The sequence below is a fragment of the Nocardioides sp. P86 genome (genome assembly GCF_023712465.1).
Taxonomy (GTDB): domain Bacteria; phylum Actinomycetota; class Actinomycetes; order Propionibacteriales; family Nocardioidaceae; genus Nocardioides; species Nocardioides kribbensis.
In genome coordinates, this window is sequence record NZ_JAMAYE010000004.1 from 168750 (window position 1) to 214207 (window position 45458).

39 protein-coding genes (1 of these 39 only partly in view) are annotated in these 45458 nt (G+C 74.0%); 21 read left to right on the forward strand and 18 right to left on the reverse strand.

Features of this window, described 5'->3' with window-relative positions; all coding sequences use genetic code 11:
* The 4 genes from mftM to mdo form a co-directional block, all read right to left on the reverse strand.
* Positions 1-738: the 5' portion of a mycofactocin oligosaccharide methyltransferase MftM gene (gene mftM / locus M3673_RS18480; RefSeq protein WP_251535496.1), read on the reverse strand. It extends 225 nt beyond the left edge of the window; the window shows 738 of its 963 coding nt (coding positions 1-738); it begins with the start codon at positions 736-738; its stop codon lies off the left edge, out of view.
* On the reverse strand, positions 735-2273 hold the full coding sequence (locus tag M3673_RS18485; protein WP_056865850.1) for a VWA domain-containing protein: 1539 nt from the start codon (positions 2271-2273) through the stop codon (positions 735-737). Before M3673_RS18485 ends, mftM begins: the two co-directional genes overlap by 4 nt.
* 4 nt (positions 2274-2277) lie before the next feature.
* The gene (locus M3673_RS18490) at positions 2278-3498 is read right to left on the reverse strand and encodes a MoxR family ATPase (protein WP_082503007.1); all 1221 of its coding nucleotides are present in this window, start codon (positions 3496-3498) and stop codon (positions 2278-2280) included.
* Positions 3499-3577: 79 nt separating this feature from the next.
* The gene (mdo, locus tag M3673_RS18495; protein ID WP_251535498.1) at positions 3578-4870 is read right to left on the reverse strand and encodes an NDMA-dependent methanol dehydrogenase; all 1293 of its coding nucleotides are present in this window, start codon (positions 4868-4870) and stop codon (positions 3578-3580) included.
* Positions 4871-5052: 182 nt separating this feature from the next.
* Here mdo and mftF point away from each other — a divergent pair, with 182 nt between their 5' ends.
* Positions 5053-6507, forward strand: coding sequence for a mycofactocin biosynthesis glycosyltransferase MftF (gene mftF / locus M3673_RS18500; RefSeq protein ID WP_251535500.1), 1455 nt, complete (start codon positions 5053-5055; stop codon positions 6505-6507).
* Here mftF and M3673_RS18505 read toward each other — a convergent pair.
* The 6 genes from M3673_RS18505 to M3673_RS18530 all read right to left on the reverse strand — a co-directional run bounded on the left by M3673_RS18505 (position 6455) and on the right by M3673_RS18530 (position 11709).
* Complete coding sequence (locus tag M3673_RS18505; protein ID WP_251535502.1) at positions 6455-7774, reverse strand: MFS transporter; 1320 nt, start codon at positions 7772-7774, stop codon at positions 6455-6457. The two genes, mftF and M3673_RS18505, sit on opposite strands and share 53 nt — an antisense overlap.
* 49 nt (positions 7775-7823) lie before the next feature.
* Positions 7824-8192 (reverse strand): lipopolysaccharide assembly protein LapA domain-containing protein, encoded by a 369-nt coding sequence (locus tag M3673_RS18510; protein WP_251535504.1) that lies wholly within the window; start codon positions 8190-8192, stop codon positions 7824-7826.
* A 29-nt stretch (positions 8193-8221) separates the two neighbouring features.
* Positions 8222-9073, reverse strand: a complete 852-nt coding sequence (locus tag M3673_RS18515) for an aldo/keto reductase (protein ID WP_251535506.1) — start codon at positions 9071-9073, stop codon at positions 8222-8224.
* 1 nt (position 9074) lies between these two features.
* Entirely contained in the window at positions 9075-10529 is a 1455-nt protein-coding gene (gene gndA, locus M3673_RS18520; RefSeq protein ID WP_056903474.1) for an NADP-dependent phosphogluconate dehydrogenase, read from the reverse strand.
* A 60-nt stretch (positions 10530-10589) separates the two neighbouring features.
* Positions 10590-11204 carry an alpha-ketoglutarate-dependent dioxygenase AlkB gene (locus tag M3673_RS18525; protein ID WP_251535508.1) on the reverse strand — a complete coding sequence of 205 codons (615 nt, stop codon included), beginning with the start codon at positions 11202-11204 and terminating at the stop codon, positions 10590-10592.
* Between the two features lie 61 nt (positions 11205-11265).
* Positions 11266-11709: an SRPBCC family protein gene (locus M3673_RS18530; protein ID WP_251535510.1), complete on the reverse strand. Its 444-nt coding sequence runs from the start codon at positions 11707-11709 to the stop codon at positions 11266-11268.
* Between the two features lie 104 nt (positions 11710-11813).
* Here M3673_RS18530 and M3673_RS18535 point away from each other — a divergent pair, with 104 nt between their 5' ends.
* Complete coding sequence (locus M3673_RS18535) at positions 11814-12533, forward strand: GntR family transcriptional regulator (RefSeq protein WP_251535512.1); 720 nt, start codon at positions 11814-11816, stop codon at positions 12531-12533.
* Positions 12534-12560: 27 nt separating this feature from the next.
* Here the strand turns inward: M3673_RS18535 and M3673_RS18540 are convergent, their stop codons facing one another.
* Positions 12561-12920 (reverse strand): hypothetical protein, encoded by a 360-nt coding sequence (locus M3673_RS18540; RefSeq protein ID WP_228942242.1) that lies wholly within the window; start codon positions 12918-12920, stop codon positions 12561-12563.
* Positions 12921-13013: 93 nt separating this feature from the next.
* Here M3673_RS18540 and M3673_RS18545 point away from each other — a divergent pair, with 93 nt between their 5' ends.
* From M3673_RS18545 to M3673_RS18570, 6 genes are read left to right on the forward strand one after another with little or no spacing between them, the layout of a single operon-like run.
* On the forward strand, positions 13014-13358 hold the full coding sequence (locus M3673_RS18545; protein WP_251535514.1) for a hypothetical protein: 345 nt from the start codon (positions 13014-13016) through the stop codon (positions 13356-13358).
* The gene (locus M3673_RS18550; RefSeq protein ID WP_251535516.1) at positions 13355-14095 is read left to right on the forward strand and encodes a hypothetical protein; all 741 of its coding nucleotides are present in this window, start codon (positions 13355-13357) and stop codon (positions 14093-14095) included. Before M3673_RS18545 ends, M3673_RS18550 begins: the two co-directional genes overlap by 4 nt.
* Positions 14092-14400, forward strand: a complete 309-nt coding sequence (locus tag M3673_RS18555; RefSeq protein ID WP_056903478.1) for a hypothetical protein — start codon at positions 14092-14094, stop codon at positions 14398-14400. Before M3673_RS18550 ends, M3673_RS18555 begins: the two co-directional genes overlap by 4 nt.
* A 10-nt stretch (positions 14401-14410) precedes the next feature.
* Positions 14411-19333 carry an NAD-glutamate dehydrogenase gene (locus M3673_RS18560; RefSeq protein ID WP_251535518.1) on the forward strand — a complete coding sequence of 1641 codons (4923 nt, stop codon included), beginning with the start codon at positions 14411-14413 and terminating at the stop codon, positions 19331-19333.
* A 43-nt stretch (positions 19334-19376) separates the two neighbouring features.
* Positions 19377-21185: an ABC transporter ATP-binding protein gene (locus tag M3673_RS18565; protein WP_193666170.1), complete on the forward strand. Its 1809-nt coding sequence runs from the start codon at positions 19377-19379 to the stop codon at positions 21183-21185.
* Complete coding sequence (locus M3673_RS18570; RefSeq protein WP_251535520.1) at positions 21182-23008, forward strand: ABC transporter ATP-binding protein; 1827 nt, start codon at positions 21182-21184, stop codon at positions 23006-23008. Before M3673_RS18565 ends, M3673_RS18570 begins: the two co-directional genes overlap by 4 nt.
* Before the next feature lie 11 nt (positions 23009-23019).
* Here the strand turns inward: M3673_RS18570 and M3673_RS18575 are convergent, their stop codons facing one another.
* Entirely contained in the window at positions 23020-23409 is a 390-nt protein-coding gene (locus tag M3673_RS18575) for a tautomerase family protein (protein ID WP_251535522.1), read from the reverse strand.
* A gap of 98 nt (positions 23410-23507) precedes the next feature.
* On the opposite strand from M3673_RS18575, the gene M3673_RS18580 reads away from it, so the two are divergent.
* Both M3673_RS18580 and M3673_RS18585 read left to right on the forward strand, forming a co-directional pair.
* Positions 23508-24920 (forward strand): amidase, encoded by a 1413-nt coding sequence (locus M3673_RS18580; protein WP_251535524.1) that lies wholly within the window; start codon positions 23508-23510, stop codon positions 24918-24920.
* A gap of 9 nt (positions 24921-24929) precedes the next feature.
* A complete protein-coding gene (locus M3673_RS18585; protein WP_251535526.1) occupies positions 24930-25784 on the forward strand; it encodes an SDR family NAD(P)-dependent oxidoreductase in 855 nt (284 codons plus the stop codon).
* Here the strand turns inward: M3673_RS18585 and M3673_RS18590 are convergent.
* Positions 25781-26545 (reverse strand): sulfite exporter TauE/SafE family protein, encoded by a 765-nt coding sequence (locus M3673_RS18590; protein ID WP_251535528.1) that lies wholly within the window; start codon positions 26543-26545, stop codon positions 25781-25783. The two genes, M3673_RS18585 and M3673_RS18590, sit on opposite strands and share 4 nt — an antisense overlap.
* On the reverse strand, positions 26542-27264 hold the full coding sequence (locus tag M3673_RS18595; RefSeq protein ID WP_193666162.1) for a FadR/GntR family transcriptional regulator: 723 nt from the start codon (positions 27262-27264) through the stop codon (positions 26542-26544). The genes M3673_RS18590 and M3673_RS18595 overlap by 4 nt, the downstream gene beginning before the upstream one ends.
* 103 nt (positions 27265-27367) lie before the next feature.
* On the opposite strand from M3673_RS18595, the gene M3673_RS18600 reads away from it, so the two are divergent.
* The 3 genes from M3673_RS18600 to M3673_RS18610 are packed head-to-tail and all read left to right on the forward strand — an operon-like array spanning position 27368 to position 31406.
* A complete protein-coding gene (locus M3673_RS18600; protein WP_251535529.1) occupies positions 27368-28696 on the forward strand; it encodes an SLC13 family permease in 1329 nt (442 codons plus the stop codon).
* A 17-nt stretch (positions 28697-28713) separates the two neighbouring features.
* Positions 28714-29973, forward strand: coding sequence for a CaiB/BaiF CoA-transferase family protein (locus M3673_RS18605; protein ID WP_285839760.1), 1260 nt, complete (start codon positions 28714-28716; stop codon positions 29971-29973).
* On the forward strand, positions 29970-31406 hold the full coding sequence (locus M3673_RS18610) for an acetyl-CoA carboxylase carboxyltransferase subunit alpha/beta (RefSeq protein WP_251535531.1): 1437 nt from the start codon (positions 29970-29972) through the stop codon (positions 31404-31406). Before M3673_RS18605 ends, M3673_RS18610 begins: the two co-directional genes overlap by 4 nt.
* Positions 31407-31410: 4 nt before the next feature.
* Here the strand turns inward: M3673_RS18610 and M3673_RS18615 are convergent, their stop codons facing one another.
* Positions 31411-32385: a Ku protein gene (locus M3673_RS18615; protein ID WP_251535533.1), complete on the reverse strand. Its 975-nt coding sequence runs from the start codon at positions 32383-32385 to the stop codon at positions 31411-31413.
* Positions 32386-32471: 86 nt separating this feature from the next.
* Here M3673_RS18615 and ligD (M3673_RS18620) point away from each other — a divergent pair, with 86 nt between their 5' ends.
* The 4 genes from ligD (M3673_RS18620) to M3673_RS18635 are packed head-to-tail and all read left to right on the forward strand — an operon-like array spanning position 32472 to position 35857.
* The gene (gene ligD, locus M3673_RS18620; protein WP_251535535.1) at positions 32472-33428 is read left to right on the forward strand and encodes a non-homologous end-joining DNA ligase; all 957 of its coding nucleotides are present in this window, start codon (positions 32472-32474) and stop codon (positions 33426-33428) included.
* Entirely contained in the window at positions 33425-34339 is a 915-nt protein-coding gene (gene ligD / locus M3673_RS18625; protein WP_251535537.1) for a non-homologous end-joining DNA ligase, read from the forward strand. Before ligD (M3673_RS18620) ends, ligD (M3673_RS18625) begins: the two co-directional genes overlap by 4 nt.
* Positions 34340-34367: 28 nt before the next feature.
* Positions 34368-35060, forward strand: a complete 693-nt coding sequence (locus tag M3673_RS18630; protein ID WP_193666150.1) for a response regulator transcription factor — start codon at positions 34368-34370, stop codon at positions 35058-35060.
* A gap of 41 nt (positions 35061-35101) precedes the next feature.
* Positions 35102-35857, forward strand: coding sequence for an HAD-IIA family hydrolase (locus M3673_RS18635; RefSeq protein WP_193666298.1), 756 nt, complete (start codon positions 35102-35104; stop codon positions 35855-35857).
* Between the two features lie 16 nt (positions 35858-35873).
* On the opposite strand, the gene M3673_RS18640 is transcribed toward M3673_RS18635, so the two are convergent.
* Entirely contained in the window at positions 35874-36482 is a 609-nt protein-coding gene (locus tag M3673_RS18640) for a TetR/AcrR family transcriptional regulator (RefSeq protein WP_251535539.1), read from the reverse strand.
* Positions 36483-36528: 46 nt separating this feature from the next.
* On the opposite strand from M3673_RS18640, the gene M3673_RS18645 reads away from it, so the two are divergent.
* Together M3673_RS18645 and M3673_RS18650 are read left to right on the forward strand one after the other, a co-directional pair.
* Positions 36529-37446 carry an oxygenase MpaB family protein gene (locus M3673_RS18645; RefSeq protein ID WP_193666147.1) on the forward strand — a complete coding sequence of 306 codons (918 nt, stop codon included), beginning with the start codon at positions 36529-36531 and terminating at the stop codon, positions 37444-37446.
* A 10-nt stretch (positions 37447-37456) separates the two neighbouring features.
* Complete coding sequence (locus tag M3673_RS18650; protein ID WP_056865880.1) at positions 37457-37699, forward strand: DUF3099 domain-containing protein; 243 nt, start codon at positions 37457-37459, stop codon at positions 37697-37699.
* 11 nt (positions 37700-37710) lie between these two features.
* Here the strand turns inward: M3673_RS18650 and M3673_RS18655 are convergent, their stop codons facing one another.
* Complete coding sequence (locus M3673_RS18655; protein ID WP_251535540.1) at positions 37711-40926, reverse strand: response regulator; 3216 nt, start codon at positions 40924-40926, stop codon at positions 37711-37713.
* A gap of 53 nt (positions 40927-40979) precedes the next feature.
* Complete coding sequence (locus M3673_RS18660; protein WP_251535542.1) at positions 40980-42437, reverse strand: serine/threonine-protein kinase; 1458 nt, start codon at positions 42435-42437, stop codon at positions 40980-40982.
* 144 nt (positions 42438-42581) lie between these two features.
* On the opposite strand from M3673_RS18660, the gene tyrS reads away from it, so the two are divergent.
* Both tyrS and M3673_RS18670 read left to right on the forward strand, forming a co-directional pair.
* The gene (tyrS, locus tag M3673_RS18665; protein ID WP_251535544.1) at positions 42582-43853 is read left to right on the forward strand and encodes a tyrosine--tRNA ligase; all 1272 of its coding nucleotides are present in this window, start codon (positions 42582-42584) and stop codon (positions 43851-43853) included.
* Positions 43854-43863: 10 nt separating this feature from the next.
* Positions 43864-44907 (forward strand): alpha-hydroxy acid oxidase, encoded by a 1044-nt coding sequence (locus tag M3673_RS18670; protein WP_251535546.1) that lies wholly within the window; start codon positions 43864-43866, stop codon positions 44905-44907.
* Positions 44908-45458: the final 551 nt, after the last annotated feature.

Sequence of the window (45458 nt, forward strand, 5' to 3'; positions counted from 1 at the left end):
GAGCAGGTGCACCGCCAGCACGGTGTCGGCGGTGGCGTCGGGGGCGGGGAATCGCGCGGCGTCGGCGGCGCAGGTGCCGAGCGTGGCGCCCAGGCGCGGCGCCACCGCGGCGAGCAGGCCCACGGTGCCCTCGCACAGGTCGGAGGCCAGGACGTCGTGGCCGGCCGCCGCGAGCCGCAGCGAGAGGAAGCCGAAGCAGCAGCCCAGCTCGAGCACCGACCCGGGGGCCACCTGCTGCTCGGCGAAGGCGTAGACCGGGGCGTAGCCGTCGATGGTGCCGTGGCCGCTGCTGCTGCCGCTCCCGCTCCCGGCCGGTGCGTCGCTGCCGGTCCCGCCCGCGGCCAGCGACTCCTCGATGCGGGCCAGCGTGGTGCGGTAGAAGCGGGTCCAGCAGTCCAGGGCGCTGCCGCCGGAGGTCAGCACGACGCCGGTCAGGAGCCGCTCGAAGAGCTCGGGGCCGCGCAGCCAGCCGGGGCTGAACAGCTCCGCGGCCAGCAGCCCGGCGAGGTCGTCGTCGACCAGCTCGGGGGGCACGACGTGGTCGACCTGCACCCGCTCGGGGCCCTGGACCACGTCGAAGTGGGGGGTGCGGACCATGTGCAGCGAGCGACGCGGGCGCGCCCCCGTCACGCGGCGGACCTCGACGAGGGTGTCGCGGTAGGCCCCGTCGCGCAGCGGGGCCAGGGGGTCGATGCGCTCGAGCTCGCCCCGCGTGGTGTGGTCCGCCGGGGTGCTCATGGCGCCGCGGCGGTGGACACCAGGTCGAGGCCGTGCAGGCTGCGCACGACCTGCACCCGGCTGCAGTGCTCGGCGTACAGGGGGAGGTCGCAGGAGCCGAGGCCCCAGGAGTAGCGCGGCTCGGGGGTCAGCCACACGGTCTCGCGGGCCCGGCGGCTGAGCTCCTCGAAGGCGCCGAGACCGGGGTCCTTGCCGTTGCCGCGGCCGTCGCCCAGCACGACGAGCGTCGTGCGGCGGGTGACGGCCGACCCGAACTGCTCGAGGAACTGCTCGAAGGTCGACCCGTAGTCGGAGTCGGCGTCGACGTCGAGGACCCCGCCGGCAGGCAGGCCCGACATCACCAGGCTGAGCGCGTCCTCGGTGCGGTGCTCGGCAAAGAGGTCGGTGATCTCGACGAGGTCCTTGACGAAGGCGAAGGTGCGCACCGACGAGGCCACCGACTGCAGGCCGTGCACCAGGTGGAGGGTGAAGCGGGCGGTGGAGCGCACCGACAGCGACACGTCGCACAGCACGAGCAGCCGGGGCCGGTCCTCGACCTTGCTGACCGTCACCGGCCGGAAGGGCACGCCGTCGTAGCGCATGTTGGCGCGCATCGTGCGGGCGCCGTCGACGACGCCGCGGGCGGCGGCCTTGCGGCGGGGCCGGGGTGCGCCGCGCAGGCTGCGCAGCAGCCGCCGCAGCGACTCCTCGAGGTCGGCGCGCTCGTGCTCCTCGACGCTCTCGGCCCGGGCCGCCGCGATCTCGCGCTCCTCGATGTCGTGCTCGAGCTCCATGAGCCGCTCGAGGTGCTGCTTGAGCCGTTCGGGGAGGCTGGCCAGGAAGGGCGCGAGCGCCTCGCGCAGCGCGGCGAGGCCCTCGCCGGCCGGGCCCTCGTCGTCGGGGTCGTCGGGCCCGTCGGGCATCGCCTCCTCCAGCCAGCCGAGCAGCATCATCTCCTCGGCCACCGTCAGCTCGGTGTCGAGCGTCATCCCGGGCCGGCGCACGAGGTCGCCGGGCGCCCCGGGGTTGTGCATGCGCTGGGTGGAGATCTGCACGCGGGCGGCCTCGCCGGCGCTGTCCTGGGTGTCGTTGGACAGCACGATCTCGTCGGTCAGGGCGGCGATGTCGATCTTGTTGGCCTCCTGGTGGAGGTTGTACTGCTGGGCCATGTCCTCGGGCTTGAAGAACTCCTTGATGTCGTCGGGCTTGCCGTGGGAGTGCCCGTCCTCCGGGGTGTCGCCGGGCTCCTCGGAGAGCGTGAACTGCTCGAGCTCGCCGTCGTCGGTGAGGTCGTCGTGGGCGTGGGAGTGCCCGTGGCCGGTCTCCTCCTCGACCACGGCCCGCAGCCCGAAGAAGCGGTCGAAGACCCGCTCGAAGGTCGGCAGGTCGCGCCGGTCCTTGACCAGGCTCACCGCCAGCGCGGAGCGCAGGACCTCGCGGTCCGACAGCACGCCGGGCTGGGCCACGGCGTGCATGGCGTCGATGGCCTCGGCGGTGCTGACGCGCACCCCGAGCAGCCGCAGCAGCCGGATGAACCGGTGGACCGCGCCCTCCACGGGATCAGACCGGACGCTTGCGGGCGCCGCGCGCCGCGAAGGAGCGCGCGCCCTGTCCGGCGGGCACCGCCTTGGCGGGCTTGCCCTCGCTGGAGGTCCGGCCGCCGCCGGCGTACGCCGCGTCGTGGCGCCCGGGACGGTCCTTGGCCGCACGCACGTCGCGACCGTCGGGCCCGTCGCCGGGGTCGCCGGGGCCGCCGGGGCCGCCGGCGCGGTCGTCCGCGTCGTGCCCGTGACCGTGACCGTGGCCGTGGCCGTGGTCGAGGTGGTCGGGCACGGTGGCGTTGGGGTCGACCAGGCCGGGCAGGGCCTTGCGGGCCTTGTCGAGGTCGCGCTCGTACTTCACGACCACGCTGAGGGTCGACGACAGCACGTCGGCGGTCAGCTCCTCCACGCCGAGCACCGCGAGGGTGCGGGCCCAGTCGATGGTCTCGGAGATGCTCGGCGACTTGCGGAGGTCGAGCTCGCGCAGCCCGCGCACGACGTCGACCAGGCGGACCGCGAGGGCCTCGGCCAGGCCGGTGTCCTTGGACCGGATGATCTCCAGCTCGCGGGTCGCCTCGGGGTAGTCGAGGAAGAGGTGCAGGCAGCGTCGCTTGAGGGCGGCCGACAGGTCGCGGGTGTTGTTGGAGGTCAGCACGACGTAGGGCAGGTGGGTGGCGCGCACGGTGCCGATCTCGGGGATGGAGATCTGGAACTCGCTGAGCAGCTCCAGCAGCACGGCCTCCAGCGCCTCGTCGGCGCGGTCGACCTCGTCGATGAGCAGCACCACGGGCTCCGCCGAGGTGATGGCCTCCAGCAGCGGCCGGGCGGCGAGGAAGCGCTCGGAGAAGAAGATGCTGTCCTGGTCGGCGATGCGCTCCACGGCCTCGGAGAGGGTGGCGGCGTCCTCGACGACCTGCCCGATCTTCTCGCGCAGGATCTGGGTGTAGAGCATCTGCTTGCCGTAGTCCCACTCGTAGAGGGCCTTGGTCTCGTCCTGTCCCTCGTAGCACTGCAGCCGGATCAGGCGCCGGCCGGTGACCTGGGCCAGGCTGGTGGCCAGCTGCGTCTTCCCGACGCCGGCCGGTCCCTCGAGCAGCACCGGCTTCTCCAGCCGCGAGAGCAGGAAGACGGTGGTGGCCAGCCGGTCGTCGGCGAGGTAGCCGGCGTCGCGGAAGCGCTCGCGGGTCTCGTCGACGTCGCGGAACTCGCTGTCGGACGGGGTGGTGGGTGCGTCGCTCACGCGCTGCTCCTGGGCTCTGGGGGTGGGCGGGGCCTGACCGGCGCGCGGCGGGCGTGGGAGCGCCCGCCGCGCGGCGGCGTCAGCTGAGCAGGTCGTCCAGGTCGCCGTTCATGCAGTGGTCGACCACGGGGCGCACCGTCTCGAAGGTGCACTCCTTGGCGTTGCCCGGGGTGCAGGCGTCGCCGAGGACGTGGTGGGTGATGCGGTCGACGTCGGCGGCGTCGCCGGTGATGACCCCGGCGTTCTCGTAGAACGCGGTCGGTCCCTCGCCGAGCCGGTTCTTGGAGTAGCTGTCCTTGGTGACGTCGGTGAACTTCTCGGTGATGCCCACGTCGCGCAGCAGCCGGATGGCGGCGGCGAGCGCGGCGTCGGCGGCCTGCGGCTTGGTCATGCCGTGGGTGTCGATGCCCATCGCCTCGGCGATGTCGGCGAAGCGGGCGTACTGCGCGGGCATGTTGAAGGCCCACACGCGCGGCAGCGCGATGGCGTTGTTGAGGCCGTGGTGGGTGTCGTAGAAGGCCGACACGGCGTGCGAGATGGAGTGGATGATCCCGAGGCCGCCGGAGTTGAAGGCCTGGGCGGCGATGTACTGGGCGTACATCATGCCCTCGCGGCCCTTGAGGTCCTGGCCGTTCCAGACCGCCTCGCGCAGGTTCTCCGAGGTCAGCTTGATCGCGCGGATCGCGTTGCCGAGCGACGGCTCGAAGTTCAGCCGCGAGACGTAGGGCTCGCTGGCGTGGGCGAGCACGTCGAAGCCGCACTGGGCGGTGTAGTCGACCGGGCAGTCGAAGTAGAGCACCGGGTCGTCGATGGCCAGGCTCGCCACCGAGGCGTCGTCGAAGGCGACGTACTTGTGCGGGTTGTCGGGGTCGGTCGTGGTGTCGGTGATGACGTAGGCCCACGAGGTCTCCGAGCCGGTGCCGGCCGTGGTCGAGACCGCGATGTGAGGCGGGTTCTTCGGGTTCTCGGACATGTTGAAGCCCTCGAACTCGTTGACGTTGCGCCCGTCGTGGGCCACCGAGACGCGCGCGCCCTTGCAGGCGTCGTGGGAGGAGCCGCCGCCGATGGAGACGAAGGAGTCGCACTCGTTCTGCTGGTAGAGCGCCACGGAGTCCATGACGTTGTAGTCCTTGGGGTTGGACTCGACCTTGTCGTACACGACGACCTCGAGGCCGTGGTACTTCATCGACTCCACGATCTTGTGCACGATGTCGGTGCCGCGCAGGCCCGACGTCATCACGAGGGTCTTGCGGAAGCCCATCTTGAGGGCCTCGGGGCCGATCATCTCGTGGGCGCCCGGACCCATGAGGGCACGGGGGAAGGGGTGGAACTCCTTGATGGGGAAGGGCTTGAGCAGCTCGTCGACTTGCATGTGGGACCTCCTGGTCGCGCTGGCTGGTGCTCGCCCTGCGGACGCTAGGAGCGCGGGGACCGCACCGACAGACGAGGACGCGGAAACACCCTGGCGGGGCAGTGGGGACCTGCCCGTCGGGACAGGTCGGCCACGGCCCGGGGAGGGGTGCGCCGGGACGCGACGGTGCCTAGCGTGAGCGGGTGCGGCCACCGACCGAGCCCCTCGCGACGCTCTCGCCGCGCACCCACGTCTGCGACGGCGGCCGCTCCCTGCTCGGGGTCGCTGGCGGGGTCGGCGGCGAGTCCGGCCTGGTGCGCCTCGACGACGCGGAGGCCGCCGCTGTCGCGGCCGGACCGGTCGGGGGCGAGCTCGCCCGCCGGCTCCTCGACGCCGACCTGGCCGACCCGCTGGTCACGCCGCGGCCGGTGGACGCCCGCGAGGTCAGCATGGTGGTGCCGGTGCGCGACGACGCGGTGCGACTGGGCCGGCTGCTCGCCGCGCTGCGCGAGGACCTCCCACCCGGGGTGGAGGTCGTGGTCGTCGACGACGCCTCGCGCGCCCGGGGCGAGGTCGCGGCGGTGGTGCTCGCCCACGGCGCGCGACTGGTGGCGCACCGGCGCAACCGCGGCCCCGCCGCAGCCCGTGACAGCGGCCTGCGGGAGGTGACCACGCCCTTCGTCGCGTTCGTCGACGTCGACGTCGTGCCGGAGCCGGGCTGGCTCGAGCGACTGCTGCCGCACCTGGACGACCCGTCGCTGGCCGTGGTCGCGCCGCGGGTGCTGGGGCCCGCCGCGCGCCCCGGCGACGGCGCGGTCGCCCGCTACGAGCAGGCGCGCTCCTCCCTCGACCTGGGCCCGGCGCCGGCGGCGGTGCGCGCGGGCGGCCGAGTCTCCTACCTCCCCGGCGCCTGCCTCCTGGCCCGCACCGCGGCGCTGGGCGACGGCTTCGACCCCCGGCTGCGCTGCGGCGAGGACGTCGACCTGGTGCGCCGCCTGCTCGCCGCGGGCTGGCGGGTGCGCTACGAGCCCGGCGCCCACGTGCGTCACGAGCACCGGACCGGCGTGGCGGCCTGGGCCGGGCGCAAGGCCTTCTACGGCACCTCCGCGGCTCCGCTGGCCGCCCGCCACCCGCAGGCGGCGGCCTCGCTGGTGTTGCGGCCGTGGACCGTCGCGCTGCTGGGCGGGCTCGTGGGCGCGCCCCTGCTCGGGCGGCGGGCGCTGGCGGTGACCGGCGCCGCGGCGGGCCTCGCGCTCGTCGGGCGCACCCGCGGCCTGCGGCGCGACGGGTCGCCCCGCCCGGTGCGGGCGGCCGCGGTCGTGGTGCTCGAGGAGGCGTTGGCGGCGCTGCGGGGGAGCGGGTCGGTGCTGCTGCGCGAGCAGTGGCCCACGGCCCTGCTCGCCGCGGTCGTCTCGCGACGGGCCCGGCGTACGGTCGTGGTGGTGGGGGTGCTCGACGCCGTCGCCGACCACCGCCGCACCGGTCCACGCCTCGGCCGGCTCCCGTACGCCGCCCTGCGCCGACTCGACGACGTGGCCTACGGGGCCGGTGTGTGGGCCGGTGCCCTGCGGGAGGGCTCGGTGCGCGCGTTGGTGCCCGTGCGGGTCAGTCGACCGCGGCGCCCGACCGGTCGGGGCGGGGCCGCACCCCGTTGGTGACGGGGTCGAGCTGGGGCTCCAGGCGCAGCACGGCCAGGGCGCCGCACAGCAGGCACCCGACCACGAGCAGCCCGATGTAGACCTCGCCCAGCGCGTGGCCGATGAGGAAGCCGGAGACCGGCGGGGCGATGACGGCGGCGGCCTGGAAGGAGGCCGAGCTGAGGGCGTTGTAGCGACCCCGCAGGTGGTCGGGGGCCAGGTCGTTGACGAGTGCGGGGATCGTCGGCTGCAGCAGGGTCTCGCCGAGGGCGAAGACGGAGGCGCAGGCGGCGACGAGCACGGTGGCCGCGACGGTGCCGGCGACCAGCCCGGTGGCGCCGAGGCAGAGCCAGGCCAGCGACCAGATCACCGCCATCACCGCCATGACCCGGGTGCGCCGCAGGCCCTCGATGCGCTGGAGCACGAACAGCTGGAGCACCACGATGACCAGGGTGTTGGCGCCGAAGGCCAGGCCCAGCCCCTGGGTCGAGACCTCGCCGACGGCGCGGGCGTAGGCCGGCATCCCGGCGTTGAGCTGGGAGTAGCCGACGAAGGACGACACGAAGCCCAGCACCATGAGCGAGGCCACGGCGGGCCGGCGCAGGACCACGAGGTAGCCGACCGACGGCCCGGTGGTCGCGGTGTCGTGGTCAGGCCGCCCGGCCACGTGGCGCAGCGGGCCGAGGAGCAGGACGATCGCGGGCAGGTAGCTCGCGGCGTCGCCGAGGTAGATGGCCTGGAAGGTCGAGACCTGCTCGACGTCGACCAGCACCCCGCCGAGGATCCCGCCGATCCCGATGCCGAGGTTGAGCAGGGTGAAGTTGACGCCGAAGTAGCGCTGGCGCAGCGCGGCCGGCACGACGGCGGCGATGAAGCTCTGGGAGGCCGGCCAAGAGACGCCGAAGGCGACGCCGTTCAGCGTCAGCGCCACCCCCGCCAGCAGCATGGTCGAGGCGAAGGCGAGCAGGGCGTTGCCGGCGACCAGCAGGAGCAGCGAGGCGAGCAGCACCCGCCGGGCCCCGATGCGGTCGATGAGGGCTCCGCCGGGGCCGACGATGAGGAAGCCGATCAGCGGGGGCACCGCGAGCAGCAGGCCGACGTCGGCGAGGGCGAAGCCGCGGACCTCGTTGAGGTAGACGACCTGGAAGGGCAGCACCAGACCGGTGCCGAAGAACTCCAGGACCACCACCGACAGCAGCAGCCGCCCTTCCCGGGGCAGGTCGTGCCAGAAGGACGCGAGGGTCGGGCGGTCGGTCGTGCCGGTGCTGCCGGGGGTGCTGGTGCTCATCTCCGGCGCAGTCTCGCACCTGCGCCGGAGACGGCGGAATCGACCGCGGTCAGCCCTTGCGGTTGACCTTCACCTCGCGCTTGACACGGCGTCGCAGCTGCAGGATGCGCATGCTGCCGACGATGCCGGCCAGCAGCATGCCCGCGGCGGCGGCGATGAGCAGGGCGGCGGCCTGGGGCAGCTCGGCCTCCCAGGGCAGGAAGGCCACGGTGACCCGCTCGGTGTTCTGCATGATGAAGACCACCAGCAGCACCAGCACCACGATCGAGGCGATGACGGCGACCCAGAGGCCGCTGGTGCGTGAGCCGCGCAGCGGGTCCTCGTGGCGACTCGAGCCGGTGTCGGTCGGGGTGGGTGTGGGGTCGGTGCCGGGGCCGCCGTGGTCGCCCGCGGTGGGCTCGTGGGACTGGGTGCTCATCGGTCGTCTCCTGGTGGTGGGGAAGGGGGTCAGGCCGTGGCCCGGGCCAGCGCCTCGAACTCGGTGTCGCTCAGCTCGATCCCGGCCGCCGCGGTGTTGGACTCGAGGTGGTCCAGGCTCTTCGTGCCCGGGATCGGCAGCATGACAGGGGAGCGGCGCAGCAGCCAGGCCAGCGCGAGCTGCGAGGGCGTGGCGTCGTGCTCGCGGCTCGCCGCCGCCAGCGGTCCGTCGTCCTTCGACAGCGCGCCGGTGGCGAGGGGGAACCACGGGATGAAGCCGATCCCCTCCGCCTCGCAGTAGTCCACGAGCTCCTCGGCGCTGCGGTCGGCGAGGTTGTAGAGGTTCTGCACGGTGGCGATGGTCGCGACCTCGCGGGCGGCCCGGGTCTGCTCGACGCTGACCTCGGAGAGCCCGATGTGGCGGATCTTGCCCTCCTGCTGCAGCGCGGCCAGCTCCCCGACCTGGTCCTCCAGCGCGACCTCGGGGTCGATGCGGTGCAGCTGGAAGAGGTCGATGCGCTCGAGGCCGAGGCGGCGCAGGCTCAGCTCGCACTGCTGGCGCAGGTAGGACGGGCGTCCGACCGGGATCCACTGGCCGGGACCGGTGCGGGTCAGGCCGGCCTTGGTGGCGACGACGACGTCGTCGGCGTAGGGGTGCAGCGCCTCGCGGAGCAGGTCCTCGGCGACCTCGGGGCCGTAGGAGTCGGCGGTGTCGAAGAGGGTGACGCCGAGCTCGACGGCGCGACGGAGCACGGCGATCGCGCCGTCGTGGTCCTCGGGCGGCCCCCAGACGCCCTCGCCCGTGAGCTGCATCGTGCCGTAGCCCAGACGGGTCACGGGCAGGTCGCCGCCGATGCGGAAGGTGTCGCTCGTGCCGGTCACGTCAGGCCTCCTGCTCGGTGCGGTCGCCCGCCCACGTGGTGTGGAAGGAGCCGTCGCGGTCGACCCGCTGGTAGGTGTGGGCGCCGAAGTTGTCGCGCAGGCCCTGGATGAGCGCGGCGGGCAGGCGGCCGCGCCGCAGCCCGTCGAAGTAGGACAGCGAGGAGGCGAAGGCCGGGATCGGCACGCCGGCCTGCGCCGCGGTGGCCACCACGTCGCGCCAGGCGTCGACGCCGTCCTTGACCGCGTCGGCGAAGTAGGGCGTGGTCAGCAGCGTGGTGAGGTCGGGCTCCTCGGCGTAGGCCTCCTTGATGCGGTCCAGGAACTGTGCCCGGATGATGCAGCCGCCGCGCCAGATGGTGGCGATGCTGCCGAGGTCGATGTCCCAGCCGTGCTCCTCCGCGCCGGCCGCGATCTGGTCGAAGCCCTGCGCGTAGGCCACGACCTTGGAGGCGTAGAGCGCCGCGCGCACTTGGTCGACGAAGACGTCGCGGTCGACCTCGACGGTGTGCTCCTCGGAGGTGGTGGAGAACATCTCGCGGGCCGCGGCGCGCTGCTCGGCGTGGCCCGAGAGGCTGCGGGCGAAGGTCGCCTCCGCGATGCCGGTGATCGGCACGCCGAGGTCGAGGGCGCTCTGCACGGTCCAGCGGCCGGTGCCCTTCTGCTCGGCCTGGTCGAGCACGACGTCGACGAAGGGCTTGCCCGTCTCGGCGTCGGTGTGGCGCAGGACGTCGGCGGTCATCTCGATGAGGAAGGACTCGAGGTCGCCGCGGTTCCACTCGTCGAAGACGTCGGCGATCTCGGCGGGCTCGAGGCCGCCGACGGTGCGCAGCAGGTCGAAGGACTCCGCGATCAGCTGCATGTCGGCGTACTCGATGCCGTTGTGCACCATCTTGACGAAGTGCCCGGCGCCGTCGGGACCGACGTGGGTGCTGCACGGGGTGCCGTCGACGACCGCGGCGATCGACTCCATCACGGGGCCGAGGTTCTCGTAGGCGTGCTCGGAGCCGCCCACCATGATCGAGGGCCCGTTGAGGGCGCCCTCCTCGCCGCCCGAGACGCCCATGCCCACGAAGTGCAGGCCCTTTTCCTCGAGGGCCTGCTGGCGGCGCAGGGTGTCGGTGAAGTGCGCGTTGCCGGCGTCGACGACGATGTCGCCCTCGTCGAGCAGCGGCACCAGCTCGTCGATGACGGCGTCGGTCGGCTCGCCGGCCTTCACCATCACCAGGATGGTGCGGGGCTGCTGGATCGAGGCGACGAAGTCCTCGAGGCTCTCCGAGCCCACCAGCTCGCCGCCGCCCTCGCGGGCCTCGTCGGAGAACTCCTCGACGAGCGCGGTCATCTTGGCGGCGGTGCGGTTGTGCACGGCGATGGTGTGCCCGTTGCGGGCGATGTTGCGGGCCAGGTTGCGGCCCATGACAGCGAGGCCGGTCAGGCCGATGGTGGCGGTGGCGTCCATGGTTCGACACAACCACGGGTGGGGGGCCGCTGTTCCGCCCAAGGGGGTGAGTGGGCGCGGTCAGAACACGTTGAGCGGGCGGAACTGCACCGAGACCCGCGGCCCGGCCGAGGCGACCTTCGGCACGGCGTGCTCCCAGGTGCGCTGGCAGGAGCCGCCCATGACGAGCAGGTCCCCGTGGCCCATCTCGAAGGACAGCGAGGCCCCGCCGCCGCGGGGGCGCAGCGCCAGGCCTCGCGGGTCGCCGAGGGAGACGATCGCGACCATCGTGTCCTGCGTCGAGCCACGACCGATGGTGTCGCCGTGCCAGGCCACGCTGTCGCGCCCGTCGCGGTAGTAGCAGCAGCCGGCGGTGCGGAAGGGCTCACCGAGCTCGTCGGCGTAGTGCGCGCTCAGTGCGTCGCGGGCCTGGGCGAGCCGCGGGTGGGGCAGGGCGTCGCCGACGAGGTAGGTGTGCACGAGCCGCGGCACGTCGACGAGGCGGTCGTACATCTGGCGTCGCTCGGCGCGCCACGGCACGTCGGCGACCAGGGTGGCGAGCACGTCGTCGGGCTCGGGGAGCCACGTGCGGTGCACGTCGACCCACGCGCCGTGCGACAGCGGGTGGCGCTCGAGGGCGCTCAGGTCACCGACCTGCGCACCCGGCGCCTCGAAGAGCGACGACTGGAAGTCCACGGGGTCATCCTAGACCGATCGGTCGAACGCGTGTTCGACCAGCCGGCCGGCGTGCCGCCGGTCAGACGGCCTTGTTCAGCAGCGTGCGGGTGATCTGCTCGACGGTCTCGTCGGCGAGGGCGTCGAGCTTGCCGCGCAGCACGACGGGTGCCACCAGGTTGAGCAGGAAGCCGAAGTCGAAGTCGGCCCGGTAGTGGATGCGGGTCGCGCTGCCGTCGGCGTCGGGGGAGAAGCTCAGCGTGTCGGTGGCGGTCGCGGACTTGTTGGTGCCGCGGAACTGCACGCGGGAGGGCCGCTCGAAGGCCGTCGTCTCGTAGGTCAGGTCGACCGTGCGGCCCATGAACTGCGAGGTGTTGGCGTACGTCGTGCCGACGCCGCCGTCGCCGGAGGTGCGGGTGGTGGTGACGGTGCCGGGGTCCCACTCGGTGGTGTGCGCGAAGTCGCTGAGGTAGTCGAAGACGGCCTCGGCGGGCCGCGGGACGGTGAAGGTGCGCTCGACGTGCATGGGTCGAGGGTAGGGAGGGGGGCGCGGCGCAGGCTCACCCCTGGGGCGCCCGAGGTTGCGCATTCGCCGGACAGGGTGCCGCGCGCCTCCCTAATCTGGGGGGCGTGGAAGACGTTCTGGCGCCGGACGGGCGTGGCCTCAAGCACGTCGCGGTGCGCGAGTACGTCCGCTCGCTGGTCACCGGCAGCGCGCCCGGGTCGCCCGCTCCCTCCGAGCGCGAGCTCGTGCACCAGTTCGGCGTCGCCCGCATGACGGTGCGCCAGGCCATGGACGCGCTCGTGGTCGAGGGGCTGCTCGAGCGCATCCCCGGGCGGGGCACCTTCGTCGCCCGCCCGCGGCGTGCGGCCAGCCGGATCACCGGCTACACCGAGGAGATGTCGCGGCGCGGGCTGCTGGCCGAGTCGCAGACCCTCCTCGCGCGTCGTGAGCAGGCCGGCCCCGGCGTGGCCCGTGCGCTGAGCCTGACCGAGGGCGACGCCGTCATCCACTGGCGGCGACTGCGCCGCGCCGACGGCACGCCGATGTGCCTCGAGGACGCCTACCTCAACGAGGTCCTCCTGCCCGGCTTCCTCCAGAGCGGCATGCCGACCAGCCTCTACGACGCCCTCGACGGCCGCGGCCTGCGCCCGACCTGGGCCGAGGACTCCATCACCGCCGACCGGGCGACGCCCGAGGAGGCGACCCTCCTGGAGGTCGACGAGGGCGCGTCCGTGCTGCGCCACTCACGACGCGCGCTGGCCGGCGACAAGGTCGTCGAGGTCTCGCGCACCGTCTACCGCGCCGACCGCTTCACGCTCTGGGTCCAGCTCGGCCACGACGTCTGAGGGCCACGACTCCGGGGAGGGGTCGGCTCAGAAGGGGCGCCACTCACCGAGGCGGCCCAGGTCGGCGACCGTCTGGCCGGTCTCCTCGCACACCCAGTGCGGGTCGGGGCCCCCGAGGTCGGGCTGGATGTAGAGCGAGTGCTCCGGCGCGTCGGGACAGCCGACGCACAGGGGCCAGCGACCGGTGCTCTCGAAGAGCGCGTCCTGCACGTCCTGGGCGACCAGGCCGGCGACGTACTGCGCCCCCTCGGGCCACTGCCCCGCCCACCAGGAGCGCGCCGAGACGGCGTCCTCCAGCGCCGAGACAGCGGGTGGCGTGGCGTGGTCGCGGGCCCGGAGGTCGGCCAGCACCCGCGCCCGGGCGTCGAAGAGCAGCGCGTTGTCCACAGCCCCATCATGCTCCCGTTTCAAAGCCCGCCCCGGCCGGGCACCTGGAGGGAGCCGGTGCACGGTGCGTCGGCGGGGAGCGGGAGGTGGGTCATGACGGGTGGACCGGAGATCACGAGCTGGGCCGAGACGTGGCGGGTGCCACGCCACCTCGCGGTGCTGGCCGAGCAGGAGCGCGAGGTGAGCGACTACGCCCGGGAGTGGGTGGCGCGACGCGACGGCTTCGAGCCGAGCCCGGTGTGCGTGCTGCGGCCCCTGGCCGGGGCCATGGACCTCGTGTCGGCCGCCTTCGACGCGCTCGACCGGCGCTTCGCGGCGGTCTGGGCCGACGTGGTCGACGACGTGGAGTCGGCCCTCGCCGGGCTCGAGGGCGCCGACCTCGACGCGTCGGCGTCGGCCGCGCTCCTGCACCGCGACGTGGCGGGAGCGGGGGCGTGAGCGGCCCGGTGCTGCTCGACCCGGTGCTCCTCGCGCCCGAGGAGGGCGACCCGCAGCGCCGCCACGACGCCACCTTCGAGTCGTGGGACACCGCCTTCTCGGCCCTGCGCGACACGATCAACCTGGGGGTGCGCGCCCTCAACGGCGTGGGCGCGGGGCTGCCCGAGCTGCCCGGCGGCAGCCTCGAGGAGCTGGTCGTGCTGCCGTTGAGCGGCGACTACACCGCGATCCGGCAGAACGCGACGGCCTGCGTGACGACCGGGGCGGCGTGGGCCGCCTGGGCCGGCAACCTCGACCGTCTCGCCGTGCACGTCGCGCTCGGGTGGGGCGGGCTGGCCGGGGCCGCGTGCGCGGCACGGATCGAGGGGCTCGCCCTCGCCGGACGCGCGGTGGGCGCCGTGGTCGAGCGCGGCGCGATCGTGCTGGAGGAGGTGGCCGACGTCTCCGAGCGGCTCGGGGTCGAGGTCGAGCACCTCGTCGTCGAGCTCGGCAAGGCCATGGCGCGGCTGGTGCGCAGGCTGCTGAGCCGCGCCTGCGGACCGGCCGGGTGGGCCGCCCTGGCCGCCGAGGTGACGATGAAGGGGCTCGACGCGATCGCCGACCTCGTCGACGACGTCCGGCTCGTGGTCGACCTGCTCCAGCGGCTGCTGGAGCTCAAGGAGACGGTGCCGGTGTGGGCCCGCCACGTGGGCGACCGGCTCGCGCTGCTCGCCTCCCTGCCCGACCTGGTGCCGTGAGCGGCTCGGAGGCCGACCGGCTCCTCGCCGCCGCGCTGGAGCGGTCGGGCCGCACCCTGCGGCGCGCCGCCGAGCTCGACCGCGGTGTGCCGCGGCCGGTGCTCGGCGCGCTGGAGCGCGCTGCGCGCGGCGGGACGCTCGCCCAGCGGCGCCACGCCGCCTCGGTCGACCGCGGTGAGACCACGTGGGAGGCGCTGTGGCGCGACCCCTGGAGCCTCGGCGCGGGCGAGGGCGTCGACCTCGTGCGCGCCGCGGTGGTCGAGACCGGGCGGGGCGCGTTGGCCCCACCCGTCCGGGGGTCCTAGGGTCGGTCCCGTGTCAACGACGACGCATGATCTGGACAAGTCCGACCTCCTCGCGAAGGCGACCGACCTGGCCCGGGCCGGGAAGGGCACGGGCGGTCCGCCCCACGACGACGTGGGCGCGCTGCTGGCCGCCTACTACCGCCACGTCGCCCCGGAGGACCTCGCCGGTCGGAGCGAGGCCGACGTCTACGGCGCCCTCGCCTCCCACCACCGGCTGGCCACCGAGCGGCCGCAGGGCACGGCGGCGGTGCGCGTGCTGACCCCGACGCTCGCCGAGCACGGCTGGTCGGCCTCCGGTCACACGGTCGTGGAGGTCGTCACCGACGACATGCCCTTCCTGGTCGACTCCCTCACCATGGAGCTGGCCCGGCAGCTCCACGACGTGCACGTGGTCGTCCACCCCCACTTCGACGTGCGGCGCGACATCACCGGCGCCCTGCAGCACGTCGGCGTCGTCGACGACGGCGCGCTGCAGCCCGCCGGCGAGGCCGTGCGCGAGTCGTGGATGCACGTCGAGATCGACCGGCTGCCCCAGGGCGGGACCGGGGAGCAGCTCGCGCGCGACCTGGTCGCCGACGTCCAGCGGGTGCTGCGCGACGTCCGCGAGGCGGTCGAGGACTGGAGCCGCACCCGCGGCCGGATGCTCGAGATCGTCGAGGAGCTGCGCCAGGACCCGCCGCCGCTGGACCCCGAGGAGGTCCGGCAGGGCGCCGAGCTGCTGGAGTGGCTCGCCGACGACCACTTCACCTACCTCGGCTACCGCGAGTACCACCTCGAGACCGTGCCGTCCGAGGGCTCCGCCGCCGGCTCGACCGGCGGCCCGGAGGGCCCGGCCGAGGACGAGGTGCTGCGCGCGGTGCCGGGCACGGGCCTGGGCATCCTGCGCGCCGACCAGGACCAGTCGGAGTCCTTCGCCCGCCTGCCCGAGGCCGTCAAGGCCCGTGCGCGCGAGCGCAGCCTGCTGGTGCTGGCCAAGGCCAACTCCCGGGCGACCGTGCACCGCCCGGCGTACCTCGACTACGTCGGGGTGAAGACGTTCGACGCCTCGGGGGCCGTGGTCGGGGAGCGTCGCTTCCTCGGGCTGTTCTCCTCGACGGCCTACGCCGAGAGCCTCACCCGCATCCCCCTGCTGCGCGAGCGCGCGGCCGCCGTGCTGCGCCGCAGCGGCTACGACCCGCGCAGCTACGCCGGACGTGCCCTCATGGACACCCTCGAGACCTACCCCCGCGACGAGCTGTTCCACACCAGCGTCGACGAGCTGGCGCCGCGCGCCGAGGCGGCCATGCACGCCCGCGAGCGGCGCGCCGTGCGCACGATCACCCGGCGCGACACCTACGGGCGCTACGTCTCGGTGCTCGTCTACCTGCCGCGCGACCGCTACAACACCGCGGTGCGCGAGCGCTTCTCCCAGATCCTCCTCGACCGTCTCCACGGCGAGTCGGTCGAGTTCACCGTGCGGATCAACGAGTCGACCACCGCGCGGGTGCACTTCGTCGTCCACCTGTCCGCCGACGCGACCGGGGGGAGCGGCGACATCGACGCCGCCGACCTCGAGCGTCGGCTCTCGGAGGCCAGCCGCAGCTGGCGCGACGACTTCACCTCCGCGGTCATCGCGGAGTACGGCGAGGAGGCCGGCGCCCGCCTCGGGCGGCGCTACGTCGACTCCTTCCCCGAGGCCTACAAGGAGGACTTCTCCCCGCGCACCGCGGCGGTCGACCTGCGTCGCCTCGAGGACGTCGAGGGCGAGGAGGGCATCGACCTGTCGCTCTACGAGCAGCTCGACGCCGGCCGCGGCGAGGCCCGGCTCAAGGTCTACCGCGTCGGCGAGCCGCTGAGCCTCTCGCAGGTGCTGCCCATGCTGTCCTCCCTCGGGGTCGAGGTCGTCGACGAGCGCCCCTACGAGCTCGACGGCCTCGACCGGCCGTCCTACGTCTACGAGTTCGGCCTGCGCTACGGCCGCGCCCTGCCCGAGCGGGCGCGCGGCCTCTTCCAGGACGCGCTGCGCGCGGTCTGGGAGGGACGCAGCGAGATCGACGGCTTCAACGGGCTCGTGCTCGGCGCCGGGCTGACCTGGCGCCAGACCTCGGTGCTGCGCGCCTACGCCAAGTACATGCGCCAGGCCGGCTCGCCCTTCGCCCAGGACTCCATCGAGGGCGCGCTACGCGACAACGTCGACCTCACCCGGCTCCTGGTCGCGGTCTTCGAGGCCCGCTTCGACCCCCACCCCGGCGCCGGGGCACGCGGGGAGGACGACCTCGTCGCGGCCTTCGGCCGGGCGCTGGAGGACGTCGCCAGCCTCGACCACGACCGCATCCTGCGGTCCTACCTCACGCTGGTCCGCGCCACCCTGCGCACCAACTACTTCCAGACCGTCGACGGTGAGCCCCACGCCTACCTGTCCTTCAAGCTCGACCCGCAGGCCGTGCCCGACCTGCCCCAGCCGCGGCCCCGCTTCGAGATCTTCGTGCACTCCCCGCGGGTCGAGGGCGTGCACCTGCGCTTCGGCGCGGTCGCACGCGGCGGACTGCGCTGGTCCGACCGCCGCGACGACTTCCGCACCGAGGTGCTCGGCCTGGTCAAGGCCCAGATGGTCAAGAACACGGTGATCGTGCCGGTCGGCGCCAAGGGCGGGTTCTACGCCAAGCAGCTGCCCGACCCGGGCGACCGCGAGGCCTGGATGGCGGAGGGGGTGGCGGCCTACACCACCTTCGTCCGGGGTCTGCTCGACCTCACCGACAACCTCGTCGACGGCGTGACCGTGCCCCCGCGCGACGTGGTGCGCCACGACGGCGACGACTCCTACCTCGTGGTCGCCGCCGACAAGGGCACGGCGACCTTCTCCGACCTCGCCAACGCGGTGGCGGCCGACTACGGCTTCTGGCTCGGCGACGCCTTCGCCTCGGGCGGCTCGGTGGGCTACGACCACAAGGCCATGGGCATCACCGCCCGCGGGGCGTGGGTCTCGGTGCAGCGCCACTTCCGCGAGCGCGGCATCGACTGCCAGACCCAGGAGTTCACCTGCGTCGGCATCGGCGACATGAGCGGCGACGTCTTCGGCAACGGCCTGCTCTGCTCGCCCACGACCCGGCTGGTGGCCGCCTTCGACCACCGCCACGTCTTCCTCGACCCCGACCCCGACCCTGCGACGTCCTACGCCGAGCGCCGTCGGCTCTTCGACCTGCCGCGCTCCAGCTGGCAGGACTACGACGCCTCCCTGATCTCCGAGGGCGGGGGCGTGTGGTCCCGGGCCCTGAAGTCCGTGCCGGTCAGCCCCCAGGTGCGGCGCGCGCTCGGACTGCCCGACGACGTGGACCGGCTGACCCCGGCCGAGCTGATGCGGGCGATCCTGCAGGCCCCCGTCGACCTGCTGTGGAACGGCGGCATCGGCACCTACGTCAAGGGCTCGCAGGAGACCCACGCCGACGCCGGCGACAAGTCCAACGACGCCATCCGCGTCGACGGTCGCGAGGTCCGCGCCCGCTGCGTCGGCGAGGGCGGCAACCTGGGCCTGACCCAGGCCGGCCGCATCGAGTACGCCCAGCGCGGCGGCGACGGCTCGGGCGGGGCGATCAACACCGACTTCATCGACAACTCCGCCGGCGTCGACACCTCCGACCACGAGGTGAACATCAAGATCCTGCTCGACCGGGTGGTGGCCGCAGGCGACCTCACGGGCAAGCAGCGCAACGCCCTGCTGGCGGAGATGACCGACGAGGTCGCCTCGTTGGTGCTGGCCGACAACTACGAGCAGAACCTCGCCCTGGCCAACGCCGCCGACCACGCCGCCGCGCTCCTGCACGTGCACGAGGACTGGATGCGCCGCCTGGAGCGCGACGGCGTGCTCGTGCGCGAGATCGAGGGCCTGCCCTCGAGCGCCGAGGTGCGCCGGCGCCTCGACGCCCGGGAGGGCCTCACGGCGCCCGAGCTCTCGGTGCTGCTGGCCTGGACCAAGATCGTCCTGGCCGAGGAGCTGCTCGAGTCCGACCTGCCCGACGACCCCTACCTCGCCCACGACCTGGAGGTCTACTTCCCGACGCCGATGCGCGAGCGCTTCGCCGCGCAGGTCGCCGACCACCCGCTGCGACGCCAGATCATCGTCACGCAGGTGGTCAACGACCTGGTGAACGGCGCCGGCATGACCTTCTGGCCCCGCCTGGGCGGGGAGACCGGCGCCAGCGCCGCCGAGCTGACCCGGGCCAACTTCGTGGCCCGCGAGATCTTCGGCTCCCTCGACCTGCGCGAGCGGCTCGCGGCCCTCGACACCCGCATCGACGCCGGGGTGCAGACCCGGGCCCGGCTGGAGATGCGCACGCTGGTCGAGCGGGCCTCGCGCTGGCTCGTGGTCAACCGTCGCCCCCCGCTCGACTCCTCGGCCACGGTGGAGCACTTCCGCGATCCGGTGCAGACGACGATGGCGGCCCTGCCCGACCTGCTCACCGGGCGCGAGCTGCAGGCCTTCGAGGACCGGCGTGACCGGTTGGTGCGTGGCGGGCTCGACGAGGAGCTCGCCTCGCGCGTGGCCGGTCTGCAGCCGGCCTACACGCTGCTGGGCGTGGTCGACCTCGCCCTGCGCGACGGGCTCGACCCGGTCGAGGTGACCCGGGTGCACGTGGCCCTGGGCGAGCGGCTCGGTCTGCCGGTGCTCGTCGACCGGATCCTGGACCTGCCGAGGCACGACCGGTGGCAGACCATGGCCCGGGCCGCCCTGCGCGACGACCTCAACGCGGTGCACGTGCAGCTCACCGGTCAGGTGCTGGCCGCGACGTCGGGGGAGGAGTCGGCCACCGCCCGCATCGGCTCGTGGGAGGACGGCGACGAGGTCGTGGTCTCGCGGGCCGCGGCCACGCTGCAGGAGATCTGCTCCGACGAGAGCGCCGACCTGGCGCGGATGTCGGTCGCGCTGCGTGTCGTGCGGGGGCTGCTGGCCGGCTGACCGATTGGCCTGTCGTCGGCGCGCGCGCCTAGGCTGCTTGACGATGTCAACTGTTCTCGGGCCGTCCCCCGCCGAGGCCCCGGCGGGGGCCGCCGCGCCGCCGCCGGCCGACGTGCGCTCGCTGCTGCGCCTGGCGCCGTACCTGCGGCCGCACGTGGTGGCCCTGACCATCATGCTGCTCACCAGCCTCGGGGTGGTGGCCCTGTCGATCGCGGTGCCGCTGGTCACCAAGGCCCTCATCGACGGGCCGATCACCGAGCGCGACGCGGGGGCGATCCTCCCGCTCGGCCTGCTCGCGCTGGGGCTCGGCGTGCTCGAGGCCGTGCTGGTCTTCTGGCGCCGCTGGGTGCAGTCCAACGCCGTGCTCGGCATCGAGACCGCGATGCGCCACGACCTCTACGAGCGCCTCCAGCGCCTGCCGATGGCCTTCCACAGCCGCTGGGGATCGGGTCAGCTGCTCTCGCGCGCCACCACCGACCTCTCCGCGATCCGCCGCTTCAGCGGCTTCGGCGTGCTCTTCCTCCTGGTCAACGTCGTGCAGCTGGTCGCCACGACCGCGGTGCTGCTGCACATGTACTGGCCGCTGGGCCTGGTCGTGGCGGCGGCCGCCGCCCCCATCGTGTGGCTGTGCATGCGCTTCGAGAAGGAGTACGTCGTCGTCTCGCGCCGCGTGCAGGACGAGCAGGGCGACCTCGCCACCCTCGCCGAGGAGGGCGCCGTCGGCATCCGCGTCATCAAGTCCTTCGGCCGCAGCGGCCACGTCGGCGAGCAGTACGCCGCGGCCGCCCGCACCCTGCACGCCACGAGCATGGACAAGGTCCGTCTCTCGGCCCGCTTCTGGACCTTCCTCGGCGCGGTGCCCAACCTCGCGGTCGCGGCGGTGCTGCTGCTCGGTGCGATCGGTGTGGGCCGCGGCGCGCTCACCCCCGGCGAGCTGGTCGCCTTCATCACGCTGATGCTCTCGCTGGTCTGGCCGATCTCCTCCCTCGGCGTCATCCTCGCCATGGCCCAGGAGGCGATGACGGCGAGCGCGCGGATCCTGGAGATCTTCGACACCGAGCCCGCCATCGTCGGCGGCACGCGCCGCATCGAGCGGCCCCGCGGCCACCTGCGCCTGGAGCACGTCGACTTCGCCTTCCCCGACGCCCCCGACGAGCCGGTGCTGCGCGACGTCAACCTCGACGTCGCGCCGGGGGAGACCGTGGCCCTCGTCGGTGCCACCGGGTCGGGCAAGACCGCGCTGACCGCCCTGGTGCCGCGGCTGTGGGACGTGACCGGCGGACGGGTGCTGCTCGACGGGATCGACGTGCGCGAGCTCGACCTGGTGCACCTGCGCTCGCTGGTCGCCACCGCCTTCGAGGACCCCACGCTCTTCTCGATGAGCGCCCGGGAGAACCTCACCCTCGGTCGCTCCGACGCCTCCGACGCCGACGTCGCCGAGGCCCTCGAGATCAGCCAGGCGCAGTTCGTCCACGACCTGCCGTGGGGTCTCGACACCCGCATCGGCGAGCAGGGGCTCTCGCTCTCCGGGGGGCAGCGGCAGCGCCTGGCCCTGGCCCGTGCCGTGCTGGCGCGCCCGGCCGTGCTGGTGCTCGACGACACCCTGTCGGCCCTCGACGTGCACACCGAGAAGCTGGTCGAGGAGGCGCTGGGCCGCGTCCTGGGGTCGACCACGGGGCTCGTCGTCGCGCACCGTGCCTCCACCGTGATGCTGGCCGACCGGGTCGCGCTGGTGGAGCACGGCACCATCACCCACGTCGGCGAGCACCGCGAGCTGCTGGCCACCGTGCCCGCCTACGCCCGGCTGCTGTCGGCCGAGGCCTGGGCCGACGACGCGGCGGTGTCGGTGTGAGCGCCGCGACCGACTGGCGCGGCGCGGCGGCGGTCGACGCCGACGAGGCCGCCGAGGCGATGACCGCCGCGCGGCTGGGCGGGGGCGCCCGCCGGCTGCTGGGGGAGCTGCTCGCGCCCTACCGACGGGCGCTGTGGCTGCTCGTCGCGGTCGTCGTCGTCGAGAACGCCGCGCGCCTGGCGATCCCCTACCTGGTCAAGGTCGGCATCGACTCGGGCATCCCGCCCATCCGTCGCGACGGCGACCTGACGGTGCTGCTGGTGGTGGTCGGTGCCGTGCTGGGCGCGACCCTGCTCCAGGCCGTCGCGCGCCAGCTCTTCCTGGTGCGCTCCGGGCGCATCGGCCAGGACGTCCTGCTCCAGGTGCGGCGTCGGGTCTTCGGCCACTTCCAGGACCTCAGCCCCGCCTTCCACGACGGCTACACCTCGGGCCGGGTCATCTCGCGCCAGACCTCCGACGTCGACGCGGTCTACGAGATGCTCGAGACCGGCTTCGACGGGCTCGTCACCGCGGCGCTCACCCTGGTCGGCACCGCGGCCGTCCTGCTCTTCCTCGACGTCGAGCTGGGCCTGGTGGCGCTGCTGTGCGGGCCGTTCCTGGCGCTGCTCACCAACTGGTTCCGCAAGTCCTCGGCCCGCAGCTACCGCGCCACCCGCGAGAAGGTCGCGCTGGTCATCGTCCACTTCGTGGAGTCGATGGGCGGCATCCGTGCGGTGCAGGCCTTCCGGCGCGAGCCGCGCAACCAGGAGATCTTCGACGACGTCAACGAGCAGTACCGCGCGGCCAACCTCGTCGCGTTCCGTCTCGTCGCGTGGTTCATGCCCGGCATCCGCCTCATCGGCAACGTCACCATCGCCGTCGTGCTGCTCTACGGCGCCCTGCTGGCCTACCGCGGCGACGTGACCGTGGGCGTCCTGGCCGCCTTCCTGCTCTACCTGCGCCAGTTCTTCGAGCCCATGATGGAGATCTCGCAGTTCTACAACACCTTCCAGTCGGCCTCCGCGGCGCTGGAGAAGCTCGCCGGGGTGCTGGAGGAGGAGCCCGACGTGCCGGAGCCGACCTCACCGGTCGCGCTGCCCACCGCCCACGGGGAGCTGCGCTTCGACCACGTGCGCTTCGCCTACGTCGAGGACCGCCCGGTGCTGCCCGACCTCGACCTCGTCGTGCCGGCGGGCCAGACCCTCGCCCTGGTCGGCACGACCGGCGCGGGCAAGACCACCCTGGCCAAGCTCGCGACCCGCTTCTACGACCCCACCGGCGGCCGGGTGCTGCTCGACGGGGTCGACGTGCGCGACCTGACCTCCGACACCCTGCGCGACCACGTCGTCATGGTCACCCAGGAGAGCTACCTGTTCTCCGGCACCATCGCCGACAACATCCGCTTCGGGCGCCCGGGGGCCACGATGGCGCAGGTGGTCGAGGCGACCACCGCGCTGGGGGCCCACGACTTCATCGCCGCGATGCCCGACGGCTACGACACCGACGTCGCCAACCAGGGCGGTCGGCTCTCGGCCGGCCAGCGCCAGCTGGTCGCCTTCGCCCGGGCCTTCCTGGCCGATCCCGCGGTGCTCATCCTCGACGAGGCGACGTCCTCGCTCGACGTGCCCTCCGAGCGCCTGGTGCAGCAGGCGCTGCGCACCGTGCTGGCGGGCCGGACGGCGGTCATCATCGCCCACCGGCTCTCGACGGTGGAGATCGCCGACCGGGTGCTGGTGATGGAGCACGGACGCATCGTCGAGGACGGCGCGCCCGGCGACCTGGTCGCCGGCGGCACCGGGCGCTACTCCGCCCTCCACGACGCCTGGGTGGAGTCGCTGGCCTGAGCGAGGCGCCCTCAGAGCCCGCCGTCGAGGAACTGCGCCCTGCCCTCGCCGAAGGACCAGTCCTCCTTCTCGTTGGCGCTCACCGAGACGATGAGGTCCTGCGGGCGCACATCGCAGTGCTCCTCGAGCCGGTCGGCGAGCGCCCGGTAGAGCGCCTGCTTCTGCTCGGCGTCGCGCCCCTGCTGGAAGACCTGCACGACGACGATGCCGTCGGTGCGCTCGTAGCCCAGCCCGGTGTCCTCGGCGATGATCTGCCCGGCCGGGTGCTCGGTCACCACCTGGTAGCGGTCGCGGGCCGGCGCGGCGAAGACGTCGAGCATCACCTCCTGCACGACGTCGGCGAGGCGCCGCAGCTCCTCGGGGGTGCGGCCGGCGGTGACGTCGATCCTGACGAGCGGCATGGGTCTCCTCGGGGTGGTGGGGTCAGCGGTGACGGGTCGTGCCCGAGTCAAGCAGCAGGCCCCAGGGTCGGGTCGCGGGTCGGGTCTAGGGTCGGGTCATGGACGAGCGCAGGGGCGTCGACGAGCACGACGCGGTGGCGGTGGCCGAGCGGGTCGCCTCGGGACGGGCGAGCGCGCGGGAGGTGCTCGAGGAGAGCCTCGCGCGGGTGGCGCGGCTCGACCCGCCGCTCAACGCCTTCTCGGTCGTGCTCGCCGAGGCGGCCCGCGCCGAGGCCGACGCGCGCGACGCGGCCCAGGCGACGGGGGAGCCGCTGGGGCCGCTGCACGGGGTGCCGGTGGCGGTCAAGGAGGAGCTCGACGTCGCCGGCGCCGTGACGACGTACGGCGGCGAGGCCAACTCCGCCGCCGCGTCGGCCGACGCGGAGCTGGTGCGTCGGCTGCGCGCGGCGGGCGCGGTGGTGGTCGGCAAGACGACGATGCCGGAGTTCGGCGCGTTCCCGTTCACCGAGGGCGCCTCGCGCGGGCTCACCCGCAACCCCTGGGACCCCTCGCGGACCCCGGGAGGGTCGAGCGGGGGCACGGCGGTGGCGGTCGCGACGGGCATGGTGCCGGTGGCCGTCGGCGGCGACGGCGGCGGGTCGATCCGCATCCCCAGCGCCTGCTGCGGGCTCTTTGGTCTCAAGCCGCAGCGCGGGCGGGTGACTGCGGCGCCGCAGCCGCACCTGTGGTGGGCGCTGGGCACGACCGGCCCGCTGGCCCGCAGCGTCCGGGACGCCGCGCTGGTCTACGACGTGGTGCGCGGCAGCCTGCCCTCCGACCTCCACCACGCCGGCGAGGCCGGGTCCTTCGTGGAGGCGGCCGGCCGCGCTCCGGGGCGGCTGCGGGTCGGCTGGTCGGTGCGACCGGTCACCCGTGGGGTGCGCCCGCACCCGGAGCACGTCACGGCCGTCCACGACACCGCGCGGCTGCTGGCCGAGCTGGGCCACGAGGTGCGCGAGGTCGATCCGCGATACCCCGACCCGACCGCCGCCTTCGTGCCGCAGTTCCTCGCCGGCATCCGCTCGGAGGCCGAGCTGGTGCAGCACCCCGAGCGGCTGGAGCGCCGCACGCGCGAGACGCTGCGGCTGGGCGCGTGGGTGACCCCGCGGGTGCGGGAGGCCGCCCTGCGGCGCACCCGCACCGTCTCCGCCCTGGCCAACCGGGTCTTCGAAGGCGAGGGCGCCGTCGACGTGCTGCTCACCCCCGCCACGGCCCACCGTCCCGCCCGGGCCGGAGTCCTCGACGGCCGGGGCACGGTGGCCAGCTCGCTGCTGGCGCTGCCCTCGATCGCCTACGCCGCGCTGTGGAACGTCGCGGGCAACCCCGCGGCCGCCGTGCCGGCGGGGCTGGCCTCCGACGGGCTGCCCCTGGCGGTGCAGCTGGTGGGCCGCACCGACGACGAGCCGACGCTGCTGAGCCTCAGCGCCCAGCTCGAGGCGGCACGCCCCTGGTCGTTCCCGCCCGCCTCGTAGACTCCGCGGGTGCTGCTGACCACGCCCGTCTCCCGCGTCCGTCGTCTGCTGGGCTTCCCCAGCCCCCTGGCCGGGCGGGTCGTGCTCGTCACCGGCGCCTCCTCCGGCATCGGCGAGGCCACCGCGGTGCAGGCCGCGGCCAAGGGCGCCACGGTGCTGCTCGTCGCCCGTCGGGCCGAGGAGCTGGCGCGTGTGCAGGAGACGATCGAGGCGGCCGGCGGCCGGGCCGCGACCTATCCCTGCGACCTCACCGACCCCGACGCCGTCGACGCCCTCGTCGCGCAGGTGCTGGCCGAGCACGGCGCCGTCGACCACCTGGTCAACAACGCCGGTCGCTCGATCCGCCGCTCGCTGCGCCTGAGCCACGACCGGCTGCACGACGTGGAGCGCACGATGGCGGTCAACTACCTCGGCCCGGTGCGGCTGACCATGGGCCTGCTCCCCGCGATGCGGGCCCAGGGCTTCGGCCACGTGGTCAACGTCGTGACCTGGGGCGTGCAGGTCAAGGCGCCGAAGTTCTCCGCCTACATCGCCTCCAAGACCGCGCTCGACACCTGGGGCCGCATCGCCGGGCGCGAGACCTACGCCGACGGCGTCGCCTTCACCGCCATGCGCTTCGCGCTGGTCCGCACCCCGATGATCGCCCCCACGGAGGCCTACGCCGGCCGGGGGGAGACCCCCGAGCGGGCCGGGGCGCGGGTCGTGCGCGCGCTGGAGGACCGCCCGGTCACCGTCGACACCCTCGCGGGCCGGCTGGGCGAGATCGTCACCATCGCCGCCCCGCGGCTCTCCGACGCCGTGTTCTCCTTCGTCGACGCGCGCTTCCCCGACTCCGCCGCGGCGCGCGGCTCCGACCGCCCCTAGACCAGCAGACCGACGGCGGCGGCCACGCCCGCGGCCACGACGAGGGCGCGCAGCACGGTCGGCGGCAGGCGCCGGCCGATCCGGGCGCCGACGTAGCCGCCGCCCACCGACCCGAGGGCGAGCAGCCCGACCGCGGTCCAGTCGAGGTCGGCGACCACGACGAAGATCGCCCCGGCCACGAGGTTGCCGGCCATCACCGCCAGGGTCTTCAGGGCGTTGAGCACGCGCATCTCCACGTCGAGTCCCAGGCCGAGCACGGCCATCGCCATCACCCCGGAGCCGGCGCCGAAGTAGCCGCCGTACACGCCGGTGAGGGCGCAGAAGACGCGGGTGGTGCGCGACATCGCGGTGCGGTCGACGGGGGTCCCGCCGTCGTGGCGCGACCGCAGCCGGGCCGAGAGGCGCGGCTGGACGCCCACCAGCAGGCACGTGAAGAGGATCAGCCACGGCACCACCGCCCCGAAGACCTCGGCCGGCAGCGAGAGCAGCAGGAAGGCCCCGGCCACCGCGCCGGAGCCGCAGGCCAGCAGCACCGACCAGGTGAGCCGCGGGTGGACGCGCAGCTCGGCGCGGTAGCCGACCGACCCGCTCACTGCGCCCGGGAGGAGGCCCACGGTGTTGGAGGCGTTGGCCACCACCGGCGGCAGGCCCACGGCCAGCAGGACCGGGAAGCTCAGCAGCGACGCGACGCCCACCGTCGAGGTGAGCACGCCGGCCCCGAGGCCGGCGGCCAGCACGGCCAGCTGCTCGAGCCCGCTCACCGCTCCTCGTCGCGCAGGACGGCGACGTCGCTGACCATCTCGACGTGGCGGTGCATGGCCGCCGCGGCGGCGACGGGGTCGCCCGCGGCGATGGCGTCGGCGATCGCGCGGTGGCCCGCGAGGGAGTCGCGGGGTCGCCCGGGCTGGGAGAGCGACTCGATGCGCGACTCGCGGACGAGGTCGCCGATCTCGCCCATGAGCCGGGCCAGCAGCAGCGAGTGGGCGGCCGCGGTGACGGCGCCGTGGAAGCGCTCGTCGCCCTCGACGCCGCGCCCGCCGGCGGCGATGTCGGCCTCCATGGCGGCGAGGGCGTCGCGGATGCGCGCGAGGTCGTCGTCGGTGCGGCGCGCCGCCGCGAGCGAGGCGATCTTGGTCTCGAGCGCGTCGCGGGTCTCGAGGATCTCGGGCAGCCGGTCGGCGTGGGCGCGGATGGCGTCGGTGATGCGGGTGGTGGCCGGCACGCCCGAGGAGCCCGGCGAGCCGGTCACCACGGTGCCGTCGCCGTGGCGCACCGCGACGACGCCGATGACCTCGAGGGCCACCAGGGCCTGGCTCAGCGTCGCCCGGCTCACCCCCAGCCTGGTCGCGAGCTCGCGCTCGGGCGGCAGCCGGTCGCCGGCGACGAGCCCGTTCTCCTGCACCCACCCGGTGATCTGCTCCGCGACCTGCTCGTAGAGGCGGGTGCGGGCGAGGCGGCGCGGGAAGGCGGCGTCGGACATGCGGCCAGCATATTGACTAATGGGTCACTGGGCTATTGGCTAGGCCACTGAGCCAGATGTGATCGCGGTCACCGGGACGGCGGGCTCGGGAGAGAGGGACCTGATGGGACCGGAATGGGTAGCGATCATCGCGCTCGTCGCGTTGTTCGTCATCGGCACGCTGCTGCCGATCAACATGGGAGCGCTGGCCTACGTCGCCGCGTGGCTGGTGGGCATGTACGCCCTGGAGCTCGACGAGAAGGAGATCCTGGCCGGGGTCAGCGGTGACCTGATCCTCACGCTGATCGGCGTCACCTACCTCTTCGCGATCGCGAGGAACAACGGCACCGTCGACCTCATCGTGCGCAGCGCGGTCAGGGCGGTGGGCGGGCGCGTCGCGCTCATCCCGTGGGTGATGTTCTTCGTGACCGCGCTGCTGACCGCGATCGGGGCGGCCAGCCCGGCCGCCTGCGCCATCATCGGCCCGATCGCCCTCGGGTTCGCCGGTCGCTACCGCATCAGCCCGCTGATGATGGGCATGTTCGTCGTCCACGGCGCGCAGGCCGGCGGGTTCTCGCCGATCAGCATCTACGGCATCATCACCAACTCGGTGATGGAGGACGCCGGTCTGCCCTCCAACGAGATCGTGGTGTTCCTCTCCAGCCTGATCGTCAACTTCCTGCTCGCGGTCGTGCTCTTCGCCGTCCTCGGCGGTCGCGAGCTCGTCAGCCGCCGCATCGACGCCGACGAGGCCCAGGGACCCGACACCCTCACCGAGGACCTCCACCGCGGCGGCGCCTCGATCCCGGCCCGCGGCACGGGCACCACCACCGCGACGCCGACGCAGTCGCTGGGCGTGCGCAGCGACCAGGTGCTGACGCTCGTCGCCTTCGTCGCGGTCGCGGTCATCGCGCTGGCCTTCGACAAGAACATCGGCTTCGTGGCCATCACGGCCGCGGTCATCCTGGCCATGCTCTCGCCCAACCAGCACAAGGACGCCGTCAAGCAGGTCGCCTGGCCCACCGTGCTCCTCGTCGCGGGCGTGAGCACCTACGCCACGATCCTCACCACCGCGGGCTCGCCGGAGTTCGTCGGCACGTGGGCCGCCGGCCTGGGTGCGGCCGCGCTCGGCGCGCTGATCCTCTGCTACGTCGGTGGCGTGGTCTCGGCCTTCGCCTCCTCCACGGCGCTGCTGCCGGTGATCATCCCGATCGCGGTGCCGCTCATCGCCGACGGCGGCATCAACGCCGCGCTCTTCGTGGCGGCCCTCGCGGTCTCCTCGACCATCGTCGACGTGAGCCCGTTCTCGACCAACGGCGCCCTGATGCTGGCCAACCGGCCCGACACCATCAGCGAGCCCGTCTACTACAAGCAGATCCTGACCTACAGCGTGATCGTGGTCGTCCTCGGACCGCTCCTGGTCTGGGCCGCGCTCGTGCTGCCGCACTGGTGAGAGGGACGACCACACCGATGACCGACCAGACCCCCGACCAGACCTCCGACCAGACCTCCGTGCAGACCCCCGGCCGGACCCCCGGTGCCGGCCCCAGCGGCACCCCCCTGTCCGACGTGCTCGTCGTCGACCTGACCCGCGCCCTGGCCGGCCCCCACGCCACGATGATGCTGGGCGACCTCGGCGCCCGCGTGGTCAAGGTGGAGACCCCGCAGGGCGGCGACGACACCCGCGGCTGGGGCCCGCCCTTCGTGGGCGAGCCCGACCAGCGGCAGTCGACGTACTTCCTCTCCGCCAACCGCAACAAGGAGTCGATCGCCCTCGACCTCAAGGACGACAGCGAGGGCGGCGACCGCGAGGTCCTGCTGCGCTTGGTCGACCGCGCCGACGTGCTGGTGGAGAACTTCCGCACCGGCGTCCTCGAGCGGCTCGGCCTGGGCATCGAGGAGCTGCAGCGGCGCAACCCGCGTCTCGTGGTGCTCTCCATCACCGGCTTCGGCCACGACGGCCCCGAGGGCGGGCGGGCCGGCTACGACCAGATCGCCCAGGGCGAGGCCGGGCTGATGTCGCTCACCGGCTCCGGGCCCGACGACCCCCAGCGCGTCGGCACGCCCATCGCCGACCTCCTCTCGGGCATGTACGGCGCCTACGGGGTGCTGGCCGCCCTCAACGAGCGCCACCGCACCGGGCGCGGCAGCGTCGTGCGCACCTCCCTGCTGGCCTCGCTGGTCGGCGTGCACGCCTTCCAGGGCACCCGCTGGACCGTGGCCGGCGAGGTCGGCCGCGCCCAGGGCAACCACCACCCCTCGATCTCGCCCTACGGCCTGTTCCGCTGCCGCGACGGCGCGGTGCAGATCGCGCTGGGCAGCGAGGGCCTGTGGCGCCGCTTCTGCGCCGGCTTCGGACTCGACCCGGAGGCCGAGGGCCTGGCCACCAACCCCGAGCGCGTCGCCGTGCGCGAGCAGGTCGTGGCCCTGGTCGAGTCGGTCTTCGCCGACTGGGACAGCGAGCCCCTGCTCGCCCGGCTGGCCGAGGTCGGGGTGCCGGCCGGCAAGGTCCGCACCCTCGACGAGGTCTACACCTGGGACCAGACCCTCAGCCAGGGGCTGGTCGTCGACGTCGAGCACTCCACGCTCGGCACGGTCTCCCTTCCCGGCCCGCCGCTGCGCTTCTTCGCCGGCGACGGCACCGAGGTGACCCGGCGCGACCACGCCGCGCCGCCGGTGCTCGACGAGCACGGCGCCGCCCTCCGCGCGTGGCTGGAGGAGGAGGCGTGAGCGAGCGCTGGACCGCCCACCAGCTGCTCGAGCTGGTGCTCGACGACGGCTCCTACGAGTCGTGGGACGCTCCCATCGACATCTCCGGGCACTCCGCCGACTACCGCGCGGCGCTCGAGCGCGCCGCGCAGAAGGCCGGCACCGACGAGTCGGTGGTCACCGGCCGCGGCACGATGCACGGGCGGCCCGTCGCGGTCGTGGCCAACGAGTTCGGTTTCCTGGCCGGCTCCATCGGTCGCGCCGCGGCCGACCGGATCGCCTCCGCCGTACGCCGCGCCACCGCCGAGGGGCTGCCCCTGCTCGCGACGACGGCCTCCGGCGGCACCCGCATGCAGGAGGGCACCCCCGCCTTCGTGCAGATGGTCGAGATCTCCCGCGCGATCATGGCCCACCGGGCCGCGGGGCTGCCGTACCTCGTCTACCTGCGCAACCCCACCATGGGCGGGGTCTTCGCCTCCTGGGGCTCGCTGGCCCACGTCACGGTCGCCGAGCCCGGCGCGCTCGTCGGCTTCCTGGGCCCGAAGGTCTACGAGGCCCTCAACGGCGAGCCCTTCCCGAGCGGTGTGCAGACCGCGGAGAACCTCGCCGACCGTGGCGTCATCGACGCCGTCGTGCCGGCCGAGCACCTGCCCGCCCTGGTCGACCAGGCCCTGGCGGTGCTGGTCGACGCCCCCGACGAGCCGGCGCTGCCGCGCCGCACCGGCGAGCCCGACCCCGACGCCTCGGCCTGGGCCGCCATCGAGCGCACCCGGGCACCGGGCCGCGCGGGGGTGCGCGACCTGCTGCGCCACGCCGGGTCGCGCACGCTGCGCCTGCGCGGCACCGACGAGGGCGAGCACGACCACACCGTGATCGTCGCGCTGACCCGTCTCGACGGCCAGCCGTGCGTCGTCGTGGGCCAGGACCGCACGCGCCAGACCCCCGCCACCCCGATGGGGCCGGGCGCGCTGCGCGAGGCCCGGCGCGCCATGCGGCTGGCCGAGGAGCTCGGCCTGCCGCTGGTCACCGTCATCGACACCCCGGGCGCGGAGCTGTCCCAGCGTGCGGAGGAGGGTGCGATCGCGGGCGAGATCGCCCGGTGCATCGCCACGATGACCACCATGACCGTGCCCACCCTGTCGGTGGTGCTCGGCCAGGGCTGCGGGGGAGGGGCGCTCGCGCTGCTGCCCGCGCAGGTGGTCGTCGCAGCCGAGAGCGCCTGGCTCTCCCCGCTGCCCCCCGAGGGCGCCAGCGCGATCGTGCACCGCGGCGACATCGGCCACGCGGCCGAGATGTCGGAGCACCAGCAGGTCCGCGCCGTCGACCTGCTGCGCGACGGCACGGTGCACCACGTCGTGCCCGAGCACGCCGACGACGACGCGGCGGCGCTGGCGCGCGCGGTCGCCGCGGAGTGCTCGGCCCGCCTCCGCGACCTGGTGGCGGCCCGGGGCTGAGCCCTCAGCTGGCCTGGGGGGCCGCCGCCTTGCGCGTCGTGCGCTTGGCGGCGGTCTTGGCGGTCTTGGCGGCCGGGGTCTTCTTCGCGGTGCTATTCTTCGTGGTGCCCTTCGTGGCCGTGGCCTTCGTCGTGGGCTTCTTCGCAGCCTTCTTCGTGGTCTTCTTCGTGGTCTTCCCCGCCGGTGGCGAGGCCGGGCCCGCGTCACCCCGGGCGCTCTTGGCGGCGTCGACCGAGCGCTGCAGGGCGGCCAGCAGGTCGACGACCTCGCCGGAGGACTTGGTCGAGGTGGCGGTGCGCGTGAGCTCGCCGCCCTCGATCTTGGCCTTCACCAGGGCCTCGACGGCCCCGGCGTAGTCGTCCTCGAACTCCGCGGTGTCGAAGTCCCCGGCCAGGGTCTCGACCAGCATCGTGGCCATCGCGACCTCGCTGTCCTTGACCTCGCCGGGCTCGACGGAGAAGTCGGGGGTGCGGATCTCGTCGGGCCACATCATGGTCTGGAGCACGATCACGTCCTCGCGCACCCGCAGCACGGCGATGGAGGTCCGCTGGCGCAGCGCCACCGTGACCACGGCCATCCGGTCGGCGTCGACGAGGGCCTGGCGCAGCAGGGCGTAGGGCTTGGCGCCGGACTTCTCCGGCTCGAGGTAGTAGCTCTTCTCGAAGAGCATCGGGTCGATCTGGTCGCTCGGCACGAACTTCTCGACCGCGATCTCGCGCGAGGACGACGCGGGCAGCTCGGCCATGTCGTCGTCGGTGAGCACGACCATCTCGCCGTCCTCGGTCTCGTAGCCCTTCGCGATCTCGCTGTAGGGCACCTCCTCGCCGTCGACCGAGCAGATCCGCTGGTAGCGGATGCGGCCCCCGTCGGCGACGTGCACCTGGCGGAAGGAGACGTCGTGGGACTCGGTGGCGGCGTAGAGCTTCACCGGCACGTTGACCAGGCCGAAGGAGACGGCGCCCTTCCAGATGGCTCGCATGCGCCGAGTATTCCCCTCCGCCGCCTGCGCGTCATCACCCCGCGCGGGGTGCTGCCGGCCGGGGGCGGGTGCGCCAGGATGGCCGCATGCTGCCGATGCTGGCCACGAAGGCCGACCACGTGCCGACCGGCCCGGGGTGGGTCCACGAGGTGAAGTGGGACGGCGTGCGGGCGCTCGTCGACACCGCCGGCGGCTCCACCCGCCTGACCAGCCGCAACGACAACGCCATCACCCCGGCCTGGCCCGACCTGGTCGACGCGCCGCTGGGGCGCCGCGACGTCCTCCTCGACGGCGAGATCATCGCGATGAACGACGCGGGCCTGCCCGACTTCCGCGTGCTCCAGGACCGGATGCACGTACGCCGCGCCGCGACGGCCGCCCGCCTGGCCGAGCAGGTGCCCGCGCTGCTCATGGTCTTCGACGTCCTGCGCCTCGACGGGGCCGACCTCACCGGCGAGCCGCTCGCCCGGCGTCGCGAGCTGCTCGAGGGCCTGGTCGCCGACGGCCTCGGCGGCACGTGGCAGGTCCCGCCGACCTACGACGACGGCGAGATGCTCGCCGAGGCGACGCGGGCGCAGGGGCTGGAGGGCATCGTCAGCAAGCGGCTGACCTCGCGCTACACCCCGGGCGAGCGCAGCCCGCACTGGCTCAAGCGGGCCCACCGCCACCGGCTGTCCTACGTCGTGGGCGGCTGGCGGCCCCAGGAGGGCACGACCGACCGGCTCGGTGCGCTGCTGGTGGGCGAGCCCACCCGCGACGGCCTGCTCTACCGCGGTCGGGTGGGCAGCGGCATCGGCGGGCGGGCCTCCGCCCTGCTCGCCGAGGCGCTCGCCCCGCTCGCACGGGGCGACAGCCCGTTCGCCGACGAGGTGCCGCGGGTCGACGCCCGCGGCACCCGGTGGGTGGAGCCGCGGCTGGTGGTCGACGTCGACACCCACCACACCTCGCGGGCCCAGCGGCTGCGCCAGCCGTCGTACCAGGGCCTGCGCCCCGACCTGGCTCCGCGGGACGTCGTCGCGCCGGCCCCGGGGGAGGACCGATGAGCCCCGAGCGCCAGGAGGTGCGCGTCGAGGTCGACGGCCGCACGCTGACCCTCTCCAGCCTCGACAAGGTGATGTACCCCGCGACCGGCACCACCAAGGGCGAGGTCCTCGACTACTACGCCCGGGTCTCCCCGGTGCTGCTGCCGCACCTCGCCGACCGGGCGGTGACCCGCATCCGGTGGCCGCACGGCGTCGCCGACGGGAGCTTCTACGAGAAGAACGCCCCCGCGGGCACCCCGTCGTGGGTCCGCACCGCCCGGGTGCCCACCACCGGCACCCGCGGCCCGAGCCGCCACGGCGACACGGTGGTCTTCCCCGTCGTCGACGACCTGGCCACCCTGACCTGGCTGGCCAACCTCTCCGCCCTCGAGCTCCACGTCCACCAGTGGACGGTGGGCCGCAACGGGCGCCCGCGCAACGCCGACCGCCTCGTCGTCGACCTCGACCCCGGCGAGCCGGCCGGCCTGCACGAGTGCTGCCAGGTCGCGCTGCTGGTGCGCGAGGAGCTGGCGGCCCACGACCTGGCGGTGCGCCCCGTCACCAGCGGCAGCAAGGGCCTGCACCTCTACGCCGACCTGCCCGGCCGGATGCGTCCCGACGACTCCACCGCGCTGGCCAAGGAGGTCGCCGAGGCGCTCCAGGCGCGCGTGCCGCGGCTGGTCACGGCGACCATGACCAAGGCCCGGCGCGGCGGCAAGGTGTTCCTGGACTGGTCGCAGAACGCCGGCTCCAAGACGACGGTCTCGCCGTACTCCCTGCGCGGGCGCGAGCGGCCCACCGTCGCCGCCCCGGTGACCTGGGCGGAGGTCGAGGCGGGAGCCGAGGACCCGCTCGGCCTGGAGCAGCTGCGCTTCGAGGAGGTCCTCGACCGCGTCGCCGACCTCGGCGACCTGTTCGCCCCTGCCACCTGAGCAGCCCGCCTGGCCTTAGGGTGGGCACATGCCGCGGGTTCTGGTCGTCGAGGACGAGGAGGACATCGCGTTCCCCCTGGTCCGCACCCTCGAGCGCGAGGGCTACGACGTCGTCTGGGTCGACAGCGGGCAGAAGGCCCTCGAGGACCTCGCCGGCGGCGCGACGGCGGTCCCGGCCGACGTGGTGATCCTCGACCTCGGCCTGCCCGACATGGACGGCCTGGAGGTCTGCCGCCGCGCGCGCGAGGCCGGCTTCGGCGGAGCGATCATGATCGTCACCGCCCGCGCGGCCGAGCTCGACCGCGTCGTCGGGCTCGACTACGGCGCCGACGACTACGTCGCGAAGCCCTTCGGCCTGGCCGAGCTCCAGGCGCGGGTCCGGGCGCTGCTGCGCCGCACCACGGCGGTCCGCGAGCCCGAGCCCGCCCACGACGGGCTGCGCATCGACGTCGGCGCGCGCCGGGTCTACGCCGGCGACGTCGAGGTGCCGCTCACCGGCAAGGAGTTCGACGTGCTCAGCATCCTCGCCGCCCAGCGCGACAAGGTGGTCTCCCGCGGCCGGCTGATGGCCGACGTGTGGGACGAGAACTGGTACGGCTCGACGAAGACCCTCGACGTCACCATCGGCCGGCTGCGCCAGAAGCTGGAGAGCGTCGGCGTCACCGAGAAGGTCGTGGCCGTGCGCGGCGTCGGCTTCCGCCTCGAGACCCCCGCGCCGTGAGCGCCCACCCGGAGCGGGCCGTCGAGACCTGGCTCACCGACATGGACGGCGTGCTGGTGCACGAGGAGGTGCCCATCCCGGGCGCCCAGCAGTTCATCGAGCGGCTCAAGGCCTCCGGCCTGGGCTTCCTGGTGCTCACCAACAACTCGATCTACACCCCGCGCGACCTGCGTGCCCGTCTGCTCGGCAGCGGGATCGACGTGCCCGAGGGCGCCATCTGGACCTCGGCGCTGGCGACCGCGCAGTTCCTGGCCGACCAGCGCCCCGGTGGCACGGCCTACGTCGTCGGCGAGGCCGGCCTGACCACGGCGCTGCACGACATCGGCTACGTCATGACCGACCGCGACCCCGACTACGTCGTGCTCGGCGAGACCCGCACCTACTCCTTCGAGGCCATCACCCGCGCGATCCGGCTCATCGCCGACGGCGCCCGCTTCATCGCCACCAACCCCGACCCCAGCGGGCCCTCGCAGCAGGGCATGCTCCCCGCCACGGGCTCGGTGGCCGCGCTCATCAGCACCGCCACCGGGCGGCAGCCCTACTTCATCGGCAAGCCCAACCCGCTCATGATGCGCAGCGCCCTCAACCGCATCGACGCCCACTCCGAGACCACGGTGATGGTCGGCGACCGGATGGACACCGACATCATCAGCGGCCTCGAGGCGGGGCTGCGCACGGTGCTGGTCACCAGCGGCTCGACCCGCGCCGACCAGGTCGAGACCTTCCCCTACCGGCCCACCCGGGTCTTCGAGTCCGTGGCCGACCTGGTCGACCTCGTCGGCGACGGCACGCTCTAGCCGCGACCCGGCCGGCTCAGCCGGCGGGGCGGTCCCGCACGACCGCGAGCACGGCCCGGGCCAGGGCCTCGCCCAGCGCGTCCCCGTCGAGCGGCTGGGCCGCGACCTGCCCGTCGTCGAAGAGCGCCTGGCTCGCCCCGAGTGCGAACAGCACCCGCCAGGCCGCACCGGCCTGCTCCGGCGTGGTCGCGAAGCGCTCCACCAGCCACCCGCTCACCGTGTCGCCGAGGCGGTGGGTCGCCGCCGTGGCGGGCGGGCCCAGCCGGGGGTCGCTGCGTCCCTCGACGAGGAAGGTCCGCAGGGGAGCGCGCTCGGTGGCGAAGATCCCCAGCGCGGCGCGGGCGAGCAGCCCCACGGCGCGGTCGTCGTCGGGCTCGGCGTCGGCGGCGGCGAACGACGCGGCGGTCGCCGCCTCGATCCGGGCCAGCGCGCGGGCCTGGGCGGCCACCAGGAGTCCGGTGCGGTCGCCGAAGCGGTGGTAGAGCGAGCCGTTGGAGGTGCCGGCCCGGCGGGCCACGGCGGCGATCGTCACCGCCGCCAGCCCGCCCTCGGCCAGCAGGTCGAGGGCCGCGGCGAGCATGCGGTCGGCCGACGACTCGCTGCGCGACTGCACGGGGGTCCTCACGCCGACGACCCTAGCGCGACTGGAGCAGGTGCTCTAGTTTGGCTCCATGAGGACCTTCACCTGGCGCGGGCAGCGCTTCGGCGGCGTGGGCCGCGACCACTGGCGGCGGGTCAACGACCGCCTCGACCCCGAGACCGACTTCGTCGAGATCTACCGCAACGTCGTCACCTACGACCTGCCCTGGGACATGAACCAGGCCCTCTCCTTCGCGCTCTTCCGCACCTACGCCGTGCCGGGCATCGGTCGCCTCCTCGACGAGACCGGCCAGTTCACCGGGGCGGTGCAGAAGCGCTACGACGACACCGGGCTGCTGCTCGAGGTGCCGCTGCTCCGCGGCTTCGAGCACCCCGAGGCCCGCACGGCCGTGCGGCGCATCAACCAGATGCACCGCTCCTACGACATCCCTGAGCACGAGATGCGCTACGTGCTGTCGACCTTCGTGGTCGTGCCCAAGCGCTGGGTCGACGACTACGGCTGGCGCCGGCTCACCGACGGTGAGCTGCGGGCGTCGGTCAACTACTACCGTGAGCTCGGCCGCCACCTCGGCATCCGCGACGTCCCGGAGGACTACGCCGGCTTCGAGCGGCTGCTCGACGACTACGAGGCCGTCCACTTCGCCCCCGACGCCGGCGCCCGCCGGGTCGCCGACGCCACGCTCGGGCTGATGCTGACCTTCTACCCCCGCCCCGCCGCGCGGGCGGTCGAGGTCTTCAGTCGCGCGCTCATGGATCCGCCGCTGCGCTCGGCCCTCCAGTACGCCGCGCCCCCGGCCGCCGTCGTGGCCGCCTCCCGCGGCGCGCTCAAGGCGCGCGGCCTGCTGCTGCGTGCGTTCCCGAGCCGCACGAGCGCGCGCACCGTCAACGACCTGCCCTACGTGCGCTCCTACCCCGACGGCTTCGACGTGGCTGCGCTCGGCACCCGGCCGGTGCCGGGGGTCGCCGGCTGCCCGGTGCGGCAGGCGTAACGTCGGGGCCGTGCAGCGTGCGCGACGACGACGGGTCTACCTGGTGCTGATGGGCACCTGCCTCGTGCTGGTCGTGCTCGCCTGGAACGTCGTCCGGCTGTGGTCGACCTCGGCGGCGGTGGTGATGAGCGTGGTGGCGGCGGTGATCCCGCCGGTGGCCAGCGTGGTCGCCAACCACGGCGCGCTGGCAGAGAGCGACCTGCCCCGGGAGCGCCCGGAGCGCCGCCCGCCGCCTCCCGACCCCGACCGCTGACCGGCCCGGGCTCAGCCCAGGGTCGCGTCGCGCCAGGCGAGCATGGCGGCCCCGGCCCGCGCCAGCTCGGCCTCCACGTCGGGCAGCAGCGCCTCGATGCCCGACGTGGTGCCCGACTCGGCCACGTGCTCGACCCGGCGCAGGGCCTCGGCGGCGTCGCGGGCGCCGAGGTTGAGCGCGCCGCCCACGAGCTTGTGCGCGCAGCCGCGCACCTCGGCCGGATCGGCGTCCTGCGCCAACAGCGTCCGCAGCCGGCTGAGCGTCTCGGTGCCGTTGGTGACGAAGTTGCCGATGGCACGGGCCAGGTAGGTGCCGTCCTCGTCGACCTCGCGCAGCATCTCGAGCCGGTCGAGGTCGAGCTGCGCCACCGCCTGCGGCGCGGCGGAGCGGCGCAGCGCGGTGGGCATCTCGACCTCGACGCCCAGCCAGCGACCGAGGGTGGCCGCCAGGGCGGTCGGGTCGACGGGCTTGGTGAGGAAGTCGTCCATGCCGGCCTCGAGGCAGCGCTCGCGCTCACCCTCCACCGCTGCGGCCGTCATGGCCACGATGGGGCGGCGCGCACCGGACTCGGCGGCGCGGATGGCGCGGGTGGCGGCGTAGCCGTCCATGTGCGGCATCTGCACGTCCATGAGGATGACGTCCCAGTCCTCCGCGGCGGCGCGGGCGACCCCCTCGGCCCCGTCGTCGACGGTGACGACCGCGAAGCCCAGCGCCTCGAGCAGACCCGTGGCGACCATCTGGTTGACCGCGTTGTCCTCGACCACGAGCACCCGACCGAGCACGGCCGGGTCGTCCTGCTCGCGGGTGCGGCTCTCGCCGGCGTCCTGGCCGGCGCCGTCGCCGGCCGCCCCGGAGGTGGCCGAGCCCAGCAGCTGCACGAGGGTGGAGCGCAGGACCCCGGTGACGACGGGCTTGACCAGCCAGTCGTCGACGCCGGCGGCGTCGAGCTCCTCGGGGGCGACGGCCGGGGTGGAGGTGAGCACGAGCAGCCGCACCCCGTCCCACGCCGGGTCGGACCGCACCGCGCGGGCCAGGCCGAGGCCGTCGACCCCGGGCATGACCAGGTCGAGCACGACGGCGTCGAAGGGGTCGCCCGCGGCACGGGCGCGGGCGAGCTCGTCCAGGGCCTCGGCGGCCGACGCCGCCCCGACCGTGCTGATCTCCCACCAGCTCAGCTGCTCCTCGAGGATCAGCCGGTTCGCGCCCACGTCGTCGACGACCAGCACCCGGTGCCCCGACAGCAGGGTCCGGGCCTCGACCTCGGCGGGGTCGATGCCGTCCCCGGCCGCCTCCCGCAGCGGCACCGAGAAGGAGAAGACGCTGCCGCCCCCGTCGCGCGGGGCGTAGGTGATGTCCCCTCCCATCGCGTGGACGATCTCGCGGGAGATGGCCAGGCCCAGACCGGTGCCGCCGTAGACCCGGGTCGTGCTGGCGTCGGCCTGGGTGAAGGGCTCGAAGAGGTGGTCGAGCTCGCTCGGGTCGACCCCGACCCCCGAGTCGCTCACCGAGACCGCCAGGCGCACCCCGCCGTCGCCCGCGGGCCCCGTCGTCGGCGCGGCGGTGACGCGCACGGCCACCCCGCCGGTCTCGGTGAACTTCACCGCGTTGGAGACCAGGTTGGTGAGCACCTGCGCGAGCCGGGTCGGGTCGCCGGCGAGCACCACCGGCACGTCGGGGTGGCAGGACACCGACAGGTCGAGCCCGCGCGTGCGCGCCGACTCGGCCAGCACCCCGACGACCTGGTCGAGCACGAGCCGCACCTCGAAGTCGAGGGTCTCCAGCTCGAGCCGCCCGGCCTCGATCTTGGAGAAGTCGAGGATGTCGTTGATGACGCCGAGCAGGGCGCGTCCCGCCACCTGCACGCCGGAGGCCAGGCGCTGCTGCCGTGTCTCCAACCCCGAGCGCAGCAGCAGGTCGGTGAGGCCGATGACGCCGTTGAGGGGGGTGCGGATCTCGTGGCTCATCGTGGCCAGGAACTCCGACTTCTGCAGCGACGCGGCCATCGCCTCGTCGCGGGCCGCCGCGAGGGCGCGGTCGTCGCGCTCGCGCTCGGCGACGCGCCCCAGCTGGCCCGCGACCAGCCCCACCATCGCCTCGATCATGGCGTGGCGGTAGAGCGGCGGGTCGCTGGTGAGGGTGACGACCGCGCAGACCTCGTCGTCCAGCGTGACCGGGAAGCCGATGGTGAGCCGGGCGTCGTCCCACCGCGGTCGCCGCTCGCGCAGGACCCGCCGGGCCAGGGCGAGCTCGTTGGCCGTCTCGACCGGGGTGCTCAGGTCCTCCGCGGTCTCGACCTCGCCGCGGTGCAGCGGGGCGAGGTCGTCGCTGTCCGCCACCGGCACGAAGGCGCGCCCGCGCACCCAGTCGTCGTGCAGCAGCACCAGCGACCGCGCCTGGAGCAGCACCTCCTCCAGGGTCCTCGCCTGGTTGGCGGCGCTGGCGACGGTCTGCATGAGGGCGTTCTGGGCGACCTGGTCCTGCAGCGCCAGCTCGGTCTCGTGGGCCTCGGTGACGTCCTGGTGGGTGCCGGCCATCCACCGGCGCCCGTCCGCCTCGTGCACGCGGCCGCGCCCCTTCGTCCAGACCCAGCCCTCCCCGGCCCGCATCCGGGCCACGAACGCCAGGTCCTCGGGCCCGGCGAGGGCCTGGGCGACCGCGTGCTCGACGTCGGCCCGGTCGTCGGGGTGCACCCGGGCGAGGAAGCCCTCGACGTCGGTCAGCGGCTCGTCCTGGGGCAGCCCGTAGAGCGCGAGCAGCGCGGGAGAGGCGGTCACCAGGCCGGTGTCGAGGTCCCAGTGCCAGCCGCCGATGCGAGCGATCTGCTGGGCCTCGGCGAGGCTGGCCTCGCTGGTGCGCAGGGCCTCGGTGGTCGCCCGCCGCTCGGTGTAGTCGGTGAAGGTGAAGATCACGCGGGTCAGGCGCCCCCGCTCGTCGCGCAGCGGGCTCTCCCGGGTCAGGGTCCACAGCACGCCCCCGTCGCGCCGCAGCAGCTGCACCTCCACCGGCGCCTCCCGCACCCGGCCCTCGCGCAGCTCGGCCAGGTGCGCCTCGAAGTCGGCGACCCCGCCGGGGTCGAGCGCCTCGCGCAGGTCCATCGCCATGGCCTCGTGCTCCGGCACGCCGCACATGCGGGCGATGACCCGGTTGGCGTAGACCGTGCGCCCCTCGAGGTCGACCACCCAGACCCCGTCGGGGGAGGACTCCACGATGTCGCGGTAGAGATCCACCGGTTGCACGTGAGGTCCCCCCGGGCGTCGATTGGTGGGCCCCACGATAGGGCTCAGCTCAGGTCGCCGGCGATCAGGTAGCTGCCGTCGGACTGCTGCTGCAGCTGGAGGGTCACCGACTCCTCGACGGGCCCGCCGCCCGCCTCGGTCTGACGCCGGTAGACGTACCTGACCGTGCCCGCCGCGGGGTCGGCGCTCACGTCGAGCACCTCGGCGCGCCGCACAGTGCCCCAGAAGCCCAGGTAGCCGTCGAGCCCGCCGCTGGCCTGCTGGAAGGCCGGGGTCAGCATGGCGAACGCCGACTCGGGGTCGGAGGCGGCGAGGGGGATGTACTGGTCGACGAAGGCGGTCATCGACGCCGCGGTGGGCCGCGGCTGCGCCGTCGGCGAGGGGGAGCCGGAGGGCGACCCCGACGGCGAGGCCTCAGGGCTGCCCGAGGCGCTGCCCCCAGAGCCCGAGCCCGGGGCCGCGGTGGCGGGCTGCTCGGTGGCGCGGTCGTTGCCGAGCACGAAGGCGAGCCCCGTGACCGCGGCGATGGCCACGAGGGCCAGCGCCGCCGCCAGCACCCGGCCCGCACGCCGGGGGCGTTCCGCCCGGCCCCCGGTCGCGGCCGCCGCCGCGGCGGGGGTGACCACGGGGGCCACGCCCGTCGAGACGGGCGGGAGCACCGAGAGCCGCTGGGTCTCACCGGAGCCGGCACGGGGGAGCACGGCGGTCTCGGCCGAGCCCGGCCCGGCGGCGAGGAAGTCCCGCACCCGGTGCATCGGCCAGCGCTCGGCCGGGTCGTGGGTCATCGTGTGCTCGAGCAGCGGGGCCAGCCAGCCGGCGTCGTCGAGCCGCGGAGGGTCCTCGTGCACGATGCGGTAGAGCGCGCCGAGCACGTTGTCCTTGACCTCGTAGGGCGGGTGGCCCGACAGCGCGTGGTAGAGGGAGGCGCCGAGCGACCACACGTCGCTGCGGTCGGTCGCGGTAGACCCGGAGGCCACCTCGGGCGCCAGGTAGGCCGGCGACCCCGTCACCAGGCCGGTCTGGGTCAGCGACGGGTCGGCCTCGGCGCGCGCGATGCCGAAGTCCGACAGCTTGAGGTGGCCCTCGTCGGTCACCAGCATGTTCGACGGCTTCACGTCGCGGTGCACGATCCCCGCGGCGTGCGCCGCGGCGAGGGCGTCGGCGGCCTGTCCCAGCAGCGGCGCCGCCTGGTCGGGGGTGAGGCGGCCCCGGTCCCGCAGCAGCCCGGACAGGTTGGTGCCCTCGACGTACTCCATCACCAGCCACTGCTGGTCGCCCTCGTCGACGAGGTCGAAGACCGCCACCACGTGGGGGTGGTTGAGCCGGGCCGCCAGCTTGGCCTCGCGCTCGGCGCGGTGGAGGTCGGCGTCGCTGGCGCCCGGCGCCAGCCCGATCCGCTTGACCGCCACCTGGCGTCCGAGCACCTCGTCGCGGCCGAGCCACACGGCGCCCATGCCCCCTCGCCCGACCTCCCGGTCGAGGGTGTACCTGCCTGCGATCAACGTCTGACCTCCTGGCGCGCCACGATAGGCGCTGCGGCGGCGTCGCTCATCCTCCGACGGGGTGGGCGGGTGGGCGCCGGTGGTCCTCGTGCGGCAGGCTTGTCCCGGCGGGACCCGCCCGCCGTCCGTCCCGAAAGGCCCGACGTGCCCCTCGACCCCTCCCTCCCCGACGACCTCGCGTGGCGCGGACTCCTCGCCCACACGACGGACCTCGACGCCCTGCGCGAGGCGCTGGCGGCCGGGAGCGTGCGGTACTACGTCGGCTTCGACCCCACGGCGCCCAGCCTCCACCTCGGCAACCTGGTCCAGATCCTCACCGCGCGCCGCCTCCAGGACGCCGGCCACACGCCCTACCTCCTGGTCGGCGGCGCGACCGGCATGATCGGCGACCCGCGCGACTCCGGCGAGCGGACCCTGAACTCCGCCGACACGGTCGCCGACTGGGTCCAGCGGGTCCGGGCCCAGATCGAGCCGTTCCTCTCCTTCGAGGGCGACAACGCAGCGACGATGGTCAACAACCTCGACTGGACCGGCGGACTCTCGGTCATCGACTTCCTGCGCGACATCGGCAAGCACTTCCCGGTCAACCGCATGCTGGCCCGCGACACGGTGCGCCGACGCCTCGAGTCGGGCATCAGCTACACCGAGTTCAGCTACGTCCTGCTGCAGTCGATGGACTACCTCGCGCTCTTCCGCGACCACGGCGTCACGCTGCAGTTCGGCGGCTCCGACCAGTGGGGCAACCTCACCGGCGGGGTCGAGCTCGTGCGTCGTGCCGACGGCGCGTCCGTGCACGCCTTCGCCACCCCGCTCATCACCAAGACCGACGGCACCAAGTACGGCAAGACCGAGGGCGGCGCCCTGTGGCTCGACCCGGGCCTGACCTCGCCCTACGCCTTCTTCCAGTTCTGGCTCAACGTCGAGGACGAGAAGGTCGGCGAGCTGCTGCGGATCTTCACCTTCCTCCCGCGGGCCGAGATCGAGGCCCTGGAGGCCCAGCACGCCGAGAAGCCGTTCCTGCGGGCCGGTCAGAAGGCCCTGGCCGAGCACGTCACCACGCTGGTGCACGGTGCCGAGGAGACCGCCCGGATCCAGGCGGCGTCGGCGGCGCTGTTCGGCGGCGGCGACATGGGCGGCCTCAGCGCCGACACCCTGGGCGCCGCGCTGCGGGAGGCCGGCAGCGTGCGGCTCGACCGGGCCGACGGGCTGCCCGGCGTCCTCGACCTCCTGGTGAGCGCCGGGCTGGCCAAGAGTCGCGGTGAGGCCCGCCGCACCGTCACCGAGGGCGGGGCCTACGTCAACAACGTCCGCGTCACCGACCCCGACCACGTGCCGTCCTCCGACGACCTGGTGGGCGGCACCTGGCTGGTGCTGCGCAAGGGCAAGAAGAGCTTCAAGGGCGTCGAGGTCGTCTGAGGTGGTCGGGGTGCCGAGGTCCTGGGTCGACGGGCTCGAGGCGCGCGCCCGCGCGTCCCTGCCCGCCCCCGTGCACGAGTACGTCGCGCACGGCGCCGGAGCCGGCACCAGCCGCGACGAGGCCGCGGCGGCCTGGCGCGACGTGCGGTTCCTGCCCCACGTGCTGCACGACGTGACCGACGTCGACCTCGCCACCGAGGTCCTCGGCACCCGTCTCGAGACGCCGGTGGGCGTCGCTCCCACCTCGCTCCAGCGTGCGGTCCACCCTGACGGCGAGCTCGCGATGGCCCGCGCGACGGCCGCGGCCGGTGGCCTCATGGTCGTGAGCAGCAACGCCGGGTCGACCTTCGCCGACATCGCGGCCACCGGGGTCGCCTGGTGGCTCCAGGTCTACCTCCCCTCCGACCGGACCCTCGCCCTGCCGCTGCTCGAGCGCGCGGTGGCGGCCGGCGCCCGGGCCGTCGTGCTCACGGTCGACACCCCGGTGGTGGGGTCCTGGGAGCCGGCCGGCGACCGGGTCTGGGACGTCGTGGACCCCGCGTTCACCCGGGTCAACTTCGACGAGGGCCACGACACGCAGCCCGGTGCCGAGAAGGCCCTCGACCTCGGGCCGCACGACCTCGACTGGCTCGCCGAGCGCACCGGGCTGCCGGTCGTCGCCAAGGGGGTGCTGCGTGCTGACGACGCGCGCCGCTGTGTCCAGGCCGGTGCGGCCGCCGTCTGGGTGTCGAACCACGGCGGACGCCAGCTCGACCGCGCGGTGGCGCCGGCGCGCGCGCTGCCCGCGATCGTGCGGGAGCTCGCCGACGACGACGCCGAGGTCTACGTCGACGGCGGCCTCGGCTCCGGCACCGACGTGCTCGCCGCTCTCGGCCTCGGAGCCGACGCCGCGTTCCTGGGCCGCCTGCCCTTGTGGGCCCTCGTCGAGGGGGAGCGCGGCGTGGGCCGGCTGCAGGACCGGATCCGGGCCGAGCTGGTCGAGGCCATGCGTCTCGCGGGCTGCCGGCGGGTGGCCGACGCGCGCGACGTCGTCGGGTCGCCAGCGCCGGTCTGAGCGCTTCGCCGAGCCCTGTTCCGAGCGCCGTCAGGTGCCTGTGCCCGCCGTCACGCCCGTTCGATTTGGCGCTGCGGGGACAGGTCGCCTAACGTTCCATCTGTCGCCAGGGAGCGGCGGGGGACAAGATCCGGTCTGGATCGGGTTCCCGGCCCCGGGTCGACCACCCTCACGCCTGCATCGCGAGCAGACGGCCACCGCCTGGAGCGGGACCCGGCAGTCGCGGTCAGTAGCGTGCGTGGTGAGCGGAATCGAATGCGAAAAGCGCGAGTTTGCGCCGCAGAATTCGCTCCGCTAATGTTTGGAACGCAAGCCCCGCCGCCGGGTCGGAAACGGTCTGGGACGGTGTGCGTCTGATTCTTGAGAACTCAACAGTGTGTCATAGTCGACGAATTAGTTTGTTATGCCCCGTTGGCTGATCTCCTTTTTGGGGGTTGGTTGATGGTTTCTTTGGTAAGACAATGATTCTGACATCATGTCAGGGTTTTGTTCTTGTCAGGCATCTCTTTTTCCTCGCGTCCTTTGTGGGTGTGGGGTGTTGTTTTTCAACG

Excerpts from the sequence above, each read along its gene's own strand:
- mdo (WP_251535498.1), bottom strand. The coding sequence starts at position 4,870 with ATGCAAGTCGACGAGCTGCTCAAGCCCTTCCCCATCAAGGAGTTCCAC.
- M3673_RS18595 (WP_193666162.1), bottom strand. The coding sequence starts at position 27,264 with ATGTCCGACGCCGCCTTCCCGCGCCGCCTCGCCCGCACCCGCCTCTAC.
- M3673_RS18530 (WP_251535510.1), bottom strand. The coding sequence starts at position 11,709 with ATGCACGTCGAGCGCACCTTCACCGTCCCGCGGCCCGCCGAGGCCGTC.
- M3673_RS18545 (WP_251535514.1), top strand. The coding sequence starts at position 13,014 with ATGACGGGTGGACCGGAGATCACGAGCTGGGCCGAGACGTGGCGGGTG.
- M3673_RS18645 (WP_193666147.1), top strand. The coding sequence starts at position 36,529 with ATGAGGACCTTCACCTGGCGCGGGCAGCGCTTCGGCGGCGTGGGCCGC.
- M3673_RS18630 (WP_193666150.1), top strand. The coding sequence starts at position 34,368 with ATGCCGCGGGTTCTGGTCGTCGAGGACGAGGAGGACATCGCGTTCCCC.
- M3673_RS18580 (WP_251535524.1), top strand. The coding sequence starts at position 23,508 with ATGGACGAGCGCAGGGGCGTCGACGAGCACGACGCGGTGGCGGTGGCC.
- M3673_RS18615 (WP_251535533.1), bottom strand. The coding sequence starts at position 32,385 with ATGCGAGCCATCTGGAAGGGCGCCGTCTCCTTCGGCCTGGTCAACGTG.
- M3673_RS18565 (WP_193666170.1), top strand. The coding sequence starts at position 19,377 with ATGTCAACTGTTCTCGGGCCGTCCCCCGCCGAGGCCCCGGCGGGGGCC.
- M3673_RS18575 (WP_251535522.1), bottom strand. The coding sequence starts at position 23,409 with ATGCCGCTCGTCAGGATCGACGTCACCGCCGGCCGCACCCCCGAGGAG.
- M3673_RS18510 (WP_251535504.1), bottom strand. The coding sequence starts at position 8,192 with ATGAGCACCCAGTCCCACGAGCCCACCGCGGGCGACCACGGCGGCCCC.
- M3673_RS18600 (WP_251535529.1), top strand. The coding sequence starts at position 27,368 with ATGGGACCGGAATGGGTAGCGATCATCGCGCTCGTCGCGTTGTTCGTC.
- ligD (WP_251535535.1), top strand. The coding sequence starts at position 32,472 with ATGCTGCCGATGCTGGCCACGAAGGCCGACCACGTGCCGACCGGCCCG.
- gndA (WP_056903474.1), bottom strand. The coding sequence starts at position 10,529 with ATGGACGCCACCGCCACCATCGGCCTGACCGGCCTCGCTGTCATGGGC.
- M3673_RS18635 (WP_193666298.1), top strand. The coding sequence starts at position 35,102 with ATGGACGGCGTGCTGGTGCACGAGGAGGTGCCCATCCCGGGCGCCCAG.
- M3673_RS18605 (WP_285839760.1), top strand. The coding sequence starts at position 28,714 with ATGACCGACCAGACCCCCGACCAGACCTCCGACCAGACCTCCGTGCAG.
- ligD (WP_251535537.1), top strand. The coding sequence starts at position 33,425 with ATGAGCCCCGAGCGCCAGGAGGTGCGCGTCGAGGTCGACGGCCGCACG.
- M3673_RS18505 (WP_251535502.1), bottom strand. The coding sequence starts at position 7,774 with ATGAGCACCAGCACCCCCGGCAGCACCGGCACGACCGACCGCCCGACC.